At 66.4% G+C, this 54,047-nt stretch carries 55 protein-coding genes and 1 other RNA gene (2 of these 56 only partly in view); 24 read left to right on the plus strand and 32 right to left on the minus strand.

Annotated elements, in window-relative coordinates; translation table 11 throughout:
- Positions 1-186, minus strand: partial view of an NAD(P)-dependent alcohol dehydrogenase gene (locus tag AC2IR1_RS21385; RefSeq protein WP_486473996.1) — the start only. It extends 765 nt beyond the left edge of the window; only the first 186 of its 951 coding nucleotides appear in the window; it begins with the start codon at positions 184-186; the stop codon falls past the left edge of the window.
- Between the two features lie 89 nt (positions 187-275).
- Here AC2IR1_RS21385 and AC2IR1_RS21390 point away from each other — a divergent pair, with 89 nt between their 5' ends.
- The gene (locus AC2IR1_RS21390; protein WP_486473997.1) at positions 276-1,178 is read left to right on the plus strand and encodes a LysR family transcriptional regulator; all 903 of its coding nucleotides are present in this window, start codon (positions 276-278) and stop codon (positions 1,176-1,178) included.
- On the opposite strand, the gene AC2IR1_RS21395 is transcribed toward AC2IR1_RS21390, so the two are convergent.
- Both AC2IR1_RS21395 and AC2IR1_RS21400 read right to left on the minus strand, forming a co-directional pair.
- The gene (locus tag AC2IR1_RS21395) at positions 1,148-1,549 is read right to left on the minus strand and encodes a VOC family protein (RefSeq protein ID WP_486473998.1); all 402 of its coding nucleotides are present in this window, start codon (positions 1,547-1,549) and stop codon (positions 1,148-1,150) included. The two genes, AC2IR1_RS21390 and AC2IR1_RS21395, sit on opposite strands and share 31 nt — an antisense overlap.
- Positions 1,550-1,682: 133 nt before the next feature.
- Positions 1,683-2,909: an acyl-CoA dehydrogenase gene (locus AC2IR1_RS21400; RefSeq protein WP_486473999.1), complete on the minus strand. Its 1,227-nt coding sequence runs from the start codon at positions 2,907-2,909 to the stop codon at positions 1,683-1,685.
- A gap of 111 nt (positions 2,910-3,020) precedes the next feature.
- Here AC2IR1_RS21400 and AC2IR1_RS21405 point away from each other — a divergent pair, with 111 nt between their 5' ends.
- The 4 genes from AC2IR1_RS21405 (at position 3,021) to AC2IR1_RS21420 (ending at position 5,545) form a co-directional block, all read left to right on the plus strand.
- Positions 3,021-3,917, plus strand: a complete 897-nt coding sequence (locus AC2IR1_RS21405) for a LysR substrate-binding domain-containing protein (protein ID WP_486474000.1) — start codon at positions 3,021-3,023, stop codon at positions 3,915-3,917.
- A 91-nt stretch (positions 3,918-4,008) separates the two neighbouring features.
- Positions 4,009-4,470, plus strand: a complete 462-nt coding sequence (locus AC2IR1_RS21410; protein WP_486474001.1) for a GNAT family N-acetyltransferase — start codon at positions 4,009-4,011, stop codon at positions 4,468-4,470.
- Positions 4,471-4,556: 86 nt separating this feature from the next.
- On the plus strand, positions 4,557-5,051 hold the full coding sequence (locus AC2IR1_RS21415) for an RNA pyrophosphohydrolase (RefSeq protein ID WP_486476449.1): 495 nt from the start codon (positions 4,557-4,559) through the stop codon (positions 5,049-5,051).
- Entirely contained in the window at positions 5,048-5,545 is a 498-nt protein-coding gene (locus AC2IR1_RS21420; protein WP_486474002.1) for a hypothetical protein, read from the plus strand. Before AC2IR1_RS21415 ends, AC2IR1_RS21420 begins: the two co-directional genes overlap by 4 nt.
- A gap of 30 nt (positions 5,546-5,575) precedes the next feature.
- On the opposite strand, the gene hemC is transcribed toward AC2IR1_RS21420, so the two are convergent.
- Complete coding sequence (hemC, locus tag AC2IR1_RS21425) at positions 5,576-6,523, minus strand: hydroxymethylbilane synthase (protein WP_486474003.1); 948 nt, start codon at positions 6,521-6,523, stop codon at positions 5,576-5,578.
- A gap of 165 nt (positions 6,524-6,688) precedes the next feature.
- On the opposite strand from hemC, the gene hemE reads away from it, so the two are divergent.
- Positions 6,689-7,723, plus strand: a complete 1,035-nt coding sequence (gene hemE / locus AC2IR1_RS21430) for a uroporphyrinogen decarboxylase (protein ID WP_486474004.1) — start codon at positions 6,689-6,691, stop codon at positions 7,721-7,723.
- 55 nt (positions 7,724-7,778) lie between these two features.
- Here the strand turns inward: hemE and AC2IR1_RS21435 are convergent, their stop codons facing one another.
- From AC2IR1_RS21435 to clpS, 5 genes are all read right to left on the minus strand, one after another.
- Positions 7,779-8,816, minus strand: a complete 1,038-nt coding sequence (locus AC2IR1_RS21435; protein ID WP_486474005.1) for a YihY/virulence factor BrkB family protein — start codon at positions 8,814-8,816, stop codon at positions 7,779-7,781.
- A 52-nt stretch (positions 8,817-8,868) separates the two neighbouring features.
- Positions 8,869-9,759: an oxygen-dependent coproporphyrinogen oxidase gene (hemF, locus tag AC2IR1_RS21440; protein ID WP_486474006.1), complete on the minus strand. Its 891-nt coding sequence runs from the start codon at positions 9,757-9,759 to the stop codon at positions 8,869-8,871.
- A gap of 227 nt (positions 9,760-9,986) precedes the next feature.
- A complete protein-coding gene (locus AC2IR1_RS21445; protein ID WP_486474007.1) occupies positions 9,987-10,793 on the minus strand; it encodes an SDR family NAD(P)-dependent oxidoreductase in 807 nt (268 codons plus the stop codon).
- Positions 10,790-11,815: a class I SAM-dependent methyltransferase gene (locus AC2IR1_RS21450; RefSeq protein WP_486474008.1), complete on the minus strand. Its 1,026-nt coding sequence runs from the start codon at positions 11,813-11,815 to the stop codon at positions 10,790-10,792. Before AC2IR1_RS21450 ends, AC2IR1_RS21445 begins: the two co-directional genes overlap by 4 nt.
- An 8-nt stretch (positions 11,816-11,823) precedes the next feature.
- The gene (clpS, locus tag AC2IR1_RS21455) at positions 11,824-12,141 is read right to left on the minus strand and encodes an ATP-dependent Clp protease adapter ClpS (RefSeq protein WP_486476450.1); all 318 of its coding nucleotides are present in this window, start codon (positions 12,139-12,141) and stop codon (positions 11,824-11,826) included.
- A gap of 334 nt (positions 12,142-12,475) precedes the next feature.
- On the opposite strand from clpS, the gene AC2IR1_RS21460 reads away from it, so the two are divergent.
- Both AC2IR1_RS21460 and AC2IR1_RS21465 read left to right on the plus strand, forming a co-directional pair.
- Positions 12,476-13,177 (plus strand): HAD family hydrolase, encoded by a 702-nt coding sequence (locus tag AC2IR1_RS21460; protein WP_486474009.1) that lies wholly within the window; start codon positions 12,476-12,478, stop codon positions 13,175-13,177.
- Between the two features lie 575 nt (positions 13,178-13,752).
- A complete protein-coding gene (locus AC2IR1_RS21465) occupies positions 13,753-15,165 on the plus strand; it encodes a D-alanyl-D-alanine carboxypeptidase family protein (RefSeq protein ID WP_486476451.1) in 1,413 nt (470 codons plus the stop codon).
- Positions 15,166-15,413: 248 nt separating this feature from the next.
- Here AC2IR1_RS21465 and ccoS read toward each other — a convergent pair whose 3' ends face one another.
- The 5 genes from ccoS to AC2IR1_RS21490 form a co-directional block, all read right to left on the minus strand.
- Complete coding sequence (ccoS, locus tag AC2IR1_RS21470) at positions 15,414-15,572, minus strand: cbb3-type cytochrome oxidase assembly protein CcoS (RefSeq protein ID WP_486474010.1); 159 nt, start codon at positions 15,570-15,572, stop codon at positions 15,414-15,416.
- Positions 15,573-15,642: 70 nt separating this feature from the next.
- On the minus strand, positions 15,643-17,871 hold the full coding sequence (locus tag AC2IR1_RS21475) for a heavy metal translocating P-type ATPase (RefSeq protein ID WP_486474011.1): 2,229 nt from the start codon (positions 17,869-17,871) through the stop codon (positions 15,643-15,645).
- 7 nt (positions 17,872-17,878) lie between these two features.
- Positions 17,879-18,373: a FixH family protein gene (locus AC2IR1_RS21480; protein ID WP_486474012.1), complete on the minus strand. Its 495-nt coding sequence runs from the start codon at positions 18,371-18,373 to the stop codon at positions 17,879-17,881.
- 119 nt (positions 18,374-18,492) lie between these two features.
- On the minus strand, positions 18,493-19,926 hold the full coding sequence (gene ccoG, locus AC2IR1_RS21485; protein ID WP_486474013.1) for a cytochrome c oxidase accessory protein CcoG: 1,434 nt from the start codon (positions 19,924-19,926) through the stop codon (positions 18,493-18,495).
- 117 nt (positions 19,927-20,043) lie between these two features.
- Positions 20,044-20,985, minus strand: a complete 942-nt coding sequence (locus AC2IR1_RS21490) for a LysR family transcriptional regulator (RefSeq protein ID WP_486474014.1) — start codon at positions 20,983-20,985, stop codon at positions 20,044-20,046.
- 96 nt (positions 20,986-21,081) lie between these two features.
- On the opposite strand from AC2IR1_RS21490, the gene AC2IR1_RS21495 reads away from it, so the two are divergent.
- A complete protein-coding gene (locus tag AC2IR1_RS21495; protein WP_486474015.1) occupies positions 21,082-21,216 on the plus strand; it encodes a hypothetical protein in 135 nt (44 codons plus the stop codon).
- Position 21,217: 1 nt separating this feature from the next.
- Positions 21,218-21,364, plus strand: coding sequence for a hypothetical protein (locus AC2IR1_RS21500; protein WP_486474016.1), 147 nt, complete (start codon positions 21,218-21,220; stop codon positions 21,362-21,364).
- A 325-nt stretch (positions 21,365-21,689) separates the two neighbouring features.
- On the opposite strand, the gene ccoP is transcribed toward AC2IR1_RS21500, so the two are convergent.
- The 4 genes from ccoP to ccoN are packed head-to-tail and all read right to left on the minus strand — an operon-like array spanning position 21,690 to position 25,128.
- Complete coding sequence (gene ccoP, locus AC2IR1_RS21505) at positions 21,690-22,553, minus strand: cytochrome-c oxidase, cbb3-type subunit III (protein WP_486474017.1); 864 nt, start codon at positions 22,551-22,553, stop codon at positions 21,690-21,692.
- A 1-nt stretch (position 22,554) separates the two neighbouring features.
- On the minus strand, positions 22,555-22,767 hold the full coding sequence (locus AC2IR1_RS21510; RefSeq protein WP_486474018.1) for a cbb3-type cytochrome c oxidase subunit 3: 213 nt from the start codon (positions 22,765-22,767) through the stop codon (positions 22,555-22,557).
- Between the two features lie 13 nt (positions 22,768-22,780).
- Complete coding sequence (ccoO, locus tag AC2IR1_RS21515; protein WP_486474019.1) at positions 22,781-23,512, minus strand: cytochrome-c oxidase, cbb3-type subunit II; 732 nt, start codon at positions 23,510-23,512, stop codon at positions 22,781-22,783.
- A gap of 11 nt (positions 23,513-23,523) precedes the next feature.
- Positions 23,524-25,128, minus strand: coding sequence for a cytochrome-c oxidase, cbb3-type subunit I (gene ccoN / locus AC2IR1_RS21520; RefSeq protein WP_486474020.1), 1,605 nt, complete (start codon positions 25,126-25,128; stop codon positions 23,524-23,526).
- 252 nt (positions 25,129-25,380) lie between these two features.
- Between ccoN and AC2IR1_RS21525 the strand changes: the two genes are divergently transcribed.
- Positions 25,381-26,217 (plus strand): universal stress protein, encoded by an 837-nt coding sequence (locus AC2IR1_RS21525; protein ID WP_486474021.1) that lies wholly within the window; start codon positions 25,381-25,383, stop codon positions 26,215-26,217.
- 147 nt (positions 26,218-26,364) lie between these two features.
- Here the strand turns inward: AC2IR1_RS21525 and AC2IR1_RS21530 are convergent, their stop codons facing one another.
- Positions 26,365-27,051 carry an HAD hydrolase-like protein gene (locus AC2IR1_RS21530; RefSeq protein WP_486474022.1) on the minus strand — a complete coding sequence of 229 codons (687 nt, stop codon included), beginning with the start codon at positions 27,049-27,051 and terminating at the stop codon, positions 26,365-26,367.
- A gap of 156 nt (positions 27,052-27,207) precedes the next feature.
- Between AC2IR1_RS21530 and AC2IR1_RS21535 the strand changes: the two genes are divergently transcribed.
- Positions 27,208-27,669, plus strand: a complete 462-nt coding sequence (locus tag AC2IR1_RS21535; RefSeq protein WP_486474023.1) for a GNAT family N-acetyltransferase — start codon at positions 27,208-27,210, stop codon at positions 27,667-27,669.
- A 434-nt stretch (positions 27,670-28,103) separates the two neighbouring features.
- On the opposite strand, the gene fnrL is transcribed toward AC2IR1_RS21535, so the two are convergent.
- Entirely contained in the window at positions 28,104-28,850 is a 747-nt protein-coding gene (gene fnrL / locus AC2IR1_RS21540) for a transcriptional regulator FnrL (RefSeq protein WP_486474024.1), read from the minus strand.
- A gap of 75 nt (positions 28,851-28,925) precedes the next feature.
- On the opposite strand from fnrL, the gene hemN reads away from it, so the two are divergent.
- On the plus strand, positions 28,926-30,281 hold the full coding sequence (hemN, locus tag AC2IR1_RS21545; protein ID WP_486474025.1) for an oxygen-independent coproporphyrinogen III oxidase: 1,356 nt from the start codon (positions 28,926-28,928) through the stop codon (positions 30,279-30,281).
- A gap of 63 nt (positions 30,282-30,344) precedes the next feature.
- Here hemN and AC2IR1_RS21550 read toward each other — a convergent pair whose 3' ends face one another.
- The 5 genes from AC2IR1_RS21550 to AC2IR1_RS21570 all read right to left on the minus strand — a co-directional run bounded on the left by AC2IR1_RS21550 (position 30,345) and on the right by AC2IR1_RS21570 (position 37,173).
- Positions 30,345-32,201: an ABC transporter ATP-binding protein gene (locus AC2IR1_RS21550; protein WP_486474026.1), complete on the minus strand. Its 1,857-nt coding sequence runs from the start codon at positions 32,199-32,201 to the stop codon at positions 30,345-30,347.
- Positions 32,198-33,349 (minus strand): ABC transporter permease, encoded by a 1,152-nt coding sequence (locus AC2IR1_RS21555; protein ID WP_486476452.1) that lies wholly within the window; start codon positions 33,347-33,349, stop codon positions 32,198-32,200. Before AC2IR1_RS21555 ends, AC2IR1_RS21550 begins: the two co-directional genes overlap by 4 nt.
- Before the next feature lie 25 nt (positions 33,350-33,374).
- On the minus strand, positions 33,375-34,463 hold the full coding sequence (locus AC2IR1_RS21560; RefSeq protein ID WP_486474027.1) for a microcin C ABC transporter permease YejB: 1,089 nt from the start codon (positions 34,461-34,463) through the stop codon (positions 33,375-33,377).
- A 7-nt stretch (positions 34,464-34,470) separates the two neighbouring features.
- Positions 34,471-36,414: an extracellular solute-binding protein gene (locus AC2IR1_RS21565; RefSeq protein ID WP_486474028.1), complete on the minus strand. Its 1,944-nt coding sequence runs from the start codon at positions 36,412-36,414 to the stop codon at positions 34,471-34,473.
- 237 nt (positions 36,415-36,651) lie between these two features.
- Positions 36,652-37,173: a c-type cytochrome gene (locus AC2IR1_RS21570; protein WP_486474029.1), complete on the minus strand. Its 522-nt coding sequence runs from the start codon at positions 37,171-37,173 to the stop codon at positions 36,652-36,654.
- A gap of 140 nt (positions 37,174-37,313) precedes the next feature.
- Here AC2IR1_RS21570 and AC2IR1_RS21575 point away from each other — a divergent pair, with 140 nt between their 5' ends.
- A complete protein-coding gene (locus tag AC2IR1_RS21575) occupies positions 37,314-38,147 on the plus strand; it encodes a prephenate dehydratase (protein ID WP_486474030.1) in 834 nt (277 codons plus the stop codon).
- Between the two features lie 42 nt (positions 38,148-38,189).
- Here AC2IR1_RS21575 and AC2IR1_RS21580 read toward each other — a convergent pair whose 3' ends face one another.
- Together AC2IR1_RS21580 and nudC are read right to left on the minus strand one after the other, a co-directional pair.
- Positions 38,190-38,657 (minus strand): SRPBCC family protein, encoded by a 468-nt coding sequence (locus tag AC2IR1_RS21580; protein ID WP_486474031.1) that lies wholly within the window; start codon positions 38,655-38,657, stop codon positions 38,190-38,192.
- 51 nt (positions 38,658-38,708) lie between these two features.
- Positions 38,709-39,683 (minus strand): NAD(+) diphosphatase, encoded by a 975-nt coding sequence (gene nudC, locus AC2IR1_RS21585; protein WP_486474032.1) that lies wholly within the window; start codon positions 39,681-39,683, stop codon positions 38,709-38,711.
- A 235-nt stretch (positions 39,684-39,918) separates the two neighbouring features.
- Between nudC and AC2IR1_RS21590 the strand changes: the two genes are divergently transcribed.
- From AC2IR1_RS21590 to ffs, 3 genes are all read left to right on the plus strand, one after another.
- The gene (locus AC2IR1_RS21590) at positions 39,919-41,895 is read left to right on the plus strand and encodes a bifunctional 2',3'-cyclic-nucleotide 2'-phosphodiesterase/3'-nucleotidase (protein ID WP_486474033.1); all 1,977 of its coding nucleotides are present in this window, start codon (positions 39,919-39,921) and stop codon (positions 41,893-41,895) included.
- A gap of 64 nt (positions 41,896-41,959) precedes the next feature.
- Complete coding sequence (locus AC2IR1_RS21595; RefSeq protein ID WP_486474034.1) at positions 41,960-42,253, plus strand: hypothetical protein; 294 nt, start codon at positions 41,960-41,962, stop codon at positions 42,251-42,253.
- An 89-nt stretch (positions 42,254-42,342) separates the two neighbouring features.
- Positions 42,343-42,441, plus strand: an RNA gene (gene ffs, locus AC2IR1_RS21600) — signal recognition particle sRNA small type.
- Between the two features lie 173 nt (positions 42,442-42,614).
- On the opposite strand, the gene ypfJ is transcribed toward ffs, so the two are convergent.
- A complete protein-coding gene (ypfJ, locus tag AC2IR1_RS21605; RefSeq protein WP_486474035.1) occupies positions 42,615-43,475 on the minus strand; it encodes a KPN_02809 family neutral zinc metallopeptidase in 861 nt (286 codons plus the stop codon).
- Positions 43,476-43,650: 175 nt separating this feature from the next.
- Here ypfJ and AC2IR1_RS21610 point away from each other — a divergent pair, with 175 nt between their 5' ends.
- The 3 genes from AC2IR1_RS21610 to recR are packed head-to-tail and all read left to right on the plus strand — an operon-like array spanning position 43,651 to position 46,445.
- Positions 43,651-45,444: a DNA polymerase III subunit gamma/tau gene (locus tag AC2IR1_RS21610; protein WP_486474036.1), complete on the plus strand. Its 1,794-nt coding sequence runs from the start codon at positions 43,651-43,653 to the stop codon at positions 45,442-45,444.
- 55 nt (positions 45,445-45,499) lie between these two features.
- Positions 45,500-45,844 (plus strand): YbaB/EbfC family nucleoid-associated protein, encoded by a 345-nt coding sequence (locus AC2IR1_RS21615; RefSeq protein WP_486474037.1) that lies wholly within the window; start codon positions 45,500-45,502, stop codon positions 45,842-45,844.
- Between the two features lie 7 nt (positions 45,845-45,851).
- Complete coding sequence (gene recR, locus AC2IR1_RS21620; protein WP_486474038.1) at positions 45,852-46,445, plus strand: recombination mediator RecR; 594 nt, start codon at positions 45,852-45,854, stop codon at positions 46,443-46,445.
- A gap of 468 nt (positions 46,446-46,913) precedes the next feature.
- Here the strand turns inward: recR and AC2IR1_RS21625 are convergent, their stop codons facing one another.
- Entirely contained in the window at positions 46,914-48,062 is a 1,149-nt protein-coding gene (locus AC2IR1_RS21625; RefSeq protein WP_486474039.1) for an NAD(P)/FAD-dependent oxidoreductase, read from the minus strand.
- A gap of 297 nt (positions 48,063-48,359) precedes the next feature.
- Positions 48,360-49,127, minus strand: coding sequence for a DUF1013 domain-containing protein (locus tag AC2IR1_RS21630; RefSeq protein WP_486474040.1), 768 nt, complete (start codon positions 49,125-49,127; stop codon positions 48,360-48,362).
- A 162-nt stretch (positions 49,128-49,289) separates the two neighbouring features.
- On the opposite strand from AC2IR1_RS21630, the gene AC2IR1_RS21635 reads away from it, so the two are divergent.
- The 3 genes from AC2IR1_RS21635 (at position 49,290) to AC2IR1_RS21645 (ending at position 51,836) form a co-directional block, all read left to right on the plus strand.
- Positions 49,290-49,919 (plus strand): ribonuclease T2 family protein, encoded by a 630-nt coding sequence (locus AC2IR1_RS21635; RefSeq protein WP_486474041.1) that lies wholly within the window; start codon positions 49,290-49,292, stop codon positions 49,917-49,919.
- Positions 49,920-50,247: 328 nt separating this feature from the next.
- Positions 50,248-50,895, plus strand: coding sequence for a hypothetical protein (locus AC2IR1_RS21640; RefSeq protein ID WP_486474042.1), 648 nt, complete (start codon positions 50,248-50,250; stop codon positions 50,893-50,895).
- 338 nt (positions 50,896-51,233) lie between these two features.
- Positions 51,234-51,836 (plus strand): hypothetical protein, encoded by a 603-nt coding sequence (locus AC2IR1_RS21645; RefSeq protein ID WP_486474043.1) that lies wholly within the window; start codon positions 51,234-51,236, stop codon positions 51,834-51,836.
- A 97-nt stretch (positions 51,837-51,933) separates the two neighbouring features.
- On the opposite strand, the gene AC2IR1_RS21650 is transcribed toward AC2IR1_RS21645, so the two are convergent.
- Entirely contained in the window at positions 51,934-52,908 is a 975-nt protein-coding gene (locus tag AC2IR1_RS21650; protein ID WP_486474044.1) for an NAD(P)H-quinone oxidoreductase, read from the minus strand.
- A gap of 61 nt (positions 52,909-52,969) precedes the next feature.
- Entirely contained in the window at positions 52,970-53,677 is a 708-nt protein-coding gene (locus AC2IR1_RS21655; RefSeq protein ID WP_486474045.1) for a COQ9 family protein, read from the minus strand.
- A 262-nt stretch (positions 53,678-53,939) separates the two neighbouring features.
- Here AC2IR1_RS21655 and rpsU point away from each other — a divergent pair, with 262 nt between their 5' ends.
- Positions 53,940-54,047, plus strand: the 5' portion of a protein-coding gene (gene rpsU / locus AC2IR1_RS21660; protein WP_005614280.1) for a 30S ribosomal protein S21. 99 nt of this gene lie beyond the right edge of the window; 108 of the gene's 207 nt are visible here — the first part of the coding sequence; the start codon lies at positions 53,940-53,942; the stop codon falls past the right edge of the window.

Here is a 54,047-nt window from a genome sequence, read left to right on the forward strand (position 1 = left end):
CATCAACCGCCCCACGACCCCCAGAATGCCGGGAAAGGCCGCCGCCCGCAGACGCCAGTCCGCGGATGTCACCGCGGCGGCCTCCACCCGGATCAGCATCCCTCCCGCGGCGGGTTCGGGCCGGGGGATATCGCTCAGCCGCAAAACCTCGGGCCCGCCGTAAATCTCTTGAACAATCGCTTTCATGTCACGCTCCATCGCTGCTGTGACCGATCTAGGCTGCCCCACGGATCAATGAAATTGACTGAATATGCAGACCTCCCATACAAATACGCATGGATGATCCCCGCGACAGCTTCGACTGGACCCGTGCCCGCGCCTTTCTGGCCACGGCGGAAACCGGCTCTCTCTCCGCCGCCGCGCGGGCGCTTGGCCTGACCCAGCCCACCCTTGGCCGCCAGGTCGCCGCGCTGGAGGCAGAGCTGGACCTGGCGCTCTTCGACCGCTCCGGGCGGGGGCTGACCCTGACCCCGGCGGGGCGTGCCCTGCTGCCCCGGGCGCAGGCCATGGCCGATGCCGCGCTCGCCTTTTCGCGCACCGCCGCCGGCCTCTCCGACCGGATCGAAGGCCGCGTCACCATCACCGCCTCCGAATTCTACGCCGCCTTCCGCCTGCCCGCGATCATCGCGGAACTGCAGGCCACGCACCCCGGGATCGAGGTCGAACTGCGGGCCTCCAACGACATCACCGACCTCGCCCGGCGGGAGGCTGACATCGCGATTCGCAACGCCCGCCCCGAAGATCCGGAGCTGACAGGCCGGCGCCTTCCCGACGATCAGGGGTATTTCTACGGCACCCGCGCCTGTCTCGACGCGCTTGGCCCCGTGGAAAGCCCGGCCGACCTGGCCCGCGCCCGCTTCTTCGCCTGGGACCGGTCGGAGGTGATGGCGGATCTGCTGCGCGGCATGGGCGTACCCGTGACCCGGGAAAACTTCCCCGTCACCACCGGCGATCACCTCGTGCAATGGCAGATGGCCCTGGCCGGGCTGGGCTTCGGCGCCTTTCCCCTGCGCGAAGGCGATGCGCAGCTCCTGCGCGCGCCGCATCTTGGCCCCATCCCCTTTCCCGTCTGGCTGGTGGCGCACCGCGACCTGGCCCATTCGAAACGGCTGCGCCTGGTCTGGGACCTGCTGGCGCGCCGCCTGCCTCAGCTCGCCTCCTCCGCGGCAGGCACGTGACAGGCCACGCAGACCTTGTTGCCATCCAGGTCCCGGAAATAGCAGCCGTAGTAATTCGGATGATAGCGCGGTCGCAGATCCGGCCCGCCCTCGTCCCTGGCCCCTGCCGCCACGGCCATGGCGTGGCAATCGCGCACCGCCTGCCGGTCCGGCGCCAGAAAGGCCACCATCGGCCCGTTACCCGGATCCGGCTCGCCCTCGTAGGGACGCGTCAGGAAGAACAGCGGCCGCTCCTTGCCGGGCTCGCGAAAGGCCGCCTCCTCGCCCGCCCGCAGCCAGGTCTCGGCAAAGCCCAGGCGTTCCATGATCGGCAGGTAGAACCCGCGCGCACGGTCGAAATCGGAAACGGCGATGGTGACATGGCTGATCATCCCCCTACCTTGCCACAGCCCGGCCAAAAGAAAAGAGCGGCCCCGCAAGGCCGCCCTTCATTCCATTCGATGGCTGAAAATACTCCGGGGGAGTCTCCGAAGGAGACGGGGGCAGAGCCCCCTCACGATCGGATCAGAAGAACGCCTGAAGCCCGGTCTGCGCGCGGCCCAGGATCAGGGCGTGCACGTCATGGGTGCCTTCATAGGTGTTGACCGTTTCCAGGTTCTGTGCGTGGCGCATCACCTGGAATTCGATCTGGATGCCATTGCCGCCGTGCATGTCTCGCGCCATCCGCGCGATATCCAGCGCCTTGCCGCAGTTGTTGCGCTTGATGATCGACACCATCTCGGGCGCGGCCCTAGCCTTGTCGAACAGCCGCCCGACCCGCAGCGCGGCCTGGGTGCCCAGGGTGATCTCGGTCTGCATGTCCGCCAGCTTCTTCTGGTAAAGCTGCATGCCGGCCAGCGGCTTGCCGAACTGCTTGCGGTCCATGCCGTAGCGCTGCGCGCGGAACCAGCAGTCCTCGGCCGCGCCCATCACGCCCCAGGCAATGCCGTAGCGCGCCCGGTTCAGACAACCGAAGGGCCCCTTCAGGCCGGACACATGCGGCAGCAGGGCATCTTCGCCCACTTCCACGTCGTCCATCACGATCTCGCCCGTGATCGAGGCCCGCAGGGACAGCTTGCCCCCCACCTTCGGCGCGCTCAGCCCCTTCATGCCCTTTTCCAGCACGAACCCGCGGATCGCACCGTCATGCGCCTCCGACTTGGCCCAGACCACGAAGACATCCGCGATCGGCGCGTTGGAGATCCACATCTTCGACCCCACCAGGCGATAGCCGCCCTCGGTCTTGTAGGCCCGCGTCTTCATGCCCGCCGGGTCGGACCCGGCATCGGGCTCGGTCAGGCCGAAGCAACCGATGAACTCGCCCGAGGCCAGCTTGGGCAGGTACTTCATCCGCTGCTCTTCGCTGCCGTAGGCATAGATCGGGTACATCACCAGCGAGGACTGGACCGAGGCCATCGACCGGTACCCAGAATCGACCCGCTCGATTTCCCGCGCGACGAGCCCGTAGGAGACATAGCCCGCGCCAATGCCGCCGTACTCTTCGGGCACGGTCACGCCCAGCAGGCCCATCTCGCCCATCTCGCGGAAGATCTCGGGCTCCACGCCCTCTTCCATGTACATGCGCTCCACCCGCGGGGCGAGCTTCTCCTGCGCGAAGGCATGGGCGGTGTCGCGCACCATGCGTTCCTCTTCCTCCAGCTGGTCATCCAGCAGGAAGGGATCTTCCCAGTTGAAGCTCGACATGTTCGGGCGATCCTTGTCCTTGATCACCGGGCGGCTGGGGGTATCCATCGGTCTCTCCTCGCAGGGCTGTCCTTTGGGCGCAGAATAAATCATGGACCTCCCCTCGGCTAACGCCTAATTCTGGCAAAGCTATGAGTTTACCGAATAGGCCGTTCCGACATGCGTAAACCCTACATACCTTCCGTGGGGGAGCTTGAAGCCTTTTGCGCATGCGCCCGCGTGGGCACCACCACCGGCGCGGCGCGCGAACTGGGGCTGACGCAATCCGCCGTCTCCCGCTCCATCGCCGCGCTGGAGGATCGCCTGGGCGTCGCCCTGTTCACCCGCGCCCGTCAACGGCTGGCCCTGTCGGACGCCGGCCGGTCCTTCCGGGTGGAGGCAGAGGCCCTGCTGGCCCGGCTCGACGCCGCCGCGACCTCGGTCATGGCCTTCGGCGGGCAGGAGGCGGTGCTGCGCATCTCCGTCCTGCCCAGCTTCGGCCGGTCCTGGCTGATCCCCCGGCTCGCGGCCTTCCGCGCCACCATGCCGGGGATGAGCTTCGACGTCGCCGCACGTCTCGCCCCCGTCAGCTTCGACACCGATCCCTTCGACCTGGCGATCCAGCGTTCGGCCAACCGCCGCTCCGGCGCCAATCACCTGCACCTGCTGGATGAAAGCCTGGTGGCGGTGGCCGCCCCTTCGCTCGCCCGATCAGTGCCGCTCTCGGACGAGGCGCTGCTGGCCCTGCCGCTGCTGCAGCAATCGACCCGCCCGACGCTCTGGCCCGACTGGTTCCGCGAAGCGGGCGTCGATCCCCGCCGGGCCCTGCGCGGCGCGCGCTTCGATCACTTCGACATGGTGGTGGATGCGGCGGCGGGCGGGCTCGGCGTGGGCCTCGTGCCAGAGGTCATCGCCGAACGTGCCCTCGCCGAGGGTCGCCTGGTCGAGGCCTCGGCCCGGCGGATGGAAACCGGCGATGCCTACACGCTGGTCTACCCCGACCGGTCGGAAGCCCTGCCCGGCTTCGCCCGCTTCCGCGACTGGCTGGCGGCGGAGCTTGCGGGGATCTGGGCGTGAAGGGTAGGGCCCTTCGGGGCCCTTGCCTCCGGCGGGGATATTTGGGGCCAAAAAATAACAGGGGCGCGGCGCGTCCCGGAAAGGACGGACCATGCGGATAAGGGAGGCGGTGAGCGCCGATGCGGAGGCCCTCAGCCAGGTGCTGGAAGAACTGCGCGCGGCGGGCAAGCGGAAGAAGGCGGGCGATCCGGCCTTCGTGCTGTCGCATTACATCGAGGGGCCGGGGCAGGTCCGCTGCTCCGTGGCAGAGGATGCGGACGGGCGTCTGCTGGGGCTTCAGTCGCTGAAACGCGCCTGGGCGGGCAATCCCTATGACACGCCCGTGGGCTGGGGCATCATCGGCACCCATATCCGCCCCTCCGCCGCCCGTCGCGGGCTGGGCCGCGCGCTCTTCGCCTCCAGCCTGGAGGCCGCGCAGCAGGCCGGGCTGGCGAAGATCGAGGCCGCCATCGGCGCCACCAATGCCGAAGGTCTGGGCTACTACCACGCCATGGGTTTCGAGACCTACGCCGAGGAACCGGGCCTGGTCCGGAAGTGCTTCACCCTCGGCTGAGGCCCCGGATGGACTTCGCCGCCCTGCGGCGTAGGATGCGCCTCGACAGACCCAATTGCCGACAGGAAGATGACATGTCCAAGGACCTGACCGCCGAAGAGAAAGCCGCCCTGCCCTACCGCCCCTGCGCCGGCGTCATGCTGGTCAATGCCGAGGGCCTGGTCTTCACCGGTCGGCGCAACGACATGAAACCGGGCGAGGCCCCCGCCTGGCAGATGCCCCAGGGCGGGATCGACGGCGAGGAAACCGCCGAGGAGGCCGCCCTGCGCGAGCTCTGGGAAGAAACCGGCGTGACCGCCGACAAGGTCACCCTGGAAGCGGTGACCGACGAATGGATCCTCTACGATCTGCCCGAAGACCTGGTGGGCCGCATCTGGGGCGGCAAGTACCGCGGGCAAAAGCAGAAATGGGCGCTGATGCGCTTTCACGGGTCCGATGGGGACATCAACATCGAAACCGACCACCCCGAGTTCGTGGAGTGGAAATGGATGCCCGCCGATCAGCTGGTCGCCAACATCGTGCCCTTCAAGCGCGCCGTCTACGCCCGCGTACTGGAACTTTTCGCGGACCGTCTGGCGTGACCTCCCGCGCCACCCGTTGCGGCACGGCCCTGATGCTCTGCGCCCTGCTGCCCGCGGGCCAGGCCCGGGCGCTCAGCTGCATGGCGCCCGACCCGGTGCAAAGCTACCTGCAGGTGGCGCAGGCCCAGGACAGCTACGAGATCCTTCTGGGCAATTTCACCTTCCTGCCGGATGGCGACAGCGGCGACGCGACCTCGGGCCCTGCCACCGCCGAGCCGGAAACCACCGCGCTGTTCCAGGGTCAGCTGCTGGGGCCGCAGGGGTTCGATCAGGACATCTCCCGCCAGATCCGGGTGACCCGCGACTGCCTGGCCCAGTGGTGCGCACGATTGCCCGAAGACGGGCACGGCCTGGCCTTCGTCAGGAAGACCGACACGGGCGACCTGCTGGCGCTTGGCCCCTGTGGCGGGCAGTACTTCCCCGATCCGCCCCCCGGCCAACACGACCAGGTCGCGGCCTGCCACGTCGATCAGGTCTGCACAGTGCCAGACTGAACCGTGCCGGACTGAGGAAGCTGCGGCGCCTCAGCTCTTGAAATCGAAGAACTTCGGCCCGGCCTGGTCCAGCAGGACCTCGGCCATGTCGCGGCCCAGATCGGCCCCGTCTTCCACCGGCGCGCGACGATCTTCTGACAGCGCCTCCGAACCGTCGGGGCGCAGAATCTCTCCGCGCAGGCGGATCATCCCGTCCGAGACCTCGGCCAGACCTGCGATCGGGGTCTCGCAAGACCCGTCGAGCCGGGCGAGGAAGGCACGTTCCGCCGCCAGCTGAACGGCCGTCGGCGCATCGTGGATCGGCTCCAGCAGGGCGGCGGTGGCGGTGTCGTCGCTGCGCCGTTCGACACCGATGGCCCCCTGGGCCACGGCGGGCAGCATCTCGTCGGGGGCGATCGCCGTGGCGGGCACATCCGGCATCGCCAGCCGGTTCAGCCCGGCCATTGCCAGGAAGGTCGCCTCGGCCACCTCGTCCCCCAGCTTGCGCAGCCGAGTCTGCACGTTGCCGCGGAACTCCACCACCTGCAGGTCGGGCCGCCGCACCAGCAGCTGCGCGCGGCGGCGCAGGCTGGAGGTGCCGACAACCGCGCCCTCGGGCAGATCCGCCAGCGCGCCGTGTTTCAGCGACACGAAGGCATCGCGCACGTCCTCGCGCGGCAGGTAGCAGTCGAGGATCAGCCCCTCGGGCTGCTCCACCGGCATGTCCTTCATCGAATGCACCGCGATGTCGATGGTCCCGTCCAGCAGCGCCAGCTCGATCTCGCGGGTGAAGAGGCCCTTGCCCCCCACCTCGCGCAGCGCCTTGTCCTGGATCCGGTCCCCAGCGACCGAAATCACCACCACCTCGAAGGCGTCGAGCGGCAGGTCGAAGGCCGCCGCGATGCGATCACGGGTCTCATGCGCCTGGGCCAGGGCCAGGGGCGAACCACGGGTGCCGATCTTCAGGGGCTTGGCGGGGGTGGGAAGTGCATGCGTCATGCGCCTTGGTTACGCGGGGGCGCGCGGGCTGGCAAGCGTGGCAGTTTGGCGCTGCGCGCCAATGCCTCCGGCGGGAGTATTTCCAGCCATCGAATGGACAAAGGGCCGCGCTTGACTTTCGCGCCCCGGACCGCGACCAGAGGTCGGACGAACGGAGGACAGAAAATGGCCGAAAAGACGATCCTGCGCGCGCTGAAGGGCGAAGTGCTGCCCACCCCGCCGATCTGGATGATGCGGCAGGCCGGGCGCTACCTGCCGGAATACCGCGCCACCCGCGCCCAGGCCGGGGATTTCCTGTCGCTGTGCTACAACCCCGAGCTCGCCGCCGAAGTGACGCTGCAGCCGATCCGCCGCTACGGCTTCGACGCGGCGATCCTCTTTGCCGACATCCTGCTGCTGCCCCAGGCGCTTGGCGCCGACCTGTGGTTCGTCACCGGCGAGGGGCCCCGCCTGTCGACCATCACGACCCAGGCCGAGTTCGACGCGCTGAAACCGGCGGATGCGGTGCATGACAAGCTGGCGCCGATCTATGAAACGGTGAAGATCCTGTCGCGAGAGCTGCCCTCCGAGACCACGCTGATCGGCTTCGCAGGCGCGCCCTGGACCGTCGCCACCTACATGATCGCCGGGCGCGGCACCAAGGACCAGGGCCCTGCCCATGCGCTCAAGGCCGAGAACCGCGCGCTCTTCGAAGCGATCCTCGACCGGCTGACCGAAGGCACCATCGAATATCTTTCGAAACAGATCGACGCGGGCGCCGAGGTGGTGAAGCTCTTCGACAGCTGGGCCGGGTCCCTGAAGGGCGAAGATTTCGACCGCTATGCCCTGGCCCCCGCGAAACGCATCATCGCGGAGCTGAAGGCGCGCCATCCGGGCATCCCCGTCATCGCCTTCCCGCGTGAGGCAGGTGAGAAATACGTGGGCTTCGCCCGCGCCACCGGCGCCGATTGCGTCGCGCTGGACAACTCCGTCGCGCCCGAATGGGCGGCCGCCAACGTACAGGTCGACGGCTGCGTGCAGGGCAACCTGGCCTCTTCGCACATGGTCACCGGCGGCGATGCCCTGGTGGAAGAGACGAGGAAGATCGTGAAGGCCTTCTCAAAGGGGCCGCATATCTTCAACCTCGGCCATGGCATCACCCCGGATGCCGATCCCGAAAACGTCGCGCTGATGATCGAGACGGTGCGCGCGGGCGCCTGATCCGGCCCCGTCGATAAGGCCCGGCCTTCTGGCCCCGTCGTTCAGGCCCCGTCGTTCAGGCCTCTCGCTGCCGGGGGTCATGCTCTGGCACCGAAAGCTCTTCCGGCTCCGTCCCGGCGGGTCCGGCGACCTCGTGCACGGGGCCTTCCTCCACCAGCTGCGCCTCCTGCGGGCCATCCTCCACCGCGCCGCCATCGGCCTCGCGCCCGGTCAGGATCGTGTCCGCCTCCGCCCGCTGCGGCGCGGGGTCGGGCTTTGCCTCCTCCGCCGCCTGCGCACGGTCGATCTGCACGTTCAGCGATGCCCCCAGCAGGACGACGAAGGCCGACACGTAAAGCCAGAACAGCAGCGCCATGGCCGCGCCGAGAGATCCGTAGACCTCGTTGTAATTGGCGAAATTGGTGAAGTAGAGCGACAGCCCGTAAGAGGCCGCCATCCACAGCACCACGCTCAGCAGGGCACCCGGGGTGGCCCAGGACATCCGCTCGCCGCGGTTGTTCGGCCCGAACCGATAGAGCAGCGAGAGCCCCACCATGACCGCCCCGACCGCCACCAGAAGCCGCAGCGCCTCTGCCGCGAAGGAGGCGACAGGACCCAGCGGCACCAGCGTCAGCACAATGGGCATGACCACGACGGAGCCGAGCGCAACGATACCCACGCCCAAAAGCGCCACCGTCAGCACCAGTGCAATCAGGTAGTGGCGCAGTGATCCGCGATTTTCCTGTCCGTGGATGGTGTTCAGGCCCAGGATCATCGCCGCCACGCCCGAACGCGACGACCAGATCGCCACGGCAAGGGACACCACCCCGGCCCAGCCCAGCGTCGACCCGGAGGAGGCGGAGATCTTGTAGACCTGCGCCGCGACCAGCGAATAGACTTCGTCAGGGATGATGCCGCGCAGCATCTTCAGCTCTTCCATCACCACCGACGGGTCCGAGATGATACCCCAGAGCGCGATCAGCGCCGCGATGCCCGGGAAGAGCGCTAGCATGGCGTAGAAGGCGACCCCCGCGGCGACCAGCGCCATGTTGATCTCTCCGATCTGGCGGAAGATCCCCGCCAGCACCCGCCATGTCATCCTGATGTACTTCATCGCGGCCCCCGCCTCTCTCTCCCCTGCGACAGGGATGTAGCGCGCCCGCGCCTCAGACCCACTTTGCCAGCGGCGGCAGGGACATCAACACGGCATTGGCGTCATGGCCCGTCTCCAGCCCGAATTTCGTCCCCCGGTCGTAAACGAGGTTATATTCGGCATAGAGCCCGCGATGGATCAGCTGCGCCTCCTTGTCGGCCGCGTCCCAGGGCTGGGCGCGCCGCTTGTCGGCCAGCGGCAGGAAGGCGGGCAGGAAGGCCTGGCCCACGTCGCGGATGAAGGCGAAATCGGCCTCCCAGTCGCCCGAGTTGTGATCGTCAAGGAAGATGCCCCCCACGCCCCGCGCCCGGTGCCGGTGGGGGATGTAGAAATACTCGTCCGCCCAGGCCTTGAAGCGCGGATAGAACGCCGCGTCGTGCCGGTCGCAATGCGCCTTCTGGACGGCGTGGAAATGCGCCGTGTCCTCGGCATATTCGATGCAGGGGTTCAGGTCGGACCCGCCGCCGAACCACCAGCCATGCGGCGTCCAGAACATGCGGGTGTTCATGTGCACCGCCGGGGCATGGGGGTTCTGCATATGGGCGACAAGGCTGATGCCAGAAGCCCAGAACCGCGGATCCTCGGCCATGCCCGGCAGGCCCTTGCGCGCCGCCATGGCGGCCTGCGCCCGCTCGCCAAGCTCGCCGTAGACGGTGGAGATGTTCACGCCGACCTTCTCAAAGACCCGGCCGCCGCGCATGACGGACATCAGGCCGCCACCCGCGTCACTGCCATCCGCACTGGCGCGCGTCGTCTCGGTCACCTCGAACCGGCCCGCGGGCTGATCCGACAGCGGGCCTTCGACCTGCGCGTCCTCCAGCCCCTCGAAGGCGGCCACGATCCGGTCCCGCAGCTCCCGGAACCAGGCACTCGCCCGCGCCCTTTCCTGCTCCATCTCCGCCATGACCGCTCCTTTCGTCCTTCGTCCCCGCTTCCCTAGCAGCCCGCGCGCCGGGGCAGAAGGGGGTGCCGCCCTTCCTCCATTCGACGGCCACAAATACTCCAATGCCACGCATCCACCCCGGCGCCGCGCCCGGATCAGGGCGGCGGAGATGAGTATTTGTGGCCGTCGAATAATGAAACTGGGGGAGCGCCCCGGGGGCGAGGGCGGGCGCGGGGGCCCGGAAGGCCTCAGTGCGCGGGGGCGGCCACCGGATCCAGCAGGGTGCGACCGCCGTCGACGGTGACGATCTGCCCGGTCATGAAGGAGGACGCCTCGCAGGCGAGGTACTGCACCGCCTCGGCCAGCTCGCCCGGGGGGGCGATGCGCGACAGGGGCGTGTGATCCTCGATGTCGGAACGGAACTCGGAATTGTCCCGCAGCGTCTCCTTCAGGGACGACGACATGACGGAGCCGAAGGCCACCGCGTTCACCCGGATCCGGTGCGGAGCCAGCGCCACGGCCAGGGACCGGGTCATCTGGTCCAGCGCGGCGGTGGCCACCGAAAAGGCCATCAGGTCCGGATGGGTCCGGCGGGCCGCGATCGACGACAGGTTGACGATGGCGCCAGCCTGGGCGCCCGGTTCATCCTCGGCCTCGGCCTGCTTGATCATCCGCTTGGCGACCGTCTGGCTGACCCGCAATGCCGTCAGCAGGTTCTGCTGCAGCATGGTTTCCATCGCGTCGTCATCGGGGTTCAGCGGGTCCGACACCAGCACCTGGCGCGAAGCGTTCACCAGGATATCCACCTGATCGAAGGCGTCGATCGTGGCGGAGAGCAGGTTGGCGATGGTCAGCTTTTCCCGCAGGTCCCCCGCGAAATAGCGGATGTTGCCCTCTTCCACGGCCTCGCCCAGCTCTTCGCGCAGGCGGTCTTCGTCCATGTCGGCAAACATCACGTTCGCCCCCTTGTCGGCAAACAGCTTGCCGATGGCCAGGCCGATCCCATGCGCGGCGCCGGTCACGATGGCCGTCTTGCCGGCAATCGAGAAACTCATCGCTTTCTCCCCATCTGTCCCGGGGTGGACCCTAGCGCGGCCTTGTTCCCTTGGCGAGAGGGGCGTTCCCCCATCAGCAACTTGAAGCTTCCGTTGCCGCCGAAGCTGGCAACTTCACCGAAAAGATCGGCCATGACCTTCTCGTAGCCAAGGTGCGCATTGGCCACCAGAAGCAGCTGCCCGCGCGGGTTCAGCATGGCGGTGGCGGCGCGGATGAAGGCGCGGCCCAGTTCCGGATCCTGGTTGCGGCCGCGATGGAACGGCGGGTTCATCACCACGAAATCCAGCATCCGCCCGGCGCGCCAGGCCGACACGTCGGCCCAGTGGAAGGCGGCGCGGGGATCGGTCACGTTCACCCGGGCACAGTCCAGCGCGGCGTGATCGGCCTCCACCAGGTCCAGCGCCTTCACCTTGGCGAAACGCTCCAGCACGCGGGCGGACAGATAGCCCCAGCCCGCGCCCAGGTCGGCGCCGTAGCCCGACAGCTCCGGCAGGTTGTCGGCCAGCAGCACCGAGGCCGGGTCGACACCATCCGCCGAAAAGACGCCGGGCGCGGTCAGCCAGCCATCGGCGGTGCGCCCCGGGACCAGGGCCCAATCGGCGTAGTCGCCGCCTTCCAGCCAGAACATCTTGCCATGGGCCTTGGAAAGCGGGGCCGAAACCTCTCCCATCGCGCGGCAGGCCTTCAGCATGGAATCCACGCCGTCGTCCTTCTGGCCATCCACGATCACCACGCCGTCGCTGACCGCGCGGGCCTGGGCGATCAGCGCACGGGCCTCCGCCTTGGCGCGCGGGATGCAGACCACGGCGGCGGCGTAGCGCCCCTCGGGGGCCACGGCCACGGCATAGCCCTGGCGCTCGAAGGCACGGTGATCGGGCTTGAAGCCGGTGATCACCTCCACCCGGTCCTTCGGCAGGGCTGAAAGATCCGCCCCTTCGACCGGGGCAAAAACGGCGATCCTGCCCGCTTCGGCAAGCGGCAGGCCACCCTCGATCGCGAGGGCCAGACGGGATCCGAGCATGGGCTGCCCTATTCCTTTTCCATGGTGCATTGCAGCGGATGCTGGTGCTTGCGGGCGAAATCCATCACCTGCGCCACCTTCGTTTCCGCGATCTCGTGGCTGAAGACGCCGACAACGGCGACGCCCTTCTTGTGCACGGTCAGCATGATTTCGAACGCCTGGGCGTGGGTCATGCCGAAGAATCTCTCCAGCACCAGCACCACGAATTCCATCGGCGTGTAATCGTCGTTCAGCAGCAGCACCTTGTAGAGCGGCGGCCGCTTCGTTTTCGGCTTGGTGTCCAGGACGACGTTGCCGTCGCCTTCCTCATCTTGGCGGTCGGCCATGCGCAAGCCGCCTGCCATCGCGGGGCGGGACAGGAAGGGCGCATTGTCGCTGACGGCCGTACGGGCCGCGGTCGACTGCCACGGGGTCATCGTCACATCGGTCATCGTCACGTCGGTCGTCTTCATGGCCGGCCTTGCATCCGGGCCCTTGGGCCCTGTCGCCCCGGGGAGGGGTGATCGCGTCACATCGCGGGGCCTTGGATCGTCAGGTCCGCGGGTCCGGTGCGCGTATGTCGGGACTGCCGGCAGCAGTGTTGAGGTTGCGGGATCAGGCTGCTCTATATAACCATGGCAGCCCCGCAGGGAAGTCTACAGCCGGGATCGCAGGAAAAAAATGGCACGAAAGATCACAACAATCGGCTTCGATGCCGATGACACCCTCTGGCACAACGAGCGTTTCTTCCAGCTGACGCAGGAACGATTCGCCGAATTGCTGGCCGATCACGTTGCCGCGGATCACCTGGCGGACCGCCTTCTGGCGGCGGAGCGGCGCAACCTGGGCCGCTACGGGTTCGGCATCAAGGGCTTCGTGCTGTCGATGATCGAGACCGCGATCGAGGTGACGGAAGAACGCGTGCCCGCCTCCGTCATCGCCCGCATCATCGAGGCCGGCCAGGACATGCTGGCCCATCCGATCGAACTGCTGCCCCACGCGCGCCAGGCGGTGGAAGCGCTGGCCGACAGCCACCGGGTCGTGCTGATCACCAAGGGCGACCTGCTGGACCAGGAACGCAAGCTGGCGCAATCCGGGCTGGGGGATCTCTTCGACGGGGTCGAAATCGTCTCGGACAAGACGGCAGAGGTCTATGCCCGCATCTTCGACGGCCACGGCGACGGGCCGGCCCGGGCGCTGATGGTCGGCAACTCGATGAAATCCGACGTCCTGCCCGCCATCGCCGCCGGCGGCGTCGGTGTCTACGTGCCCCATGGCCAGACCTGGGCCCTGGAACATGCCGAAGCCCCCGAAGGTGAGCCGCGCTTCTTTTCCCTGTCCGACCTGTCCGGCCTGCCCGCCCTGGTCGAAGAGCTGGGTTAGGATCCGGGCCAGGATCCGGGCCACCCCCGGCCGACCGCAGCACCCCGCCATTCCATACGCATACGCACGCTATGCGGGAATCGCCCGGCGGGTTCCCGCCACCTCCGTCCGGGCGCAAGGACTTGCCGATCCCGACAGGCTGAAAAGCGAATTTGCCTTAAAAACGTGAACTTTGCCCCCTAGTGCGCTGAAAAAATAAGGCAATTGCAGCAGGGCAAAACCGTGTTTGCCCCACAGGCAAATATGCCCCCTCTGGCCAATCTTGTAGGTTATGCACAGTCACCCCCTACATCTGGAAGATGTACACAGGTTCCCCTCCGCCGCCCAGAAAAGGCCGCTTTGTTCAAAATTTTGCCTATGGTACAACTTTCCACAGGCGACCGCCCCGTGTGTGAGGGGCGGCAAAGATTGACCAGCCGGCAAACCGGCGGCAACGAGGCAGATAGGTGATTGACGTGGTTCGGTGTGTAGGACCCGCCCTTTCGGGGCTAAGCAGGGCTTTCCTTTTGATTTTGGCGGCCAGCTGGCTGCTCACCGCAGGTGCGGAACCGCTTCGTGCGGCGCCCTACGCGGAAATGGTGATGGACGCGCGGACCGGCGAGGTGCTGCGCTCGCGCAATGCCGATACCCGGCTCTACCCGGCCTCGCTGACCAAGATGATGACGCTCTACATCGCCTTCCAGGCGGTGGAACACGGCGAAATCGGGCTGGATGACATGGTCCGCGTCTCCCGCAATGCGGCCTCCGAAGAACCTTCCAAGCTCGGCCTGCGCGAGGGCCAGAAGATCAAGCTGCGCTACCTGATCCGCGCCGCGGCAGTGAAATCGGCCAATGACGCCGCCACCGCCATCGGCGAGGCGATCTCCGGCTCCGAAGCCGCCTTTGCCCGCCGCATGAACCGCACCGCGCAACAGCTGGGCATGACCCGGACCACCTTCCGCAATGCCAACGGCCTGACCCTCGAAGGGCACATGTCCACCGCGCGGGACATGACCAACCTCGGCCGGCACCTCTACTTCGACTACCCCGAATACTACCACCTCTTCTCCACCATCGTGGCGGATGTGGGGGGCCGGGATGTCTACAACACCAACCGCAAGTTCCTGCGCGCCTACCAGGGCGCCGACGGGATCAAGACGGGCTACACCCGCGCCGCCGGCTTCAACCTCGTGGCCTCGGCGCAGCGCGGCAACAAGCGCATCATCGCCACGATCTTCGGTGGCCGCTCCACCGCCTGGCGGAACGAGAAGATGGCCGAACTGCTCGACCTCGGCTTCTCCCGCGCGCCCAACAGCGTCCGCGTCGTGGCCCCGGCAAAGCCCGCCTATATCGGCCAGACGGAGATGATGGTCGCCGGCAAGACGATCCGCGTGAACGGCGCCCCGCGCAAGTCGCTGCGCCCGCGCGCCCGCCCCGGCCCCGGCACGCCCGCCGGTCCCGCGATCGAGGACATGCTTCTGGCGGATGCCACCAAGCCCGGCGAGCTGGATGATGCCGCCGCCAAGGCCCTGGCCTTCGCCGCCGATCCCGATACCGCCACCGATGCCCCCGATCCCGTGGAGGAGGCGATCGCCGATGCCACGACGACGGCACCGGCCATGCCCCTCGGCAAGGGTCCGGTCACCAACCCGGTCAAACCCATGGCCCGGCCCGGCGACCTGCTGATCGACCCGGCCTCCATGGCCGAGGTGACCTACGAGGATGAGCTGGAGCAGGCCTCCGTCGTGACCCGCAGCGCCGACAGCGGTCCGGCTACCTGGGGCGTCAACATCGGGCGCTACACCACCGAATACCGCGCCGAACGGGTGCTGCTGACCACCGCCCTGGCAGAGGTCGAAACCCTCGAGGGTGCCGACCGGAAGGTCGTCCGCTCCCCCACCGGGTTCGATGCCAACTTCGACGGCCTGACCCGCGAAGCGGCGGATCGCACCTGCCGCAGGCTTTCGGCCCGCAACGTCACCTGCTTCATGATCGGGCCCGGCACCTGATCAGGGAGGCACCTGATCGGATCTGCACCTGACCCGACCTGCACAATGCGAAACGGGGGCCCCTGACGGAGCCCCCGTTTTCATGCCGGTCCTGTTTTCATGTAAGTCCTGCGGAAGACCCCGCATCAAGGCACCCCGCCAGCAATCCCCGCTGCATCAGGCGCCATGGCCAGCCCTGCCTCTTGCGGCCCTGCCCCTTTCGGCTCCTGTCCCGGATGCACCGCGCGGCGGCGTCCCGGGGGACGCGCTCAGGGCTTGGGGTGTTCGTCCCATTTGTCGGAAAGGATCCGCTGGCTCGCACCGTCGGGATCCTCGTACTGGTCGGTGCGTACCGTCCAGATGAAGGCGATCAGGCCAAGCCCGCCCAGGAAGAGCGAGATCGGAATCAGCCAGACAAGAATGTCCATGTCAGTTCCCCTTTACCCCTGAAGGCACCCCTTCACGCGGCCCCGCCACCCTGTGTCCCCGGCATGCGCATCAGCGCAGCCGCAGGGCATTCAGCGAAACCGTGATCGAACTGGCCGACATGGCCAGCGCCGCGATGAGCGGGGAACAAAGCCCCGCAACCGCCAGAGGCACCGCAATCACGTTGTAGAATGTTGCAATACGGAAGTTCTCACGGATCCTGCGCGTCGCGCGAGAGGCAACATCCACCGCCCCCGGAATGGGCGACAGATTGCCTCCCAGAAGGACTATATCGGAGGCAACCCGCGCAGCATCCAGCGCAGAGGCGGGCGAAATGCTCACATCTGCGGTGGTCAGCGCCGCCGTATCGTTCAGACCGTCGCCCACCATCAATACGTGTGCGCCCGATTCTTGCAGCGCCGCGATGCGCGCGGCCTTGTCTCCGGGCAGGGCACCGGCGGTCCAGTCCTCGATCCCCAGCCGGCGGGCCAGTGCCTCCACCGCGCCCTCCGTATCGCCCGAGATCAGCAGCACCCGCTTGCCCGCCGCGCGCAGATCGCGCACCGCCTCTTCGGCGCCCGGGCGCAGGCTGTCACTGAAGGTGAATTCCGACAGGCCCTGCGGCCCCTGCAGCCAGGTGGCGGTTTCCGGGCCTGCCTCGGCCCCCAGCCAGGCCGCCCGGCCCAGCCGTACCACCTGCCCGTCCAGCCGTGCCTCGGTGCCGTATCCCGGCACCTCGCGCAGGTCCTCCACCGCCGCCGCGACCACGCCCCGCGCGGTCAGCGCCGTCACCAGCGCCCGGCTCAGCGGATGCGAAGACCCCTCGGCCAGCGCAAGCGCCAGTTGCAGGGTGGCCGTGTCGAAGGCCTCCGCGTTCGTCACCTCCGGCGTCCCCGCCGTCAGCGTGCCGGTCTTGTCGAAGACAACCGTGTCGACCTGCGCCAGCCGTTCCAGCGCGGTTTCGTGCTTCACCAGCATGCCCTTGCGGAAAAGCCGGCCCGAGGCTGCCGTGGTCACCGCCGGCACGGCCAGTCCAAGGGCACAGGGGCAGGTGATGATCAGCACGGCGGCAGCGATGTTCAGCGCCACGCGCAGATCGCCCGTCCACAGGTACCAGCCCACGAAGGACAGCGCCGACAGGATATGCACCCCCGGCGCGTAAAGCTTCGCCGCGCGGTCGGCCAGAGAAGTGTAGCGCGACCGCCCGCTTTCCGCGATAGCGACCAGATCGGCCATCCGCGCCAGCGAGGTATCGCGCCCGATCGCCCCGGCCCGGATCGTCAGCGGCCCGGTCAGGTTCACCTCTCCCGCGCTGACGGCCTGCCCGGGTGCCGCCGCCACCGGCAGGGTCTCCCCCGTCAGCAGGCTGCGGTCCAGCTCCGAGGTACCCTCGACGATCTCTCCGTCCACGGGCATCCGCCCGCCCGGGCGCACCCGGATCAGGTCGCCCACCACCAGCTCCGCCACCGGGCGCAGCACCTCTTCGCCATCGCGGATCACGAGCGCGCGCGGCACCTCCAGCGCCGCCAGTTCCTCCGCCGCGGAGCGTGCCGCGGCCCGGGTGCGATGATCCAGGTAGCGCCCGGCCAGCAGGAAGAAGGTCAGCGTCAGCGCCGCGTCGAAATAGGCCTCCTCGCCGGAAAGAGAGGTCTCCCACAGCGATGTCACCAGCGCCAGCGCGATGGCGAGGCTGATCGGCACGTCCATGTTCAGCCGCCCCACCCGCAGCGCGCGCGCCGCGCTGACAAAGAAGGGCTGGGCGCAAAAGGCGATGGCCGGCAGGGTGATCGCGGCGCTGATCCAGTGGAAAAGATCCCGCGTGGCATCCTCCGCCCCCGACCAGACCGAGACCGACAGCAGCATCACGTTCATCGAGGCGAACCCCGCCACCGCCAGCCGCATCAGCAGGGCACGCCCGGCGCGGTCGGTGGCCGTGGCGGCGATGGTGCCCGCGTCCAGCTCATGCGCCTCGTAACCCACGGCCTCCACCGCCTTCACCAGCGCCTGGGCCGTGACCTCCGGATCGGCCTTCACCTGCGCCCGCTTCAGGGTCAGGTTCACCCGCGCCTCCCGCACACCGGGGGCGCGGGCCAGCGCCTGTTCTACCGTGTCTATGCAGGCCGCACAGTGGATCCCCGGCAGCGACAACGCCAGCGTCGCCCCTTCCAGCGCCTGGGCCCGACGCGCCATGTCGGCGGCGGCAGGCGCCGCGACACAGGCCGGGCAGGCGGAAATGCCGCCCGGGCTCTCCGGCGGCAGTCCCTCCTGCCGGTCGTCGAAATGTCCCGCCGCGTCGACCATGGAACCCTCAGCGCACCACGTGCAGGTCAAGCCGCTGGATGAACTCGGTCCCGTCATCGGCAATCGCGTGGAACCGCACGATCCACTTGCCCTCGCCCAGCTCCAGCGGTGCCTCGTAGGCGGTGCCATTGAAGGCGAACTGCGGGGTCACGTCATCGGTGCTGTCGGTGGGCCGGCCGATCACGGCCGTCATCTCCTTGGCGCGCACAGGCACGCCCGTCGGATCGGTGATGGCGATCCGCAGCCAGCCCTCGGCATCCTCGGCCTCCACCACCCAGCCCAGGCGCTTCTGATCGGCGACCCGGCCGTCGAACTCCTGGCTGAAGACATAGGTGTTGTCGACTTCCAGCCCCGGGAAGGTGCTGACCGCCTTGGTCGCCATGACCACGTTGACGGTGATGATCACCGCGAAGGCGCCGACGAAGATCCCCAGGACATGCCAGCCCTTCAGGGTGAACCCCTTCGCGGCAGCCTCGGCGGCGGGGGTCGTGGTATCGCTCATCTCACTGGCCTTTCCTGTCTCACTGGGCACTTCCGTCTGACTGGCCACTCCCGTCTGACTGGCCGCTTCTGTTTCATTGGCCTTTCCCGCCGTCCCGGCAGGCCATCCCGCTGGCCCCCCTACCGGGCCCTGCCGTTGAACACGGTTTGCTCGCTCGACCGTTCGCCGGTGCCAAGATCCTCGACCCACATGACGAACTCCGTCCGGTCGGAGGTCGCGGGCGCGGTGCCCGGCGCGGCGGTCACATAGACCCGGGCCAGGTGCGTGGCATCGGCGGGCACCGTCACGCTGGCATCGTCACTGCCTTCGACCTGCACTTCAAGCGCCGCGTCGCCCTCCGCGCTCAGCCGGAAGTCATGCGCCTCGCCGTTCTTGTTGCGCAGGCGCACGTCATAGACGTTGCGGATCGTGCCGTCCGACAGGGTGACGAAGGTCGGGTTGCGCACCGGGGCGACCGTCATGTCGATATCGGGCCGGATGAACAGCGCGACGACCAGGCCGATCCCCACCGCTGCCCAAAGCACGGTGTAGAGCATGGTGCGCGGCCGGAAGACGTGCTTCCAGATCTTGCGGGGCGCACGGCCCCCGCGCTCCGCCACCTCGTCCGTCAGGGCCATGTAGTCGATCAGCCCGCGCGGCTTGCCGGTCTTGTCCATCACGTCGTCACAGGCATCAATGCACAGCGCACAGGTGATGCAGGCCATCTGCTGGCCGTCGCGGATGTCGATCCCCATGGGGCAGACGTTGACGCAGGCGTTGCAGTCGATGCAATCGCCAAGCGCCTCGGCCCCCTGCGCCTTGCGGTGCTTGCCGCGCGGCTCGCCCCGCCAGTCGCGGTAGGCCACGGTGATGGTGTCCTCGTCCATCATGGCGGCCTGGATCCGCGGCCAGGGGCAGGCGTAGATGCAGATCTGTTCCCGCGCGAAACCGCCAAAGAAGAAGGTGGTGAAGGTCAGGATCAGCATGGTGGTATAGGCCACCGGATGCGCGCTGAACGTCAGCAGATCGAGCAGGAGGCTCGGCGCATCCGCGAAGTAGAAGATCCAGGCGCCCCCCGTGGCCAGGCCGATCAGGAACCATGCCACCCACTTGGTGATCCGCAGGCGGACCTTGCGCAGGTCCCACTTCTTCTGCCGGTGCAGGCGCAGGCGCGCGTTGCGGTCGCCCTCGATCCAGCGTTCCACCAGGATGAAGAGGTCGGTCCAGACGGTCTGCGGGCAGGTATAGCCGCACCAGACCCGGCCCAGGGCCGAGGTGAACAGGAACAGCCCCAGCCCCGCCATGACCAGCAGGCCCGCGATGAAGTAGAATTCATGCGGCCAGATCTCGATCCAGAAGAAGAAGAACCGCCGGTTGGCCAGGTCGATCAGCACCGCCTGGTCGGGCAGGTTCGGCCCCCGGTCCCAGCGGATCCAGGGGGTCACGTAGTAGATCCCCAGGGTCACGATCATGATGATCCATTTCAGGTTCCGGAAACGGCCTTTCACGCGACGCGGAAAGATGGGTTCCCTGGCGGCGTAGAGCTTGGGGTCCTGGCTATCGGAAACAGACACGGAGAGGTCCTTTGATGGCGTTCTGGAATGCGCGTTCTCAAAGCCTTGTCGCAAACCGATGTTTTTTGAACCTTGACCTGCATCAAATGCGACATTTTCCCTGTATCTATTATGTATCTATGACATCGCGCCTTTCTCGGCGGCGGTGCCCGGGGCACGGCCCGGCGCGCCCCAGGCCTCCCGCGCCTGGGCCCGGATCCAGCGGGCGAAGGCGCGCGCCTCGGGACGCAGCGTGGCCTCGTGCCACAACAGGAAATAACCCTTCTTGCGCACGTCCTCGAACAGCAGCCGCAGCCGGCCGGAGGCCAGCTCCTCCTCCACGAAGGCCCGCGCCATGACGCCCACGCCACGGCCCGACCGCAGCGCCTCCATCATCAGGTTGCCCGGCAGCGACGTTACGCCGCGCCGCGGATCCAGCTTCGCGCCCTGCCATTCCAGGAACTCGCTGGCCTCGTTGGTGCCCAGCTCCTGGAACCAGGGGAACTCCGCCAGCTCCGCCGGGCTGGGCATGTGATCATCGGGGATCAGCTCCGGCGCGCACAGGACGCAGACCGGGCTTTCCACCAGCAGCTCCGCCTCCAGCCCGGGCCAGGTGCCGCTGCCGTAGCGCAGTGCCAGGTCGGCACTGTCGGGCCCGCCGGGGCCCAGGGTCCGCAGCTGCGGCGTCGGGTCGATCATCAGCGACAGCCCCGGGTGGGCCGCCTGGTAGGCGCCCAGGCGCGGCATCAGGAACTGCGCGGCCAGGGTGGGCGTGCAGGTGACGACCACAGGCCGCTCCGCCCGCTCGCCGCGCAACCGGCCCACGACCTCCTCGATCCCGCCCATGCCCGAGAGCACCGCCTCGGCCAGCTGCCGCCCCTCCTCCGTCAGTTCCAGCTGCCGCCCGCCCCGCCGCACCAGCGCCAGGCCCAGGTGGGTCTCCAGCTGCTTCACCTGCTGGCTGATCGCGGCATGGCTGACGTTCAGCCGCTGGCCCGCCGCCACGGTGGATCCGCTCTCCGCCAGGGCGGCCAGCGCCCGCAGGGCACTCAGGGGGGGAAGGGTCAGCCAGTCAATCATGTAAGTCAGACTTACATGATGGAAGGATTCCTGAATAGGAGATTCCGCCCACACCGCAGTAAAAAAGGGTCAGGCACCAGAACAGGAGAAAGACCCATGCTTTCGATCTACGCAAAAACTTTCATGACCGCCACCCGCAGCGCGCCGCGCCACACCCCCTCCGAAGGGCCCCTGCCCCGGCTGCGCGCCCCGAAGGAAACCGCGCCCGCCGGCAAGGGGCGGAGGCGCTGACATGGACCCGATCCTCTACCGCCCGCTCGACGTGCTGGACGAACGGATCCGCCGCGCGGACCGCTACCAAAAGGACCAGCGCCGCCCTGCGCCGCCCGCCCGGCGCGAACGCCGCTTCCATTGGTGGCACGGCGTCCTGCGGAAGTGACCCGGCGCGGGGCTGGGGCGAAGGTGTAGGCGAAGGTGGATTGCATCCACCCTACACGCCCTCGTAGGGTGGATGAAATCCACCATCCCTGCGCCCCCTGCCGAGATCGCACACCGGCGGGATGGCTCTCCCCACGGCACGAAAAAGCCCGCCCCGGGATCCGGGGCGGGCGTCCCCCTGCCTGGGGGCTGGCTTGAAAAAAGGCACCGACCGTTCAAGGAAACGCGCGAACAGGACGAAGCGGCCGGTGCCGACCCCACCACGAAGGCAGGGATTTCTCAGGGCGGGGATCGTAACCCCCGGCCCGATCTCTCTCAGGCGCGGCTCACTCGCCGCCGCCCAGCTGGTGGACGTAGGTCGCCACGGCGCGGATCTGCGCCTCGCTCAGGCGGGCGGCCCAGGTGGGCATCACGCCAAAGCGCGCATTCTCCACCGTCTCGTGCACCGTCGCGTAGTCCCCACCGTAGAGCCAGATGGCATCCGTCAGGTTCGGCGCGCCCTGCTCCCGGTCGCCCGTGCCGGCCTCGCCGTGGCAGGAGGCACAGTTCTCCTCGAAGACCACCGCGCCCTCCTCGACCAGGCTGGCATCCTGCGGCGTCTCTCCGGACAGGGTCATGACGAAGTTCACCACCGCGTCGATCTGTTCCGGCTCCAGCAGCTCGTCGGCACCGAAGGCCGGCATCTGGCTGTAGCGGGCATCCCAGTCATCCTCGTTCCGGATCCCGTGGGTCACCGTGTAGTGGATGTCCTCGATCGACCCGCCCCAGAGCCAGTCATCGTCCAGCAGGTTCGGATAGCCGACCGCACCGGCCGCCCCCGACCCGTGGCACTGGGCACACCAGGTCTTGAAAACGGCGGCCCCGGCGGACACGGCATACTGGTTCAGATCCGGATCATCGGCGATCGCGCCCAGCTCGACCGAGGCCAGCTGCTCGTTGATGCCGGCGTTGGCAGCTTCGACCTCCGCGATCCGCTCGGCCACCTCACCACGGGTGGTGTAGCCCAGCACCCCTTCCGTGGCACGGTTCACCAGCGGCCAGGCCGGATAGAGGATCGTGTAGATGATCCCCCAGACGATGCAGATGTAGAAGGTGTAGAGCCACCAGCGCGGCAGCGGCGTGTTCAGTTCCTCGATCCCATCCCAGCTGTGGCCGGTGGTCCCGTGTTGCTTCTTCAGGTCATCGCTCATCTCACAGGTCCTTTCCTGCGAAGGCCGGTTCGGATGCCTTGGCATCCGGCGCGGGACGGTCTTCGTTGCGCAGCGGGATGTTGGCCGTGTCCCGGTAGGTCTTGCGGGCCCCCGGGCGGAACACCCATGCGACGCAGATCGCGAAGAAGGCGAACATGGCCATAAGCATCCAGCTGTCCGCGAATTCGCGCATGAGGGAATAGGTCTCGTTCATCACATCCTCCCCCTCAGCGGCTTTCGTCCGGGTAGAAGGTCGAGAAGTCGACCAGCGTCCCCAGCATCTGCAGATAGGCGATCAGGGCATCCATCTCGGAAATCCCCGGTTCACCGTCGAAGTTGCGCACGTTGACGCTTTCCTCGCCGTAGCGTTCCACCAGACCGTCGTAATCGCTGTCCGGATCGGCCTGGGCCAGGAAGTCGGCCTGGGCGTTCTCCAGCTGATCGTCGCTGTAGGGCACGCCGACGATGCGGTGGGTCGACATCACGTCCTGGATGTACTCGCCCTCGATCATGGCGTGGGTCAGGAAGCCGTATTTGGGCATCACCGATTCAGGCACGACCGACTGCGGGTTGGTCAGGTGGTCGACGTGCCACTCGTCCGAGTAGCGCCCGCCGACCCGGGCCAGGTCCGGCCCGGTCCGTTTCGACCCCCACTGGAACGGGTGGTCGTACATCGACTCCGCCGCCAGCGAGTAATGCCCGTAACGCTCGATCTCGTCGCGCATCGGACGGATCATCTGGGAGTGGCAGACGTAGCAGCCCTCCCGGATGTAGATGTCCCGGCCGGCCAGTTCCAGCGGCGTGTAGGGGCGCATGCCTTCCACGTCCTCGATGGTGTTTTCGAGGTAGAAGAGCGGTGCGATTTCCACCAGGCCGCCGATGGTGACCACGGCGAAGGAACAGGCGAGGAGCAGCGTGGCGTTCTTTTCAAGAAACGCGTGTTTATCAAGGATACTCATGTGTCAGTTCCTCATTCCGCGGGCACGAAGCCGTTTGCGGTTTGCTCCGCCGGTTGCTTTTTCACGGTCAGCACCAGGTTGACGCACATGATGATCGCGCCGGTCAGGTACATCACGCCACCCAGGCCACGGACCACGTACATCGGGAACTTGGCGGCCACGGTGTCGGCGAAGGAGTTCACCAGGAAGCCGTTGGCATCGACTTCACGCCACATCAGGCCTTCCATGATCCCCGTGACCCACATCGAGGCGGCGTAGAGAACGATGCCGATCGTGGCGAGCCAGAAGTGCCAGCTGACCATGCTCAGGCTGTACAGCTCTTTCCGGTTCCACAGCTTGGGCACCAGGTAGTACAGGGCACCGAAGGTGATCATGCCGTTCCAGCCCAGCGCGCCGGAGTGGACGTGACCGATGGTCCAGTCGGTGTAGTGCGACAGGGAGTTCACGGCGCGGATCGACATCATCGGGCCTTCGAAGGTCGACATGCCGTAGAAGCCGACGGCGATCACCATCATCCGGATCACCGGATCGGTGCGCAGCTTGTCCCAGGCGCCCGAGAGCGTCATCAGGCCGTTGATCATGCCGCCCCAGCTGGGCATCCACAGGATGATCGAGAACACCATGCCCAGGGTCGAGGCCCATGTCGGCAGCGCGGTGTAGTGCAGGTGGTGCGGACCGGCCCAGATATAGAGGAAGATCAGCGCCCAGAAGTGGATGATGGACAGCTTGTAGGAATAGACCGGCTTTTCGGCGCGTTTGGGGATGAAGTAGTACATCATGCCCAGGAAGCCTGCGGTCAGGAAGAAGCCCACGGCGTTGTGGCCGTACCACCACTGCGTCATCGCATCCTGCACACCGGCAAAGAGCTGCACCGACTTGGAGCCGAAGATCGACACCGGCACGGCCAGGTTGTTGACCACGTGCAGCATGGCGACGGTGACGATGAAGCTCAGGTAGAACCAGTTCGCCACGTAGATGTGGGGTTCCTTGCGCTTGATGATCGTGCCCAGGAAGACCGCCAGGTAGGCCACCCAGACAATGGTCAGCCACAGGTCGACGTACCATTCGGGCTCGGCATATTCCTTCGACTGGCTGCCGCCCAGCACGTAGCTCAGCGCGGCCATGACGATGAAGAGGTTGTACCCCCAGAAGACGAACCAGCCCAGGTTACCGCCCCAGAGCCGCGCGGCAGAGGTCCTCTGCACCACGTAGAAGGAGGTCGCGATCAGGGCGTTGCCCCCGAAGGCGAAGATCACGGCAGAGGTATGAAGCGGCCGCAGCCGGCCAAAGTTCATGTAGCCCTGCGCCCATTCGAAGTTCAGCCCCGGGAAGGCCAGCTGGAAGGCGATGAACACCCCGGCCAGGAAACCGACCACACCCCAGAAGGCGGTGGCGATCACCCCGAACCGGACGACACCGTCCATGTATTCCCCGGAAAGGTCGCGGCCATCCACGTCCTCGTCTGTCTTGCGCAGCGTGTAGACGAACATGCCGGCAGCGACGAGCATCACCACCAGGGCGTTCACCATATACGCCAGGTCACGCGCGAAATTGGCTGCGATCGCCGCGAATATCGCGATCAGCGCCAGCGCGACCAGCTTGATTGCATTTGTCATAACGCGTCCCTTTGTCAGTCCAACGGGGTGGATGGAATCCCACCGCTTGTTTCGGAGTTGCGACCTCCGCTTCTTGCGGCGGTCCCGATCACGATGCCTTGATCTGTATCAATCGCGGTTTCGTGAGTGGTTGACGTCGATCAATGTGTGACAATTACACACATGCTAAAAACACCTTATCGACCACCATACGGTCAAGTAATCTTTAATTGGTGCAACGGTTTATCTGCAAAATAACCCCAGGAGGCTCTCATGGCCTACAAGACGATCTTCACGATCCTGACCCGGAAGGACGGGCTGAAAGCCCACCTCGACCAGGTCGCAGCCCTCGCCAGTTCACATGACGCTCACCTCGACGTGCTCTGCCTCGGCGTCGATCGTACGCAGATGGGCTACTACTACGCTGGCGCCAACGCGATGGTCCTGCAGGAGGCCATCACCCGCGCAACCGAAGACTCCAAGGAACTGGAGGCAGAAGCGAACGCCTACCTCAAGGGCGCCTCGATCCGCTTCGCCGTCGATACCGACGTGGCCCAGATGGGCGACATCGGCCGCCACGTCGCCTGGCGCGCCCGCTTCTCCGACCTGGCCGTGCTGCCCAAGCCCTACGGCGACAGCAAGGGCGTGGAAGATGAGCCGATCATCGAATCGATCCTCTTCGAAGGCCGCACCCCGGTGGTCGTCATGCCCGACGAGGTCACCGACCTGGCACCGAAGAACCCGCTGATCGCCTGGAACGAAACGCCCGAATCCCTGGCCGCGATCCGCAAGGCGCTGCCGCTGCTGCAACAGGCCGCCTCGGTGCACGTCGTGGTCATCGACCCGCCGGTGCATGGGCCCGACCGCTCCGATCCGGGCGGCATGCTGGCCGGCTGGCTGGCCCGCCACGGCGTCTCGACCGAGATCGACGTGATCTCCAAGACGATGCCGCGCATCTCGGACCTGATCGCGCGCCATGCCTCCGACATCAGCGCCGACATGATCGTCATGGGGGCCTATGGCCACTCCCGCTTCCGCGAAGCGATCCTGGGCGGGGCCACGCGCCACATGCTCGAAGGCACCACGCTGCCGATCTTCATGGCGCACTGATCCGGCGCCCACCGGAACGCCCGCCCGAACGCCCGCCCGAACCCCCGAAGGCCGCGCCAAGGCGGGATCACCACGGGGAAGACGCCTCAGGGAAAACGCCTCGGGGAAACAACAACGAAGGGCGGGCCGATCGGCCCGCCCTTTCCGTTACGCACCGCCTCGCAACGCCGCCACCGCCCCCGGCAGCTCCGCCGGATCGTCGATCAGCAGATGCGCGCCCCCGTCCCGCAACTCCTGCGCGCTGCCGAACCCCCAGGTCACCCCGACGGAGGCCAGACCGTTGCGCCCCGCAGCCCCGGTGTCATTGGCCCGGTCGCCCACCATGATCGTGCGCGCGGGGTCCAGGCCCTCGACCTGCAGAAGATGGGCAATCAGCTCCCCCTTGTCCTCGAACCGCCCGTCCAGCTCCGACCCGTAGATCCGCTCCACCAGCGGGCCGAACCCGAAATGGGCGATCACCCGTTCGGCAAAGGGCACCGGCTTGGCCGTACAGACCATCAGGCGGTGCCCCGCGGCCCGCAGCGCCTCCAGCGCGGCGAAGATCCCCGCATAGGGCTCGCCCTCGAAGATGCCCCCGGCATCATAGCGCTCCCGGTAAAGCCGCAGCCCCTCTTCGGCCAGGGCCTGATCCCCGCCCGTCAGCGTCACGAAACTGCGGCGCAGCGGGGGGCCGATGATCCAGGCCAGCGCCTCGGCCTCCGGCACCGGCAGGCCCAGCGCCCGCAGCGCATGCTGCGCGCAGCCGATATTGCCCGCCGCCGTGTTCACCAGCGTTCCGTCGAGGTCCAGCAGAACCACATCCCGGGCCGCCCCGTCCTTCACCGCATCCGCCATGCGCATGTCCTTTCCATATCCTCCCGCTCCAACCTTCCTCGGGCCTAGGCTCCCCGGCGACGAAGGTCCACCTTTGGCCCCTTCGGCCGCACCACCCTGGCCCTGTACCCGCGTCGATTGCCGGGCGATGCTGCAGAACCCGACCCGGAGGACCCCATGCTGCCAACCGACCTGCGCCCCGCCATGCCCGCCGATCTGCCCCGGATCCAGCAGATCGTGACAGAGGCCTACTCCCCCTGGACAGAGATCCTGGGCCAGCGCCCCGGCCCGCTGGATGACGACTACGCCACCTTTCTGGCCGCCGGGCAGATACTGCTGCTCGATCCGCCCAGCGCCCCGGCGCCCCTCGGCCTGCTGATCCTCATCCCGCAGGAGGACGCGATGATGCTCGACAACGTGGCCCTCGCCGATGCCGCGCGGGGCATGGGGCTGGGCCGCAGGCTCCTCGATGCGGCAGAGCAGATCACCCGCGCCCGAGGGTTCGACCGGATCCGGCTCTATACCCATCAGAAGATGGCCTCGAACATCTCTCTCTACACCGCCCGTGGGTATACCGAGACCCACCGCGTCACCGAAAAGGGCCGGCCTCGGGTCTACATGGAAAAGCCCCTGGGGTGAGGGGCACCGGCCGATGGGGAATGTAAGGGGGGCTTTGCCCGCCCCGACGCCGGAGGCGTCAATGAGAAGAAGAGGTGGGCTTTGCCCCCCGCCTCCTTCGGAGACTCCCCCCAGGATATTTTTGGCCAAAAAATGGGAGGGGCGGGGTGCGCCCGAGGTGGCCCGATCCGCCAGGCGGCGGGCGGGGCACGCGCGGGACGGCGAAGGAGGGCGCTCCACCTCGGACCGGTTACGATTGCGTTGATCCCGCGAACGGTGATTGCGCGGCCATGTCGGGCGCCGGATTTCGCACCGTCGGGTTACCGACAGGATACCGACGTAATACCGACGTTTTGATCGGGGCTTTTCAAGTGCTTAAGTTTTTCGCACCGACGCGGCTTTCGGCCGTCGGTCGCTCTGTTCAGCTTTGGTTGGGGGAAATCTGCCTGCCGGTTTCAGACCAGCATGCCGCCGTCCGAATCGTCGCCGGCTTCTTCCAGCAGGCGGGTGAAATCGGGCACCGTCACGTGGCGCTTGCCCTGCAGCTCGATGATCCCGTCCCGCTTCAGAGCAGAGATCTGGCGGCTCACCGTTTCCAGGGTCAGGCCCAGGTAATCGGCCATCGCCTCCCGCGTGAGCGGCAGGTCAAAGACGATTTTCTCCTGCATGGACAGGGAGTTGATGGAGGCATCCCGGCGCCCGATGATGGCCAGCAGGGAGGCGATCTTTTCCCGCGCCGTCTTGCGGCCCAGCACCAGCATCCATTCCCGGGCGGCGTCCAGCTCATCCAGGGTCATCTGCAGCAGGCGTTGCGCGATATGGGGGGTGGTTTCCATCATCTGCTCGAAAGGTTTCTTTCGAAAACAGCACATTACCAGGTCAGAGGTCGCCACCACGTCATAGGCGGCGCCGTCGCGGCCGGGGCGGCCCACGAAATCGGAGGGCAGCAGAAGGCCCACCATCTGGGTCCGCCCGTCCTCCATCGTCTGGGTCAGGGTCGCGATCCCGCTGACGACGGAGCCCACGAAATCCATCTTGTCACCGGACCAGATCACGGTCTGCCCGGCCTCGTAGCTGCGGTAGTACTTGATCTCCTCCAGCCGTTCGAGCTCATCCCCCTCGCAGCGGGCGCAGACCGCGCGATGCCGGATCGGGCAGTCATTGCAATCGTGCGAGACAAAGGAAAAATCTTCCTGGAGCATGGGAAACCGGCCGATGGATCTAATGGTTGATCTGGGTCAAGGCGCCTGTCCGGCGCCTCGGTAAACCCTAGTCCCATGGTCACCAAAACGCAACTTGAACGCCTGGGACTGTTTGACGCGAAAGTGCCGCGTTACACAAGCTATCCCACGGCCCCGCATTTCTCCGACGCCGTCGGCTCGGGCGAACATGCGTCGTGGATCTCGGCCATCCCGGAGGGGGCGGAGATCTCTCTTTATGTCCACGTGCCCTTCTGCCGCAGGCTGTGCTGGTTCTGCGCCTGCCGCACCCAGGGCACCCAGAGCGAAGAACCCGTTCGCGCCTACATGAACACCCTTCTGGCCGAGCTCGACATGTTGGAAGCGCAGCTTCCCCCGGGCGTGCGTCTGTCGCGGCTGCACTGGGGGGGCGGCACGCCGACCCTTCTGGCGCCCGACCTGATGGAGACCCTCGCGGGCCGCATCGCAGAGGTCGTCCCCTTTGCCGAAGGTGCTGAATTCTCGGTGGAAATCGACCCGAACGAGATCGACGAGGCGCGCCTTCGCGTGCTCAAGGCTGCGGGGATGAACCGCGCTTCGATCGGGGTGCAGGACTTCGACCCGATGATCCAGGAATGCATCGGACGGGAGCAGAGCTACGAGGTGACCCGCGACGTCATCGCGGCGATCCGGGCCCACGGGATCGAAAGCCTGAACGCCGACATCCTCTTCGGCCTGCCGCATCAGACCCGGGAAAAGATCACCGAAAGCGTGCAGAAACTGCTGTCGCTCTCCCCCGACCGGGTCGCGCTTTACGGCTATGCCCACGTGCCCTGGATGGCGCGGCGGCAGGGCATGCTGCCCTCCGATGCGCTGCCCACCCCGTCCGAACGGCTGGAACTATTTGCCACAGCCAGGGAACTGTTCCTGTGGGACAACTATGCCGAAATCGGCATCGACCACTTCGCCCTGCCCGATGACGGGCTGGCCGTGGCGCAGAAGGCCGGGCGGCTGAAGCGGAACTTCCAAGGCTATACCGATGACCGGGCCGAGGCGCTGATCGGGATCGGGGCCTCCTCCATTTCCCGCTTCCCACAGGGCTACACCCAGAATGCCGCGGCCACGGGCGCACATACCAAGGCCATTCGGGAGGGGCGCTTCTCCACCTCGCGGGGGCATGCCTACCGCGGCGAGGACAAGATGCGCGCCCGGATCATCGAGGCGGTGATGTGCGATTTCGGCGTACGCACGTCGGAAATCGCCGCGGATTACGGCGCCGACCCGGCCTGGCTGACAGCGCTTTTCCGCGACGTGTCCGACCAGTTCGACGGGCTGCTGCAGGTGACGGACGAAGGGATGTTCATCCCCCAGATGGCACAGCCCCTGACCCGGCTGGTCGCCCGCGCCTTTGACGCCTACGACGGTAGCAAGGCCAGGCATTCCTCGGCGATCTGAGGCACTTGCGGCGGGCCCACGGGCCCGCCTTCCGGATTGCAGGGCCAGTTTGCCAAGCCGGGGCTACCGATCCATGGCGGCCGCGAACAGCTCTCGCGTGTAGTCGGCCTGCGGCGCGTCGAAGACCTGCCGGGCGGTGCCCGCCTCGATCACGTCGCCGTGGCGCATGACCATGACGCGGTGGGACATGGCCCGCACCACCTTCAGGTCGTGACTGATGAACAGGTAGGCCAGCCCGTACTTCTGCTGCAGATCCCGTAGCAGGTCGACGATCTGAACCTGAACGGTCATGTCCAGCGCGGAAGTCGGCTCGTCCAGCACCACCAGCTTGGGCCGCAGGATCATCGCCCGGGCAATCGCGATCCTCTGCCGCTGCCCGCCCGAGAACTCGTGCGGGTAGCGATCCATCGCGGCGGGATCCAACCCGACTTCGGTCATCACCTCCGCCACGAGGTCCCGCACGGGGCGGCCATCGCCGATCTTGTGCACCGACAGCCCTTCGGAAATGATCTGCTCCGCCGTCATGCGGGGCGACAGCGACCCGTAGGGATCCTGGAAGACGATCTGCATGTCCTTGCGCAAGCGGCGCAGATCGGCCGTCGACAGGTCCCGCACGCTCCGGCCTTCGAAGCTGATCTGCCCTTCGGAGCCGATGAGCCGCATCAACGCCAGTGCCAGCGTGGTCTTGCCCGACCCGCTTTCCCCCACGATCCCAAGGGTTTCGCCCGCATGCAGGGTGATCGACGCATCGTTCACTGCCTTCACGTGGCCCACGGTCTTCTTCATCAGCCCCTGCTGGATCGGGAACCAGATCCTCAGGTGATCCGCCTCCAGCACCACGGGCGCATCCCCCGCCGGAGCCTGCGGCGCCCCGGTGGCAGCCGCCGACAGGAGTTTCTTGGTGTAGTCATGCTGCGGATTGGCGAAGATTTCCTCCGTCCGGCCTTCCTCCACGATATGGCCATCCTTCATCACGCAGACACGATCCGCGATGCGGCGCACGATGCCCAGGTCATGGGTGATGAACAGCAGGCCCATGCCCGTGTCCTTCTTCAGATCTGCGAGAAGTTCGAGGATCTGCGCCTGGATCGTCACGTCGAGCGCGGTCGTGGGTTCATCGGCGATCAGCAGCTGCGGCTTGTTGGCCAGGGCCATGGCGATCATCACGCGCTGCCGCTGCCCCCCGGACAGTTCGTGCGGATAGGCCGTCAGCCGGTCCTCCGCGTCGCGGATCCCCACCTGCTCCAGCAGTTCGAGGGAGCGCGCCCGGGTTTCGCTTGTCACGATCCAGCCCGACAGCCGGGACTTCAGCACCACCTTGCCCAGCCACAGGACGGCGGCAATGCCAAGCGCCCAGAGGACCGCCCGGAAGAGGCGCATCACCGCTTCGCTCCCGAAGGCCCCCAGGAAGTCTAGGCTCGGCTCCTCCGGCGCGGTGGCAACGAAGGCGCCGTAAAGCCCCAGGAAGGCAAAGAAGGCGATCAGGCTCATCAGCACCGGCGCCGGGTTCAGGTTCATCCAGCCTTCCAGCCAGCGCTTGACCCAGCCGCGCCCGGTCAGCCCCTGGTGGAGCGCCATGCTCTCCGCCAGCTGCTTCTCGATCGTGTGCAGCGGGTTGAGGGAGGTCATCGGCTCCTGGAAGATGAAGGAGATGTCGTTGCCGCGCAGTTTCCGCAGGGTGGTGTTGCTCGCGCCCACCATTTCCTGCCCGGCGAAGGTGACGGAGCCCTCCACATGGGCATTGTCGCCCAGCAAGGACACGGTGGAGAGCGCCGAGACGGACTTGCCCGACCCCGACTCGCCCACCAGCGCCACGGTTTCCCCCTGCGCCACGTCGAAGGAGACGCCATGCACGGCCTCCACCTTGTTGCCGTCCTGGGAAAAGGCGACACGCAGGTCCCTGACCTGAAGCATGCTCATTTGAAGGTCTTTCTCGGATCGAAGGCATCCCGGACGCCTTCGAAGATGAAGACGAGCAACGACAGCATCAGCGCGAAGACGATGAAGGCCGTGAAGCCCAGCCAGGGGGCCTGTAGGTTCTGTTTCGCCTGCAGCGTCAGCTCCCCGAGAGAGGGGGAGGAGGACGGCAGGCCGAAGCCCAGGAAGTCGAGGCTCGCCAGGGTCGAAATCGTGCCGGTGACGATGAAGGGCATCATGGTCAGCGTGGCCACCATGGCATTGGGCAGCATGTGACGGAACATGATCACCCGGTTCGACACCCCAAGCGCCTTGGCGGCGCGCACGTATTCAAGGTTGCGGGCCCGCAGGAACTCCGCCCGGACGACCCCCACAAGGGACATCCAGCCGAAAAGCACGGTGAGGATCACCAGCAGCCAGAAACTGCGCCCCAGGATCGCGAAGAGGATGATGATGATGTAGAGCGACGGCGTGGAGGCCCATATCTCGATCAGGCGCTGGAAGATCAGGTCCACCTTGCCCCCGAAGTAGCCCTGCACGGCCCCCGCCAGGATACCGATGGCAGAGGAGGCGATGGTCACGATGAGGGTAAAGATGATGGAGAGCCGGAAGCCGTAGATCACCCGCGCCAGCACATCCCGCTTGGTATCATCGGTCCCCAGCAGGTTCTGCCCGTTGGGCGGCAGCGGCGCCGCGCCGGGCCGTTCCACGGGCGTGTCGTAGGAATAGTGGATCGGCGGCCAGAGGGTCCAACCCTTCTCGATCGGTTCGCCTTCGACCACGCCGTCCTCGGCATCCTGCATGATCCCCTCCGGATCATCGAAGCAGCTTTCCAGCCCGCCGCTCTCGATCAGGCACTGGACTTCGGGGTCGCCATAGATCGCCTCGGTCCGGAAATCGCCGCCGAACTGCGTCTCTGGATAGAACTTGAAGATCGGCGCGTAGTAGTCGCCCCGGTAGTTCACCAGGATTGGCTTGTCGTTGGCGATGAACTCCGCCAGCAGGGACAGCCCGAACAGCACGGCAAAGATCACGAGCGAGACATAGGCCCTGCGGTTGCGCCGGAAACTGCGCCAGCGCCGCTTGTTCAGCGGCGACAGCCATCCCCTGGGCGCCTCTGCCACGGGGGCTGGCGCCGGTTGGCCCGGCATGCGTTCCTCTTCCATCAGGTTCATGTCAGCCCTCCCGGCTCTCGAAGTCGATCCGGGGATCCACGAAGACGTAGCAGAGGTCCGAAAGGATGCCCACGACCAGACCGATCAGGCCGAAGATGAAGAGCGTGCCGAAGATCACCGGGTAATCCCGGGTTAGCGCCGCCTCGAAGCCCAGCCGTCCCAGCCCGTCGAGGGAAAAGAGCGTTTCGATGATCAGCGATCCGGCGAAGAAGACACCGATGAAGACCCCCGGGAAGCCCGCGATGACGATCAGCATCGCGTTGCGGAAGACATGGCCGTAGAGCACGCGGCGTTCGGTCTGGCCCTTGGCGCGGGCGGTCATCACGTATTGCTTCTTGATCTCGTCCAGGAAGGAATTCTTGGTCAACAGGGTCAGGGTCGCAAAGGCGGATATGGTGGAGGCCAGCACCGGCAGCGCGATGTGCCACAGGTAGTCGGCAATCTTACCAAAGAAGCTCAGCTGCTCGAAATTCTCGGATGTCAGGCCGCGTAAGGGGAAGAGCTGCCAGTAGGAGCCCCCGGCGAAGAGCACAAGCAGCAGCACCGCAAAGAGGAACCCCGGGATCGCATAGGCCACGATGATGACGGCAGAGGTCACGTTATCGAAGCGCGAGCCCTCCTTCACCGCCTTGCGGATCCCCAGCGGGATCGAGACGATATAGGCGATCAGCGTCGACCACAGGCCGAGCGTGATGGAGACCGGCATCTTCTCCAGCACCAGGTCGATGACGGAGACGGAGCGGAAGTAGCTGTCGCCGAAATCCAGCCGCACGTAGTTCCACAGCATCAGCATGAAGCGGGTCAGGGGCGGCTTGTCGAAGCCGAATTCCTTCTCCAGCTTGTCGATGAACTCGGGCGGCAACCCGCGGGACCCGGCGTATTCGGACTTGCCCGAATCCTCGAACATGTCGCCCGCATCATTGCTGCCACCGGTGAAGCCGGCGGTGACGTCCCCCTGGCCCTGCACCTGGGCGATGATCTGTTCGATCGGGCCGCCTGGCACGAACTGCGTCAGGGCGAAGTTGATGATCATGATCCCCAGCAGGGTCGGGATGACCAGCGCGAGGCGGCGAAGAATGTAGGCTCCCATGATGCGCTTACCTCAGCGCGCCCGCGGCCTTCAGCTCTGCCGCCCGGTCGGCGTCGTACCACCAGAAGTCCAGGTAGCCGAGGTCGTAGGGCGGAATGTCGGGGTGGCGATACATGTCGAAGAAGGCAACCCAGTAGCCGGACTTGTACCAGGTCGGCACCATGATGAAGGCATCGCGCAGCGCCCGGTCCAGCACCCGCAACGAAACATCCTGCGCTTCCTGGCTGTCGGTATCGAGGGAGGCGTAGATGATGTCGTCGATCAGCTGGCTGGACAGCCCCGCCGGGTTGAAGACGGAGACGGCAGCATCCGCAGAACCGTACATCTGCAGAAGGCCGGTCCCGGTGCCCAGACCCGCCCGATATCCACCGTAGAGCATGTCGTAGTCCCGATCGCGGCGACGGTCCGTGTACTGGCTGGGATCAACCACCTCGAACTGCGGATCGATGCCGAGGGTTTCGAGGTTCTTGGCGTAGTTGTCCAGGATCGGCTGGAGCGAGGGCGCGGAAGAGGAGTTGATCGGGAAATCGATGGTCAGCACCTCGCCTGCGGCATTGCGGCGAATGCCGTCGTCGCCGACCTCCCAGCCGGCATCGGTCAGAAGCTGGCCGGCCTTGCGCAGATTGCCCCGGTCGTTCAGCCGCTCCGGCGTGCTTTCATGCACGCCCACCGGAGGCTCGCTCATCAGCTCTTCGGGAATCACGTCCCCGAGGCTCTCCATGAAGGCGATTTCCTCTTCACTCGGCAGCCCTCTGGCCTGCAGCGGCGTATCCTGGAAATAGCTCTCCCGATGCTTGAACAGGCCATATTGCAGGCTCTCATTCGTCCATTCGAAGTTGAAGGCCAGGGCGATCGCCTCCCGCACCCGCTTGTCCTGGAACTTCTCCTTGCCGAGGTTGAAGACAAAGCCGACGTTGCTGGGCGGGATACCGTCCGGCAGGTCTTCCTTCACGACCGTTCCGGCCTCCACCGCGGGGAAGTCGTACTGGTTCGCCCACTGGCGGGAACTGGTTTCCTGGCGGAAGGTGTATTCGCCAGCCTTGAAAGCCTCGAAGGCGGCGGAATCGTCGGCAAAGTACTCGACCCTGATCTCGTCGAAGTTCCAGCGCCCCACGTTGATGGGCAGGTCCTTGCCCCAGTAATCGGGATTCCGCTTGTAGGTGATGCGCCGGTTCACATCATAGCTGTCGAGCATGTAGGGCCCGGAGCCGGGCGAGGTTTCGAAGCGCGGCTCGTCCAGGCGCGCGCCGGTTTCCTCGAACCACTTCTTGGAAAACACGGTGACGCCGCCGACCTGCTCCACCAGCGACCGGCGGGAGACGCCATCGGCAAAGGTGAACTTGACGGTGTGATCATCCAGCGCCTCTGCCCCGGTGATCAGCTTCTTCACCGCCGCCGCGTAAGAGGGCAGCCCCTGTTCCAGAAAGAGGTTGTGGGAAAAGACCACGTCATGCGCGGTGACAGGCGTGCCATCGGAGAACTTTGCCTCGGGCCGCATGTGGAACACGACCCAGGTCTTGTCCTCGGGGTATTCGACGCTTTCGCACAGCAGGCAGTAGGACCCGTTGTAGTCATCCGCGGCCTCGGTCAGCAGGCTTTCGTACATCATCGATGACAGCGCACCGGCACGGCCCTTCACGGTGAAGGGGTTGAGGCTGTCGAAGGTCCCGGACCCTTCGATCGAGATGGAGCCCCCCTTGGGCGCATCGGGATTGACGAAGGCGAGGTGTTCGAAATCGGCCGGATATTTCAGATCGCCGAAGAAGGAATAGCCGTGGCTGGTGATGATCCGGCTTTCTTCTTCGGTCGTTGCCTCCTCTTCCTGCGCGCGGGCAGGATCGGCCAGGAATGAAAGGGCGGCGACGCCGAGGCCCGACAGAAGCAGCATGGCGCGTCGGGTCAAGGACAGCTCCCCGGAAGCGGCAAGGGCACGGGTCTGGGGTCGGTTCATCGGAAGCTCCTCGACTATCCTGTTGGCGATTGGCCGGGCGCCGGATGCGGCACGCCGGACCGGGCCACCTGCGCGACCCATTTTGGATCTAGGCTAATCGCCGGGATTAACCATGTTCAAGACGAGAATGCGTGAGAAGTGGTTACCAGGTCCTTACCCCCAGCTTTGCCAACAAGAAGGCCGCCCGGACGACGCCCGGGCGGCCTTAAAATTGATCTGTCTGGCCAGCTCGCGCGCTTAGCCGCCGACGCTTTGCAGATAGGCGATGACGTTGGCGCGGTCCTCGACATCCTTGAGACCGGCAAAGGACATCTTGGTGCCCGGGGCCGCGCTCTTCGGATCCGTCAGGAAGGTCTGGATGTTCTCGGGCGTCCAGGTGTCGAACACGGCCGCCAGCGCACCGGAGTAGCCGAAGCCGTCAACGGAACCGACAGCCCGGCCGACCACGCCATCCAGGTGGGGCCCCGTGGCGTTGGAGCCGTCCACCTTGTGGCAGGCCTTGCACTTGTTGAAGACACGTTCGCCCTTGCCGGCGTCGGCGCTGGCGAAGACCTCTTCGAAGGAAACCTCTTCCTCGACCGGGGCAGGTTCGCCGCTGTCGCCGGTTTCAACGACGTAGCCGCGCGCATGCGCCTCGTCGCCGTGCCCGCCAACGCTGGTGTCGTAGAGCAGATCGGCAGCCCAGCTGCCCAGAAGGAAAACGAGCAGCGTTCCGCAGAAACCGCCAATGATTTTCGTTCCCGTCATCGTGTCAAACATATCCGCTGCGCCCTCGATGAATTCGTAGCTAGTTGCTCGGCGGTGATCTATCCGCTTCCCCTCGCGCAAAGCAAGGTGTAGTTACCGCGACCAATCGCCCCTCGGGGCCGAGTGGATTGCAACAACACGGAATACCCCAGATGACACGCCGAATTGCCTTCCAGGGCGAGCTGGGCGCCTATTCGCACCAAGCCTGCGTACAAGCCTGTCCCGATCTGGAACCCCTCCCTTGCCGCACTTTCGAAGATGCGATTGCAGCGGTCAAGGAGGGCAATGCCGAAAAGGCAATGCTCCCCGTGGACAATTCCACTTTCGGACGGGTCGCCGATATCCACTACTTGCTGCCCGGTTCGGGATTGCACATTGTCGGTGAAGCTTTTGTCCGGGTGCATATCAATTTGATGGGTCTGCCAGGTACCAAATTGGAAGACATCAAATCGGCGACTTCCCATTCAATGCTTCTGGGGCAATGCCGCGCATTTCTGGCGGACCACGGCATCCAGCGGATCACCGGTGCCGACACTGCGGGATCCGCCCACCTGATCTCCGAACAGTCCGACCGCTCCCGCGGGGCTCTGGCGAGCGAGCTGGCGGCAGAGGTCTACGGCCTGGATGTCCTGGCGCGCCATATCGAGGACCAGTCGAACAACACGACCCGGTTCCTGGAAATGTCGATGACGCCGGATCATTCGCGCCGCGGGCCGGGCAAGATGATCACCACGCTGCTCTTCGAGGTCCGCAACATTCCCGCCGCGCTCTACAAGGCCATGGGCGGCTTTGCGACCAACGGCATCAACATGACCAAGCTGGAAAGCTACATGGTGGGCGGCAGCTTCACCGCGACCCAGTTCTACGCCGACATCGAGGGCCACCCCGAGGACGCGCATGTGAAGCTGGCGCTGGATGAGCTGAGCTACTTCTCCAACCGGATGGAGATCCTGGGCGTCTACCCGGCGGACCGCGATCACCCCTGATCCCCGCAACGGGAATGGCGGGCCCGGGCGGGCCTGCCGACCCTAGCCGTGCGAACGCGGGGTCTTTTCGATCGAGGCGGCGAAGTCGGCCATGCGGTCCGCCACGCGCTTTTCGATGGTACCGCGCGCAAGGCGCAGGGACTGGATCAGCAGGCGCGCCGAAAGCGTCTTCGGCTTGATCTCCGTTTCGATCCGCAGCCGCGTGCGGGACCGGGACAGCGCGACCAGATCCACCAGGACGTTGCCCTTCATCCCTTCCGAACGGATCTTCATCACCATGCGTTCCGGGGCCTCGAAATCGGTGACTTCGAGGCCGATATCACGGCGCTTCCCGCGCAGATCGAAACGAATGTCCCAAGCCGCCCCGGGGCCGGTCACGGCGGGGCGATCCTTGCGCGAAACTTCTGCACCGCGGCGAATCGCGGATCGCTCGAAACTGCGAAAGTCGGAGATCCGTTCGAACACTGCGTCGATCGGGGCCTCAATGTCTTCTTTCGCAACGATTTTCATAGAGTACCGACCACCATCACCGGGCTGCGCGCGTCCGCACCGAACATCGCGTCAATCAAGACTGTCCGCAAGCCAATTGCGCAGCAAATACTCGGCAATCGCACCCCGGCGCGGCTTCCTGATCGACGGATGATCGCCTGCGAAAACACTGACCAGTTCTTCCCGGGGCAACCACAGCGCCGCTTCAAGCTCCACCGGGTCGACCGTGATCTCCTCGCTCAGCGCCTCGCCCCGGCAACCGAACATCAGGGAGTTCGGAAAAGGCCAGGGCTGACAGCAGAGATATTCCACCGCGCCGACCCTGACCGCGGTCTCCTCCATCACTTCGCGGCGCACCGCCGCCTCGATCGTTTCGCCCGGCTCGACGAAACCCGCGGTGAGGGAATACATCCCCTCCGGCCAGCCATGCGACCGGCCAAGCAGAACCTTGTCGCCCCGCGTGATCACCATGATCACCACCGGATCGGTGCGGGGAAAATGCCGGGCACCGCAGCTGGTGCAATGGCGCTGCCAGCCTGCCTCGATCGGGGTGGAGGGCTGACCGCAGCGGGAACAGAAGCGGTGCCCTTCGTGCCAGGAAAGCAAACCGCGCGCCGTTGCCGCCAGCTCCGCATCCTCCGGCGAGAGATCGGCCATCACGGCCCGCAGATCGCTGAACTCCTGCTCCGTGCTCAACGCGGCATGACGGGGCAGCGCCTTTGTATCCCATCCAAGCGGCGCATCGCGCAGCGCCAGTTCCGGTGGCTCCCAGGATGAAATGTCGCGGGCGAAGACGAGCCCCTCGCCGGACTGCCCCAGAAGGATCGCACCGGGCTGCCCGGCATCCCCGGCCACCGGGTGATCCATCGGCAACCGCGCCAGCCGATCCGGCCCATCCAGCAGGACCGCGCCGCGCCAGAACAGGATGAAACGACTGGTCTTCGCGGTCAGCGCCTCTGCCAGCGCCGCATCATCCGCCCTGAGCGTCGCGACCCTGTCCAGACCCGACCCGCCAAAGGTGACCTCTTCCCCGATGTGACTGGACATGCTGCCTCCGTTTCGACTTGCGCGAACCCTGCACCCGCGCCCCGGGGATCACAATCCCGCCGAGTGCCCGCCCGCTGCCCCACGGATGGCACGTTGCGAATTTGCCCTGACGTCAGGCAGCGCGATTTCCCGCTGTTCCGAAAGATCGGACTTTACCCATCGCCGCGGCAGGGTCCTTTATGTTCCTGTCACGAGCAAACGCCATCTTGACCGCCGACCATTCCAGGAGAGTCCCATGACCTTGAAACGATCCACGAGTCTGTCCCGCCGCGGTTTCCTTGCCGGAACCGTTGCCGGTGCCTCCCTGCTCACGCTGCACCCGTTTTCGGCCCGCGCGGCCGGCACCCAGGCGCACCTGCGCATCATGGAAACGACGGACCTGCACGTCCACGTCTTCCCCTACAACTACTATGCCGACAAGCCCGACGACACCGTCGGCCTGTCCCGCACCGCCGCCCGGATCGAGGCGATCCGCGCCGAAGCGACCAACACCATGCTGATCGACAACGGCGACTTCCTGCAGGGCAACCCGATGGGCGACTACATCGCCTACGAGCGCGGCATGTCCGAAGGCGATGTGCACCCGGTCATCGCGGCGATGAACACCCTGGGCTACGAGGCCTCCACCCTCGGCAACCACGAATTCAACTATGGCCTCGACTTCCTGATGAAATCCGTGGCCGGCGCCAACTTCCCCGTCATCTCCGCCAACGTGGTGAAGGAAATGGCCGCCTCGCCCACCGGCGATACCACCCTGCTGCCGCCCTACGTGATCCTGGACCGGACCGTCGCGCTTGGTGACGGGACCGAGGCGCCGATCAAGATCGGCCTGATCGGCTTCGTGCCGCCGCAGATCATGACCTGGGACCGCAAGCACCTCGAAGGTTCCGTGCAGGCCCGCGACATCGTCGAGACCGCCCGCGCCTACGTGCCCGAGATGAAGGAGAAGGGCGCGGAGATCATCATCGCCCTGTCCCACTCCGGCATCGGCTCCGCCCAGCACGAGGACGGGATGGAAAACGCCTCGGTCCCGCTGGCAGAGGTCGAGGGGATCGACGCCCTGATGACCGGCCACTCGCACCTGGTCTTCCCCTCCGCCACCTATGCCGACTACGCCGCCGTCGACGTGGACGCCGGTACGCTCCACGGCAAGCCCGCCGTCATGGGCGGCTTCTGGGGCTCCCACATGGGTCTGATCGACCTGCTGCTGGAACGGGAAGGCAACGAATGGCGCGTCGTCGCGGCAGAGACAGAGGCACGCCCGATCTACGAGCGCGACGAAAACCGCAAGGTCGTGCCGCTGGTGGAGGACGTGACTACCGTGCTCGCCGCCGCCCAGACCGAACACGATGCAACCCTGCAGTACGTCCGCCGCGCGGTCGGCAAGACCGCCGCACCGCTGCATTCCTACTTCGCGCTCGTGGCCGACGATCCCTCGGTTCAGATCGTGTCGAATGCCCAGAAGTGGTACATGGTCGATATGCTGAAAGGCACCGAGTACGAGGCCCTGCCGCTGCTGTCGGCCGCGGCGCCGTTCAAGGCCGGTGGCCGGGGCGGGCCAGAGTACTACACCGAGGTGCCCGTCGGTGACGTCGCGATCAAGCACGTTGCCGATCTGTATCTCTACCCGAACACCATCCGCGCAGTGAAAATCACCGGGGCGCAGCTGAAGGGATGGCTGGACCGGTCCGCGGGCATGTTCAATCAGATCGAACCGGGCTCCTCCGACGCGCTGCTGCTGAACCCCGATTTCCCCAGCTACAACTTCGACGTGATCGACGGCGTGACCTACCAGATCGACCTGTCGAAGCCGATGATGTTCAACCGCGATGGCGAGAAGATCTCGGACGAGAGCCGGATCGTCGACCTGATGTACAATGGTGAACCGGTGACCGACGACATGGAATTCGTCGTGGCCACCAACAATTACCGCGCCGGTGGCGGCGGCCATTTCCCGGGCGCCGACGGCTCCACCATCATCTTCGAGGGGCCGGACACCAACCGCGACATCATCGTGCGCTACATCGTCGAGAAGGGCACCGTGGATCCCGAGGCCGATGCCAACTGGCACTTCGCACCGATGGACGGCACCACCGTCCTGTTCGAAACCGGGCCGGGCGCCGCGAAATATGCCGACAGCGTCGAAGGTGTCAGCATCGAACCCGCGGGCGAAGGCGAAGGCGGCTTCGCGCTGTTCCGCATCACGCTCTGATCGGGCTGCAGCTTCACCAGGGGTCGCCATTCCGGCGGCCCCTTTGCCTTTCAAGGGGTTGGACATGACCAGACCACCCGAAGCCTTCGAACTGCGCCGCGCCCTCGACGGGCTGATCTATCGCTTTGACCGGTCCGAGGATCCCGCCGGGCACCCCGGCTATTGCCGCGCCGATGCCGACCTCTGGATCATCCGCCACCCGGTCCTGGGCTGGATCGCCGGCACCCCCGGCTCGGACGAGGTCTTCGGTCGTCCCTGGGACGTCCCGCCCCAGGCGCAAGGCGACGCACCGCCCGAAGGCACCTGGGTCAGCCGCAAGGGGGAAAAGTCCTACGTCTACACGCTGGTCTGGCTGTGAACCCGCAGCACGGCGGCTCCGGGATGATCCGGCAGATGTGTCGTTGCCATGGGGTTGCAATGTGTCGCGCGGCTTTCTATATCGCCTCTCGAGAGGTTGGCGCGGGCGAGCGCCTCGCCAACCCGGTCAGGTCCGGAAGGAAGCAGCCGTAACGAGTCCCGCTTGGGTCGTTGTCCAATCTCTCACCTAAGCCTGTCCGTGCGGCGGACGCGCGTCACCCGGCAGCGTATTTCAAAGAAATGCGCGAGAGGGTCCCTCTCCCCCAAAAGCCGACACACCCCATCCCCATGCCCCTTTTGGGACGGCGGGCGGGGCGATGCTCCCTGCGGGAGCGAGCGCCGTGGCCGTCAGGTATGTGCCGTCAGATATCCCCGCCGAAGGTATCGCAGCTCCCCATCTGCCCGCTCCGGTAGCCGGTGGTGAACCATTTCGACCGCTGAGCAGAGGTGCCATGGGTGAAGGTATGCGGCTGCGGGACCCGCCCTGCCCGTTCCTGCAACCGGTCGTCGCCAATCATCCGGGCGGCATTCACCGCCTCCTCGATATCGCCCGGCTCCAGAAGGTCGGCCACATGGGCCGCCCAGACCCCGGCCAGGCAATCGGCCTGCAGCTCCAGCCGCACCGTTGCCGCATTGGCCTCCACCGTGCTGGCCTGCTGGCGATAGGCGTTCACCTTGCCCAGGATCCCGATCTCGTTCTGCACGTGATGCGCCACCTCGTGCCCGATCACGTAGGCCGCCGCGAAATCGCCTCCGGCGCCCAGCTGGCGTGCAAGCGTGGCAAAGAAATCCGTATCCAGGTAAGCCTTGCGGTCCGCCGGGCAGTAGAAGGGCCCCGTCGCGGCGGAGGCGCCGCCGCAGGGGCTCGTCGTCGTGCCCGAGAAGAGCACCATGACCGGCGGGTGGTAGGTGATGCCCAGTTGCGCCGGGAAGACCTCCGCCCAGACGTCTTCGGTCGTGCCCAGAACCTGCGCCGCGAATTGTCCCGCGCGCTGCTCCTCTGACGAAAGCTCTGCGCTGCCAGTATCTTGCGTGGTCTCATAGCCGCCCTCGCCCGTCAGCAGGGGCGTCACGTCGATGCCGGTGAAATAGCCGAAGGCCAGGATCAGCAGCACCGCGCCGATGCCCAGCCCGCCCGCGCCACCGCCGCGCACCCGGCGGCTGCTCCGCTGACCGCGCCGGTCCTCGATGTTGCGGCTTGCCCGCCGTCCGTTCAGCTTCATCGCAGGTTCACTCCGGCCGCATCCTGGTTGTCACCTTCTCCTTGCCAATCGAACCCCGACGAGGCAAGCCGGTTCCGGCGCCACCTTCCCCGCCTGCCCGGTGGACGCCCCCGGCGGCCCCGTTTACTCTTGTGCGGAACCGCCGAATCCAAGGCCCCAATTCAAGGCCCAACCGATGCAAGACAGCGACAGCACCCAGAAGGGCCCCTACCAGGTCCTGGCCCGGAAATACCGGCCCGAGACCTTTGCCGATCTCGTCGGTCAGGACGCCATGGTGCGAACGCTGAAGAACGCCTTCGCGGCGGACCGCATCGCCCAGGCCTTCATCATGACCGGCATCCGGGGCACCGGGAAAACCACCACCGCGCGGATCATCGCCAAGGGCATGAACTGCATCGGTCCTGACGGCACCGGCGGGCCCACGACGGAACCCTGCGGTCAGTGCGAACACTGCCGCGCCATCATGGCCGGCCGCCATGTCGACGTCATGGAGATGGACGCGGCATCCAACACATCTGTCAATGATATCAGGGAGATCATCGACAGCGTGAACTATTCCGCGGCCTCGGCCCGGTACAAGATCTACATCATCGACGAAGTTCACATGCTGTCGACCAGCGCCTTCAACGCGCTGCTGAAGACGCTGGAAGAACCGCCCGCGCATGTGAAGTTCATCTTCGCCACCACCGAGATCCGCAAGGTGCCCGTCACCGTGCTGTCGCGCTGCCAGCGTTTCGACCTGCGGCGGATCGAGCCGGAGGTGATGATCGGCCTGCTGACCAAGATCGCCGGCAAGGAAGGCGCCGAGATCACCGAGGAGGCGCTGGCGCTGATCACCCGCGCCGCCGAAGGCTCCGCCCGGGATGCGACCTCGCTGCTGGATCAGGCGATCAGCCATGGCGCCGGGGAAACCACCGCGGAGCAGGTCCGCGCCATGCTGGGCCTGGCCGACCGTGGCCGGGTCATGGACCTTTACGAGATGATCATGCGGGGTGACGCCGCCGCCGCCCTGACGGAGCTTTCGGCGCAATATGCCGACGGGGCCGACCCGATGGCGGTGCTGCGCGACCTGGCGGAGATCACCCACTGGATTTCCGTGGTGAAGATCACCCCGGATGCCGCCGAAGACCCCACGATCAGCCCCGACGAACGCGCCCGCGGCCTGTCGCTTGCCGAGCGCCTGCCGATGCGCGCGATGACGCGGATGTGGCAGATGCTGCTGAAATCGCTGGAAGAAGTGGCAACGGCCCCGAATGCGATGATGGCGGCGGAAATGGCCATCATCCGGCTGACCCATGTTTCCGAACTGCCCTCGCCCGAGGAACTGGTGAAGCGCCTGAAGGACGCACCGCGCCCCCCTGCCGGTCCAAATGGTGGCCCCAATGGTGGCCCCGGCGGCGGGATGCATGCAGGGGGCGGCGGCACCCCTGGCGGTGGTGGCGGACAGGCCTATGCCTCTGCCGACCACCGGGGCGGTTCAGGTGGCGGGGCGCAGGGCCACACCATGCTGGCGGTGGAGACGGAACAGGCCCTGGCCCGCTACCCCACCTTCGATCACGTGGTGGAGCTCATCCGCTCCAACCGCGACGTGAAGCTGCTGGTGGAGGTCGAAGGCTACATGCGCCTGATCTCCTACAGCCCCGGCCGGATCGAGTTCTCTCCCGCTGAAAACGCGCCGCAGGACCTGGCGCAACGGCTGGGCTCGCGCCTGCAGAGCTGGACCGGCAATCGCTGGGTCGTCATCATCGGCAATGGCGAAGGTTCTGAAACCATTGTCGAAAAGCGCGAGGCAAAGACCCGCGCCCTGAAGGAGGAGGCCACGGCGCACCCCCTGGTGCAGGCCGTGCTGGCCGCCTTCCCCAAGGCGCAGATCACCAAGGTCACCAGCCGCGAGGAAATCGCCGCCCAGGCAGAGGCCGAAGCCCTGCCCGAGGTCGAGGACGAATGGGATCCCTTCGAGGACGAGTGAGCCCGAAGGCCGCGAAACACGCCCCCGCGCGGGGCCGCATCAAGGAGTAGAGAGTATGTTCAAGGGCCTTGGCCAGATGGGCGACATGGCGAAAATGATGAAGGCCGCCAAGGAGATGCAGGAAAAGATGCAGCAGCTCCAGGAAGACCTGAACGAGATGACCGTGACCGGCGAAAGCGGGGCGGGACTGGTGAAGGCGGTCGCCTCGGCCAAGGGCGAGCTGAAGAGCCTGGACATCGACCCGACCATCTTCGACCCCAACGAAAAGGAAGTGGTGGAGGACCTGATCCTCGCCGCGATCAAGGATGCCCAGGCCCGCGCGGCCGAACGCAGCCAGCAGGAAATGGCGAAGATCACCGAGGGCCTCGGCCTGCCGGCCGACTTCAAGATGCCGTTCTGAGGCAGAGATGTCCGGCGGCCGCGATATCGACGCGCTGATCGAGATGATGGCGAAGCTTCCGGGGCTGGGGCCCCGGTCGGCCCGCCGCGCCGTGCTGCAACTGGTCCGCAAACGCGAGCTTCTGCTGATGCCCTTGGCGGACCTGATGCACCAGGTGGCTGTCTCCGTCCGCGAATGCACGCGCTGCGGCAACCTTGGCGAGGGCCCTCTCTGCTCTGTCTGCCTTGACGAAAAGCGCCTGAAATCAGAGATTTGCGTTGTCGAAGACGTGGCGGACCTCTGGGCGATGGAACGGTCCGGCACCTTCCGCGGGCGCTACCATGTCCTGGGCGGCACCCTGTCGGCGCTGGACGCCGTGGGGCCCGAGGAACTGCGCATCCCCGAGCTGGTGCAACGGGTCGAGGACGAGGGCACGGAAGAGGTCATCCTGGCCCTCAACGCCACGATCGACGGCCAGACGACGGCGCATTACATCGCCGAGGAGCTGGAAGGAAAGGTGCGCCTGACCTCGCTGGCCCAGGGCGTGCCGATCGGCGGCGAACTGGACTACCTCGACGACGGCACGATCACCGCCGCGCTGCGCGCGCGGAAGGAGATCTGAGGGGCCCGCAGCCGGCCCCGCTACGTACCCCCAATTGAATCGCCAAGCGCCTGAAAAGGCCCGATCAAAACGTCGGTATTACGTCGGTATCCTGTCGGTATCGCGACGGTGCGAAATGGCGGCGTCGCGGGGGCTTTGCCCCCCGCGCTTCGCGCTTCCCCCCAGAGTATTTCGCGCGGGTTGAAGCTTGGCGCGCCGCTCTTGCCGGACGTGGGCCAAGGGGCGGAAAGGCGCAGATCAGCGCACGCGGCCCTGCTGCTTCAACCCGCCGAAAATACTCCGGGGGAGTCTCCGGCACGGAGACGGGGGCAGAGCCCCCTTCCCTGTTCATTTGTCGCCTCTGGCGACAGGGGGGCAGAGCCCCCTTCCCTGTTCATTTGTCGCCTCTGGCGACAGGGGGGCCGAGCCCCCTTCCCTGTTCATTTGTCGCCACTGGCGACAGGGGGGCAAAGCCCCCTTCCTTCCCCGTCAGACCGCGACGGCCACTTCGGAGGCCCAGCCGGGCAGATCGGTGCCCGAGACCTTCAACGCGCCCAGCCGGCCCAGTTCGTCGGAGTTCTTGGCGCCGCGCCCGCCGCCGGCGAAGGCGGTGTAGACCCGATCCGAGAGCGCCGCGAAATGCGGGATGTTGTCCGGCGTGTAGGTGGTGACGCAGGCGGCCGAGGAGGTCGAGAGGATGTCGAGCCCGGGCATGCGCGCGCGCATCAGGCTGTCGACATAGGCCGCGACCTCCGGATCGCCGGTGCCGCGGAACCAGTCGGTCAGCGCCTCGGGCGTATTGAGCGCATTGTCTGCCCGGTCGCCGCCCATCTTGAGGTAGAGCTTGCCATCCGGGTAGCGGATCGGCGGCAGCATGTAGGGGTCCTCGCCATTGGGCAGGAGGGCGATCAGCGTGGGCATGGTGGAGAGGCGGGCGGCCTCTGCCTCGGACACCTCGAAGAAGACCACGGTGCGGGCGTAGACCTTGAAGGGCAGCGTGCTGCCCAGCAGGGCACGGGTGAAGCCGCCGGTGGCCACCAGCACACGGTCCGCCGAAAGCCTGTCGCCCGAGGCGAGGCGCAGGGAGACGCCCTGCGCGTCTTCGTCGAGGCCTGTCACGTGATCGCGCAGCAGGGTCGCCCCGGCCGCCGTCGCCGCGGCGATCTGGGCGCGGACCATGGCGCGGGGGTTCACCACGCCCGACAGGGTGGTTTCATGCAGGCCGAGGGTGCCCGGTTCGAAGGCGAAGAAGGGGAAGCGTTCGGCCAGTTCGGCGTCGCGCAGGGTATCGCAGGGCACCTCGTCCCGGTCGCGGGTTGCTTCCAGCCGGTCCATCTGCACCGAGCCTTCAGGCCCTGCCATGAGCGAGCCCACCTCGGAGAAGAAGCTCACGCCGGAGCTGGCTTCGAGCGCGCGGTAGCGGGCGATGGAGGCGCGGGAGGCGCGGGACCAGAAGAGCCAGGGGTCGAGCTGCCGGGTGATGCGCCCCTCGTCGTAGTGGGAGCCGAAGGGGCCGGTCCATCCCGCCGCATCGGCGGGTTCTGCGGGCCCCACGAGGGTGACCCGGTGCCCCATGGCGGTGAGGTGGCGGGCAGCGGCGGAGCCGATCATCCCCGCGCCGATCACGGCGATATGCATGTTTGTCCTTTCAAGTGCGACTGGCCTTTCAAGTGCGACTGGCCTCTCCAGTTCCCTTGGCCTTTCAGCGCCAACCGTCCTGCGCGTTCGGCCACCGCGTTCGGCCGTCCGGGGGAGCATTGTCGCGCCCCGGCGGAGTTGCAAGCCCCCGCCCCTTGCCGCCCCCGCGTCATGCAGCCCCGCTTAGGGCAGGTGGCGCAGCGACGGGCAGCCGGACGGCAAAAGGCCCGCCGGGGGGACCGGCGGGCCTTTCGGAAAGGATGTCGATTACGCCCTGCGGGGGCGCGGGCGAGACGATCAGCGGTCGTCTTCGTCCTCGTCGTCGCCGCCGCCCTTGGGCAGGTTGAAGAAGCTGTCGGCGTCGGGCAGATCGTCGGGGATCAGGTTGTCGTCGTCATCATCGTCATCGCCGGAGAGCGAGAAGGTTTCGAGACCTTCGATCGCCGTCGGGATGCGCGGTTCGGCTTCCATCCCGAGGCTCTGTTCGGTCGAAAGCAGCTTGCGGCGCTCGTCGTCGGTCATCGCCTCGCCGCGCTTGGCGCGTTCGGCTGCGGCCTTCTGCACGGCGGCGTCGAGCTCGGTCTGCTTGCACAGCCCCAGGGCCACCGGGTCGATCGGCTGCATGTTGGCGATGTTCCAGTGGGTGCGTTCGCGGATCGACTGGATCGTCGGCTTGGTGGTGCCCACCAGCTTGGCGATCTGGCCGTCGGTCAGCTCGGGGTGGAACTTCACCAGCCAGAGGATGGAGTTCGGACGGTCCTGGCGCTTGGACAGCGGCGTGTAGCGCGGGCCACGGCGCTTTTCCTCGCCAACGGCGGCGGGGTTGAACTTCAGCTTCAGCTTGTAGAGCGGATCGGCCTCTGCCTTGTCGATCTCTTCCTGGGTCAGCTGGTTGTTGGCGATCGGGTCGAAGCCCTTCACGCCCTGGGCCACTTCGCCGTCGGCGATGCCCTGGATCTCCAGCTCATGCATGCCGGTGAAATCGGCGATCTGCTTGAACGAGAGGGTGGTGTTGTCCACCAGCCAGACGGCGGTGGCCTTGGCCATGATCGGTTTGCCCTGCATGTCTCAACTCCTGAACAACTGCGTCAACGGGCCTGCCGGAAGATACGTCTTTCCCGGGCCCTGGCCTTTCGGCCGGGGCGCATCGCCGGGGCGATGCAGGTTTCCGTTGTCGGGGAACTTGGCCGCTATATAGTCGGCCCCGCCTGAAAATGGAAGAGTGATATGCGCCGCACCCTTGCCCTGCTGATCCTGACGCTTCTGCCGCTTCACGCCGGGGCCGAAGACCGTACGGGAGAGTTCGATTACTACGTGATGTCGCTGAGCTGGTCGCCAGCCTTCTGCGAGGTGGTGGGCGATCCGGAGCAATGCGCGCCGGGGAAGCGGTTCGGCTGGATCCTGCATGGGCTCTGGCCGCAGTACGAGGAGGGCTATCCCCGTAACTGCCGCAGCACGGAACGCAACCCGTCGCGGCGGCAGACGGCGGAGATGGCGGATATCATGGCGACCTCGGGGCTGGCCTGGCATGAGTGGCAGGCGCATGGGCGGTGTTCCGGCCTGTCGGCTGCGGATTACTTCGCCCTGTCGCGGCAGGCCTATGGCGCGGTGACCCGCCCGCCGTTGCTGCGCCAGCTGCGCGAGGACCTGCGCCTGCCGGCAAAGGTGATCGAGGATGCCTTCCTGGAGGTGAACCCGCAGCTGTCCGCCGACGGCATCACGGTGACCTGCCCCGACAACCGCATCCGGGAGGTGCGGATCTGCCTGACGAAGGACCTGGAGCCGCGCGACTGCGGGGTGGACGTGATCCGCGACTGCGCCGCCAGCGCCGCGCTTTTCGATGCGATCGGCGGTTAACCGTCTGAGATCAGCAGAAGTTCGCCTAGGCGAGCGGAACCATCACGGCACAGGTTTAAATTGTTTTGAACCTGACGCATAGTGACGTCACTTAATTCAATTTATTTCATCAATTCCTTTTCATCATCCTTTCTTCGGAGGCATTCCCCCTGACCCGGGCACCGATCGCGCGTGCCGCCCCGCCCTTTCCCGAAGCTGCCGGTGCCTTGACCCAAAGCCCTAACCCAGGGCCTTGAGGGGCCTGTCAGATCGCGTGGCGAGGGCCCTTTTCGACCGTTTTTCTTCAAACCCATCCCATTCGATCCAATCCATTTTCCGGAGGTTTCCCATGTCCTTTTCCAAGGCCGAGCTGGCGCGTGCCGCCCTGTTTCAGCACCTGTTCCTGGCCGATCCCGACGCCCTGATGAAAGACCCCGTGACGGTGCTGACCCGCGCCGCGGCCGAGCTGGCGAAGGAGACCGGCGATGCGCTGCCCTTCTATGCGCTGAATCACCTGAAGGTCGCCGCCGGGGTGATCAGTCCGAAGCTGGAAAAGCCGGTGCTGATCTGCATCCTGCGGGCCCTGGCGCTGGAAACCGCGCTGATGCAGCTGCAGGAAAGCCTGCCCGCCTGGAAAAAGCGCCTGGCCGGGAAGATGCCGCTGAACCTGAAACTGCCGCAGCTGGCGGGGGGCGACGACGATGTCGACAGTTTCCAGGGGCTGGGCGAAAGCGCCTGTCGCGACATGCAGACGATCGCGGCGGACAAGCTGGAAATCTTCCTGAAGGCCGCCATCGCGCTGGACGCCTGCCTGAACGGCAGCGGCGACGCCCTGAGCGGGAACAGCTTCGGCATCACCCTGGGTGCGGATGATGACGCGCCTTCGGGGCCGACGGGATCCTGCACGTCCCTGCGCAACGCCTATGATGCCGCCGCCTGGGATTACCATATCACCCTGATCGGCACGATGGCCGCCTGCGCCAACCGGCTGCCCTGACGCCGTCCGGCATTGGCCGATGGCAAGGGGGCCGATGGCAAGGGCGCGAGACAGATCGCGTGCTTTTCACGGCCCGAGTGCAGGAGCCAGAGTGGAGGGGCAAAATTGTAGGGGCCGCCGCGTAGGGGACGCTGCGGTGCCACGTATCCCCGGTATCCGCGACCGGCAGCGCGCCTATCCTGTCCAGGGTGGCTGCCGCCATGTCCCCCTGCCCGTCCCGTGGTCGCGGAGCCTGCGGGGCGGGCACCCCATTTCAGCATCCCGTCCAAACGCTGCCGCCAGCTTCGGGCGCCCAGTTCAAGGCCCCCAGTTTCAGCACCCAAGTTTCAGGTTTTCCAATGATCAGATCCCGCATCCGCCCGCAGCATCCTGCCTTTGTCCCCTGCCTCACCCTCTGCGTGATGCTGAGCCTCTTCCCCGCCCCGTCACGGGCCGATGCGGTGACCGAGGCCCTGGAAAGCGCGCTGGACCACTACAGGGCGGGGGATCTGTCGATGACCGCTGCCCGCCTGACGGAGGCCGGCAAGGCCCTTGCGACGGTGCAGGCCGGTCTGCTGGGCAGCTACCTGCCCGATGCGCCGGAAGGCTGGGCCCGGGAGGTCGACGCCGGGTCGAATGACGGCATGGCGATGATGGGTATCGGCGGCAGCATGGCAGAGGCACGCTACGACGGGCCGGACGGCGCCCTGGTCACGCTGCGGCTGGCCGCCGACAACCCCATGGTCATGTCCATGGCCGGCATGTTGGGCAATCCGCAGATGATGGCGATGATGGGAGACCTTGTGGAGGTCGGGGAGCAGAAGATGGTCCTTCAGGACGGCGAGCTGTCGGGGCTGGTGGGCGGACGCGTCCTTGTGCAGGTTTCCGGCCCGTCGAAGGAAGAGATGCTGACAGTGCTGTCGGCAATGGATTTCGCCGGGCTGGCCACCTACGACAAGTAGTGGGCGGCCACCCCGAAGACCGGGCCCCAAGATCGGGCCCCAAGATAGGGGCCCATGATCGAGGCGCAGGATAGGGCTTGGGGGTCGGTCGGGCCGATCAGCCGCCGATCTTCAGGACGATCTTGCCGATATGGCCGGAGCCTTCCATGCGGGCATGGGCCCCGGCGGCATCATCCATCGGGAATTCGCTGTCCATCACCGGCGCCACGCGACCGGCGGCCAGCAGCGGCCAGACATGGGTGCGCAGCTCCTCCGCGATCTCGGCCTTGGCCTGATCGGACTGGGCACGCAGGGTGGAGCCGGTCACCGTCAGCCGCTTCATCATGACCTGGGCAAAGTTGACCTCTGCCTTGGGGCCGCCGAGGAAGGCGATCATGACGAGCCGCCCTTCGGTCTTCAGCGCGCGGATGTCGCGGGGGGTGTAGCTGCCGCCCACCATGTCGAGGATCAGGTCGGCACCGCCCACCTGCTTCATCACCTCGACGAAATCCTCTTCGCGGTAGTTGATCGCCCGTTCGGCCCCGAGCGCCTCGCAGGCGGCGCATTTTTCGGGGCTGCCGGCGGTGGCGAAGACACGCGCGCCGAAGGCCTTTGCCAGCTGGATCGCCGTGGTGCCGATGCCGGAGGAGCCGCCGTGGACGAGAAAGACCTCTCCGCCCTTCAGGCGACCGCGGCGGAAGACGTTTTCCCAGACGGTGAAGAAGGTTTCAGGCAGGCAGGCGGCCTGTTTCAGGTCCATGCCCTCGGGCACGGGCAGGCAATGGGCGTAGGGGGTCACGACCTCTTCGGCGTAGCCACCGCCGGGCAGCAGGGCGCAGACCCGGGAGCCGAGCGCCTCTGCGGGGACGGCGGCGCCGATGGCCACGATCTCCCCCGAGGCTTCGAGGCCGGGCAGGTCGGAGGCGCCGGGGGGCGGGGCATACATGCCCGCCCGCTGCAGCGCGTCGGGGCGGTTGACGCCCGCCCAGGCCACGCGGATCCGCACCTCGCCCGGGCCGGGTTCCGGCAGGGGCCGTTCGGCGGGCACCAGGACTTCCGGTCCGCCCGGTTTCGCAATCTCGATCACCCGCATGTCGCGGCTCCCCTCATCCTGTGGTCTGGCTGTTGTCTGGCTTTTGTCCGGTGCGGCCCGGTCAGGGTGCGGCCGGTCCGCTCCGCCCCGGCAGGTCGGAGGCGGCACCACCGGGCGCCTTCACGCGCGAAAGCACGGCCAGCGGGCCCATTTCCATCAACTTGCCGAGCGGCGATTTCATCACCGTGCCCTTCACCTTCTCGAAGCGCATCACGTCGGCGATGCGGCGGTCGAGGAAATCCCAGGTGGCCTGGTGATCCAGCGAATCGTCGCCCAGCCAGTAGAGCACCACGGAGGCATAGACGCCGGAGAGCGTCGCCCGCTTGGAGTACCAGTTGTAATCATCGGAGGTATCGCCCAGCACCGTCCAGATCGCATCGGCTGAGCCCCAGACGGCCTTTGTCCCGTCGGCGGCATATTGCGGCAGCGACAGCAGGGTCATGCCCCGTCGCACCAGCTCCTTGTCGGCAATCTCCAGGCGCAGGCGGATCGCGCGGGCGACCTTTTCGGAATAGCGCATCTCATCATGGGCGCCGGCTGCGGCCTCTGCGGTGAAGAGGCGGGTCATCTCGGCGTCGCCTGCACGGTGGTAGGCCAGCGCCAGGTCCACGGCGCCACGGGGGAAGAGCGCGCGGGCCAGCTCCTCCGAGACGTCGGCATCGGCGGCGGCGGCCTTCAGCGTCTCGCTGCTCCAGCCGTCGAAGGGGACGTGGATCAGGGCGGCCTGCAGGATGCGGGCGGCGGGTCCGGTTGCGGTATCCTCGGTCATGGTGGTGTCCTTTCGGTCGGGCCGTCGGGGTCAGGTCGGGGGCCTGCGGGCGCGCGTTGAGGGCGCACGGTCGGGGCGATCAAACGCCCTTTCCGGGCCGGTGGCAACCACCCGATCCCCCTGATCTTCCTGCCGGAGGAGATAGCACGCGGGGCGCGCGTGCCAAGGGGGGCGCAGGGTAGACAGGTGGGGGGAATCTTGCTATGAGGCCACCTCCTGCAATCTAACAGCAACTCAAACTTAGGAAGGTGGTGACAACCACATGCAGGTTAGTGTTCGCGACAACAATGTCGATCAGGCGCTCCGTGCCCTGAAGAAGAAGCTGCAGCGCGAAGGCGTTTTCCGCGAAATGAAGCTCAAGCAACATTTC

The organism is Pseudooceanicola sp. NS-SX8, from assembly GCF_057380755.1.

Coding starts and splice junctions, on each gene's coding strand:
- AC2IR1_RS21390 (WP_486473997.1), top strand. CDS start 276: ATGGATGATCCCCGCGACAGCTTCGACTGGACCCGTGCCCGCGCCTTT.
- AC2IR1_RS21395 (WP_486473998.1), bottom strand. CDS start 1,549: ATGATCAGCCATGTCACCATCGCCGTTTCCGATTTCGACCGTGCGCGC.
- AC2IR1_RS21400 (WP_486473999.1), bottom strand. CDS start 2,909: ATGGATACCCCCAGCCGCCCGGTGATCAAGGACAAGGATCGCCCGAAC.
- AC2IR1_RS21405 (WP_486474000.1), top strand. CDS start 3,021: ATGCGTAAACCCTACATACCTTCCGTGGGGGAGCTTGAAGCCTTTTGC.
- AC2IR1_RS21410 (WP_486474001.1), top strand. CDS start 4,009: ATGCGGATAAGGGAGGCGGTGAGCGCCGATGCGGAGGCCCTCAGCCAG.
- hemC (WP_486474003.1), bottom strand. CDS start 6,523: ATGACGCATGCACTTCCCACCCCCGCCAAGCCCCTGAAGATCGGCACC.
- hemE (WP_486474004.1), top strand. CDS start 6,689: ATGGCCGAAAAGACGATCCTGCGCGCGCTGAAGGGCGAAGTGCTGCCC.
- AC2IR1_RS21435 (WP_486474005.1), bottom strand. CDS start 8,816: ATGAAGTACATCAGGATGACATGGCGGGTGCTGGCGGGGATCTTCCGC.
- hemF (WP_486474006.1), bottom strand. CDS start 9,759: ATGGCGGAGATGGAGCAGGAAAGGGCGCGGGCGAGTGCCTGGTTCCGG.
- AC2IR1_RS21445 (WP_486474007.1), bottom strand. CDS start 10,793: ATGAGTTTCTCGATTGCCGGCAAGACGGCCATCGTGACCGGCGCCGCG.
- AC2IR1_RS21450 (WP_486474008.1), bottom strand. CDS start 11,815: ATGCTCGGATCCCGTCTGGCCCTCGCGATCGAGGGTGGCCTGCCGCTT.
- clpS (WP_486476450.1), bottom strand. CDS start 12,141: ATGGCCGACCGCCAAGATGAGGAAGGCGACGGCAACGTCGTCCTGGAC.
- AC2IR1_RS21460 (WP_486474009.1), top strand. CDS start 12,476: ATGGCACGAAAGATCACAACAATCGGCTTCGATGCCGATGACACCCTC.
- AC2IR1_RS21465 (WP_486476451.1), top strand. CDS start 13,753: ATGGTGATGGACGCGCGGACCGGCGAGGTGCTGCGCTCGCGCAATGCC.
- ccoS (WP_486474010.1), bottom strand. CDS start 15,572: ATGGACATTCTTGTCTGGCTGATTCCGATCTCGCTCTTCCTGGGCGGG.
- AC2IR1_RS21475 (WP_486474011.1), bottom strand. CDS start 17,871: ATGGTCGACGCGGCGGGACATTTCGACGACCGGCAGGAGGGACTGCCG.
- AC2IR1_RS21480 (WP_486474012.1), bottom strand. CDS start 18,373: ATGAGCGATACCACGACCCCCGCCGCCGAGGCTGCCGCGAAGGGGTTC.
- AC2IR1_RS21490 (WP_486474014.1), bottom strand. CDS start 20,985: ATGATTGACTGGCTGACCCTTCCCCCCCTGAGTGCCCTGCGGGCGCTG.
- AC2IR1_RS21495 (WP_486474015.1), top strand. CDS start 21,082: ATGCTTTCGATCTACGCAAAAACTTTCATGACCGCCACCCGCAGCGCG.
- AC2IR1_RS21500 (WP_486474016.1), top strand. CDS start 21,218: ATGGACCCGATCCTCTACCGCCCGCTCGACGTGCTGGACGAACGGATC.
- ccoP (WP_486474017.1), bottom strand. CDS start 22,553: ATGAGCGATGACCTGAAGAAGCAACACGGGACCACCGGCCACAGCTGG.
- AC2IR1_RS21510 (WP_486474018.1), bottom strand. CDS start 22,767: ATGAACGAGACCTATTCCCTCATGCGCGAATTCGCGGACAGCTGGATG.
- ccoO (WP_486474019.1), bottom strand. CDS start 23,512: ATGAGTATCCTTGATAAACACGCGTTTCTTGAAAAGAACGCCACGCTG.
- ccoN (WP_486474020.1), bottom strand. CDS start 25,128: ATGACAAATGCAATCAAGCTGGTCGCGCTGGCGCTGATCGCGATATTC.
- AC2IR1_RS21525 (WP_486474021.1), top strand. CDS start 25,381: ATGGCCTACAAGACGATCTTCACGATCCTGACCCGGAAGGACGGGCTG.
- AC2IR1_RS21530 (WP_486474022.1), bottom strand. CDS start 27,051: ATGGCGGATGCGGTGAAGGACGGGGCGGCCCGGGATGTGGTTCTGCTG.
- AC2IR1_RS21535 (WP_486474023.1), top strand. CDS start 27,208: ATGCTGCCAACCGACCTGCGCCCCGCCATGCCCGCCGATCTGCCCCGG.
- fnrL (WP_486474024.1), bottom strand. CDS start 28,850: ATGCTCCAGGAAGATTTTTCCTTTGTCTCGCACGATTGCAATGACTGC.
- hemN (WP_486474025.1), top strand. CDS start 28,926: ATGGTCACCAAAACGCAACTTGAACGCCTGGGACTGTTTGACGCGAAA.
- AC2IR1_RS21550 (WP_486474026.1), bottom strand. CDS start 32,201: ATGAGCATGCTTCAGGTCAGGGACCTGCGTGTCGCCTTTTCCCAGGAC.
- AC2IR1_RS21555 (WP_486476452.1), bottom strand. CDS start 33,349: ATGCCGGGCCAACCGGCGCCAGCCCCCGTGGCAGAGGCGCCCAGGGGA.
- AC2IR1_RS21560 (WP_486474027.1), bottom strand. CDS start 34,463: ATGGGAGCCTACATTCTTCGCCGCCTCGCGCTGGTCATCCCGACCCTG.
- AC2IR1_RS21565 (WP_486474028.1), bottom strand. CDS start 36,414: ATGAACCGACCCCAGACCCGTGCCCTTGCCGCTTCCGGGGAGCTGTCC.
- AC2IR1_RS21570 (WP_486474029.1), bottom strand. CDS start 37,173: ATGTTTGACACGATGACGGGAACGAAAATCATTGGCGGTTTCTGCGGA.
- AC2IR1_RS21575 (WP_486474030.1), top strand. CDS start 37,314: ATGACACGCCGAATTGCCTTCCAGGGCGAGCTGGGCGCCTATTCGCAC.
- AC2IR1_RS21580 (WP_486474031.1), bottom strand. CDS start 38,657: ATGAAAATCGTTGCGAAAGAAGACATTGAGGCCCCGATCGACGCAGTG.
- nudC (WP_486474032.1), bottom strand. CDS start 39,683: ATGTCCAGTCACATCGGGGAAGAGGTCACCTTTGGCGGGTCGGGTCTG.
- AC2IR1_RS21590 (WP_486474033.1), top strand. CDS start 39,919: ATGACCTTGAAACGATCCACGAGTCTGTCCCGCCGCGGTTTCCTTGCC.
- AC2IR1_RS21595 (WP_486474034.1), top strand. CDS start 41,960: ATGACCAGACCACCCGAAGCCTTCGAACTGCGCCGCGCCCTCGACGGG.
- ypfJ (WP_486474035.1), bottom strand. CDS start 43,475: ATGAAGCTGAACGGACGGCGGGCAAGCCGCAACATCGAGGACCGGCGC.
- AC2IR1_RS21610 (WP_486474036.1), top strand. CDS start 43,651: ATGCAAGACAGCGACAGCACCCAGAAGGGCCCCTACCAGGTCCTGGCC.
- AC2IR1_RS21615 (WP_486474037.1), top strand. CDS start 45,500: ATGTTCAAGGGCCTTGGCCAGATGGGCGACATGGCGAAAATGATGAAG.
- recR (WP_486474038.1), top strand. CDS start 45,852: ATGTCCGGCGGCCGCGATATCGACGCGCTGATCGAGATGATGGCGAAG.
- AC2IR1_RS21625 (WP_486474039.1), bottom strand. CDS start 48,062: ATGCATATCGCCGTGATCGGCGCGGGGATGATCGGCTCCGCCGCTGCC.
- AC2IR1_RS21630 (WP_486474040.1), bottom strand. CDS start 49,127: ATGCAGGGCAAACCGATCATGGCCAAGGCCACCGCCGTCTGGCTGGTG.
- AC2IR1_RS21635 (WP_486474041.1), top strand. CDS start 49,290: ATGCGCCGCACCCTTGCCCTGCTGATCCTGACGCTTCTGCCGCTTCAC.
- AC2IR1_RS21640 (WP_486474042.1), top strand. CDS start 50,248: ATGTCCTTTTCCAAGGCCGAGCTGGCGCGTGCCGCCCTGTTTCAGCAC.
- AC2IR1_RS21645 (WP_486474043.1), top strand. CDS start 51,234: ATGATCAGATCCCGCATCCGCCCGCAGCATCCTGCCTTTGTCCCCTGC.
- AC2IR1_RS21650 (WP_486474044.1), bottom strand. CDS start 52,908: ATGCGGGTGATCGAGATTGCGAAACCGGGCGGACCGGAAGTCCTGGTG.
- AC2IR1_RS21655 (WP_486474045.1), bottom strand. CDS start 53,677: ATGACCGAGGATACCGCAACCGGACCCGCCGCCCGCATCCTGCAGGCC.